The sequence below is a fragment of the Agrobacterium sp. LAD9 genome (assembly GCF_003031125.1).
GTDB classification, from domain to species: domain Bacteria; phylum Pseudomonadota; class Alphaproteobacteria; order Rhizobiales; family Rhizobiaceae; genus Agrobacterium; species Agrobacterium radiobacter.
The window spans coordinates 230686-274555 of sequence record NZ_PHGS01000014.1 but is presented as its reverse complement, the minus strand read 5'-3'; the positions used below and the strand labels follow the sequence as shown (position 1 = coordinate 274555).

44 protein-coding genes and 1 pseudogene (1 of these 45 cut by a window edge) are annotated in these 43870 nt (G+C 59.0%); 18 read left to right on the top strand and 27 right to left on the bottom strand.

Annotated features, from left to right (window positions below; all coding sequences use genetic code 11):
• The 4 genes and pseudogenes from DA915_RS16550 to DA915_RS16535 all read right to left on the bottom strand — a co-directional run.
• A pseudogene (locus DA915_RS16550) lies at positions 1 to 820 on the bottom strand (sensor histidine kinase); the annotation flags it as partial.
• Positions 817 to 1491, bottom strand: a complete 675-nt coding sequence (locus tag DA915_RS16545; RefSeq protein WP_003506112.1) for a response regulator transcription factor — start codon at positions 1489 to 1491, stop codon at positions 817 to 819. The pseudogene DA915_RS16550 and the gene DA915_RS16545, both read right to left, overlap by 4 nt.
• Before the next feature lie 253 nt (positions 1492 to 1744).
• On the bottom strand, positions 1745 to 2980 hold the full coding sequence (locus DA915_RS16540) for an SGNH family hydrolase (protein WP_107676639.1): 1236 nt from the start codon (positions 2978 to 2980) through the stop codon (positions 1745 to 1747).
• A gap of 63 nt (positions 2981 to 3043) precedes the next feature.
• Complete coding sequence (locus tag DA915_RS16535) at positions 3044 to 4267, bottom strand: lytic murein transglycosylase (RefSeq protein WP_080864733.1); 1224 nt, start codon at positions 4265 to 4267, stop codon at positions 3044 to 3046.
• Positions 4268 to 4462: 195 nt separating this feature from the next.
• On the opposite strand from DA915_RS16535, the gene galU reads away from it, so the two are divergent.
• Positions 4463 to 5350, top strand: coding sequence for a UTP--glucose-1-phosphate uridylyltransferase GalU (gene galU, locus DA915_RS16530; protein WP_003506117.1), 888 nt, complete (start codon positions 4463 to 4465; stop codon positions 5348 to 5350).
• 57 nt (positions 5351 to 5407) lie between these two features.
• On the opposite strand, the gene uppP is transcribed toward galU, so the two are convergent.
• Both uppP and DA915_RS16520 read right to left on the bottom strand, forming a co-directional pair.
• A complete protein-coding gene (gene uppP, locus DA915_RS16525) occupies positions 5408 to 6901 on the bottom strand; it encodes a polysaccharide biosynthesis protein UppP (RefSeq protein WP_107676617.1) in 1494 nt (497 codons plus the stop codon).
• Between the two features lie 6 nt (positions 6902 to 6907).
• Positions 6908 to 7228 (bottom strand): hypothetical protein, encoded by a 321-nt coding sequence (locus DA915_RS16520; RefSeq protein ID WP_192886580.1) that lies wholly within the window; start codon positions 7226 to 7228, stop codon positions 6908 to 6910.
• Between the two features lie 92 nt (positions 7229 to 7320).
• Here DA915_RS16520 and DA915_RS16515 point away from each other — a divergent pair, with 92 nt between their 5' ends.
• A complete protein-coding gene (locus tag DA915_RS16515; protein WP_020809342.1) occupies positions 7321 to 7686 on the top strand; it encodes a PAS domain-containing protein in 366 nt (121 codons plus the stop codon).
• Between the two features lie 112 nt (positions 7687 to 7798).
• Complete coding sequence (locus DA915_RS16510; RefSeq protein ID WP_003506123.1) at positions 7799 to 8794, top strand: SIS domain-containing protein; 996 nt, start codon at positions 7799 to 7801, stop codon at positions 8792 to 8794.
• A 22-nt stretch (positions 8795 to 8816) separates the two neighbouring features.
• Here DA915_RS16510 and DA915_RS16505 read toward each other — a convergent pair whose 3' ends face one another.
• The 6 genes from DA915_RS16505 to DA915_RS16480 form a co-directional block, all read right to left on the bottom strand.
• On the bottom strand, positions 8817 to 9281 hold the full coding sequence (locus tag DA915_RS16505; protein ID WP_003506125.1) for an NfeD family protein: 465 nt from the start codon (positions 9279 to 9281) through the stop codon (positions 8817 to 8819).
• A 2-nt stretch (positions 9282 to 9283) separates the two neighbouring features.
• The gene (locus DA915_RS16500; RefSeq protein ID WP_107676615.1) at positions 9284 to 10333 is read right to left on the bottom strand and encodes an SPFH domain-containing protein; all 1050 of its coding nucleotides are present in this window, start codon (positions 10331 to 10333) and stop codon (positions 9284 to 9286) included.
• A gap of 57 nt (positions 10334 to 10390) precedes the next feature.
• Positions 10391 to 11425 carry a ferrochelatase gene (gene hemH / locus DA915_RS16495; RefSeq protein ID WP_107676614.1) on the bottom strand — a complete coding sequence of 345 codons (1035 nt, stop codon included), beginning with the start codon at positions 11423 to 11425 and terminating at the stop codon, positions 10391 to 10393.
• A gap of 351 nt (positions 11426 to 11776) precedes the next feature.
• Positions 11777 to 13702, bottom strand: coding sequence for a 5'-nucleotidase C-terminal domain-containing protein (locus tag DA915_RS16490; protein ID WP_107676613.1), 1926 nt, complete (start codon positions 13700 to 13702; stop codon positions 11777 to 11779).
• A gap of 217 nt (positions 13703 to 13919) precedes the next feature.
• Positions 13920 to 14294, bottom strand: a complete 375-nt coding sequence (omp10, locus tag DA915_RS16485; protein ID WP_003506132.1) for an outer membrane lipoprotein Omp10 — start codon at positions 14292 to 14294, stop codon at positions 13920 to 13922.
• Between the two features lie 149 nt (positions 14295 to 14443).
• Complete coding sequence (locus tag DA915_RS16480) at positions 14444 to 15889, bottom strand: homospermidine synthase (RefSeq protein WP_020809346.1); 1446 nt, start codon at positions 15887 to 15889, stop codon at positions 14444 to 14446.
• A 259-nt stretch (positions 15890 to 16148) separates the two neighbouring features.
• On the opposite strand from DA915_RS16480, the gene DA915_RS16475 reads away from it, so the two are divergent.
• The gene (locus tag DA915_RS16475; RefSeq protein ID WP_107676612.1) at positions 16149 to 17057 is read left to right on the top strand and encodes a GGDEF domain-containing protein; all 909 of its coding nucleotides are present in this window, start codon (positions 16149 to 16151) and stop codon (positions 17055 to 17057) included.
• On the opposite strand, the gene DA915_RS16470 is transcribed toward DA915_RS16475, so the two are convergent.
• Positions 17054 to 17689, bottom strand: coding sequence for an aminotransferase class IV family protein (locus DA915_RS16470; protein ID WP_020809348.1), 636 nt, complete (start codon positions 17687 to 17689; stop codon positions 17054 to 17056). The genes DA915_RS16475 and DA915_RS16470 overlap by 4 nt on opposite strands.
• 100 nt (positions 17690 to 17789) lie before the next feature.
• A complete protein-coding gene (locus tag DA915_RS16465; protein ID WP_107676611.1) occupies positions 17790 to 19640 on the bottom strand; it encodes a M3 family oligoendopeptidase in 1851 nt (616 codons plus the stop codon).
• A 169-nt stretch (positions 19641 to 19809) separates the two neighbouring features.
• Here DA915_RS16465 and DA915_RS16460 point away from each other — a divergent pair, with 169 nt between their 5' ends.
• The gene (locus tag DA915_RS16460; protein WP_099087334.1) at positions 19810 to 21357 is read left to right on the top strand and encodes a sigma-54 dependent transcriptional regulator; all 1548 of its coding nucleotides are present in this window, start codon (positions 19810 to 19812) and stop codon (positions 21355 to 21357) included.
• A 175-nt stretch (positions 21358 to 21532) separates the two neighbouring features.
• Positions 21533 to 23437, top strand: coding sequence for a DUF882 domain-containing protein (locus DA915_RS16455; RefSeq protein WP_192886578.1), 1905 nt, complete (start codon positions 21533 to 21535; stop codon positions 23435 to 23437).
• A gap of 82 nt (positions 23438 to 23519) precedes the next feature.
• On the opposite strand, the gene pyk is transcribed toward DA915_RS16455, so the two are convergent.
• Positions 23520 to 24959: a pyruvate kinase gene (gene pyk / locus DA915_RS16450; RefSeq protein WP_003506145.1), complete on the bottom strand. Its 1440-nt coding sequence runs from the start codon at positions 24957 to 24959 to the stop codon at positions 23520 to 23522.
• A complete protein-coding gene (locus DA915_RS16445; protein ID WP_020012242.1) occupies positions 24959 to 25345 on the bottom strand; it encodes a DUF1036 domain-containing protein in 387 nt (128 codons plus the stop codon). Before DA915_RS16445 ends, pyk begins: the two co-directional genes overlap by 1 nt.
• 291 nt (positions 25346 to 25636) lie before the next feature.
• Between DA915_RS16445 and DA915_RS16440 the strand changes: the two genes are divergently transcribed.
• The 3 genes from DA915_RS16440 (at position 25637) to DA915_RS16430 (ending at position 27151) form a co-directional block, all read left to right on the top strand.
• Entirely contained in the window at positions 25637 to 26425 is a 789-nt protein-coding gene (locus tag DA915_RS16440) for an N-formylglutamate amidohydrolase (RefSeq protein WP_107676610.1), read from the top strand.
• A gap of 15 nt (positions 26426 to 26440) precedes the next feature.
• Complete coding sequence (locus tag DA915_RS16435; RefSeq protein WP_107676609.1) at positions 26441 to 26746, top strand: DUF1244 domain-containing protein; 306 nt, start codon at positions 26441 to 26443, stop codon at positions 26744 to 26746.
• Positions 26747 to 26893: 147 nt separating this feature from the next.
• Positions 26894 to 27151 carry a DUF2312 domain-containing protein gene (locus DA915_RS16430; RefSeq protein WP_020812069.1) on the top strand — a complete coding sequence of 86 codons (258 nt, stop codon included), beginning with the start codon at positions 26894 to 26896 and terminating at the stop codon, positions 27149 to 27151.
• A gap of 68 nt (positions 27152 to 27219) precedes the next feature.
• On the opposite strand, the gene DA915_RS16425 is transcribed toward DA915_RS16430, so the two are convergent.
• The 5 genes from DA915_RS16425 to DA915_RS16405 all read right to left on the bottom strand — a co-directional run bounded on the left by DA915_RS16425 (position 27220) and on the right by DA915_RS16405 (position 30013).
• The gene (locus DA915_RS16425; RefSeq protein WP_107676608.1) at positions 27220 to 27840 is read right to left on the bottom strand and encodes a tetratricopeptide repeat protein; all 621 of its coding nucleotides are present in this window, start codon (positions 27838 to 27840) and stop codon (positions 27220 to 27222) included.
• Positions 27841 to 27934: 94 nt separating this feature from the next.
• Positions 27935 to 28060, bottom strand: a complete 126-nt coding sequence (gene ykgO, locus DA915_RS16420) for a type B 50S ribosomal protein L36 (protein WP_003497670.1) — start codon at positions 28058 to 28060, stop codon at positions 27935 to 27937.
• A 146-nt stretch (positions 28061 to 28206) separates the two neighbouring features.
• Positions 28207 to 29283: a 5-(carboxyamino)imidazole ribonucleotide synthase gene (locus DA915_RS16415; protein ID WP_107676637.1), complete on the bottom strand. Its 1077-nt coding sequence runs from the start codon at positions 29281 to 29283 to the stop codon at positions 28207 to 28209.
• Between the two features lie 11 nt (positions 29284 to 29294).
• The gene (gene purE / locus DA915_RS16410) at positions 29295 to 29762 is read right to left on the bottom strand and encodes a 5-(carboxyamino)imidazole ribonucleotide mutase (RefSeq protein ID WP_035212960.1); all 468 of its coding nucleotides are present in this window, start codon (positions 29760 to 29762) and stop codon (positions 29295 to 29297) included.
• Between the two features lie 47 nt (positions 29763 to 29809).
• Entirely contained in the window at positions 29810 to 30013 is a 204-nt protein-coding gene (locus tag DA915_RS16405; RefSeq protein ID WP_107676607.1) for a YdcH family protein, read from the bottom strand.
• Positions 30014 to 30248: 235 nt separating this feature from the next.
• Here DA915_RS16405 and DA915_RS16400 point away from each other — a divergent pair, with 235 nt between their 5' ends.
• Positions 30249 to 30425, top strand: coding sequence for a YdcH family protein (locus DA915_RS16400; protein WP_003506164.1), 177 nt, complete (start codon positions 30249 to 30251; stop codon positions 30423 to 30425).
• 99 nt (positions 30426 to 30524) lie between these two features.
• Here the strand turns inward: DA915_RS16400 and DA915_RS16395 are convergent, their stop codons facing one another.
• Positions 30525 to 31289 carry a sulfite exporter TauE/SafE family protein gene (locus tag DA915_RS16395; RefSeq protein WP_003506166.1) on the bottom strand — a complete coding sequence of 255 codons (765 nt, stop codon included), beginning with the start codon at positions 31287 to 31289 and terminating at the stop codon, positions 30525 to 30527.
• A gap of 104 nt (positions 31290 to 31393) precedes the next feature.
• Between DA915_RS16395 and DA915_RS16390 the strand changes: the two genes are divergently transcribed.
• The 6 genes from DA915_RS16390 to DA915_RS16365 all read left to right on the top strand — a co-directional run bounded on the left by DA915_RS16390 (position 31394) and on the right by DA915_RS16365 (position 38115).
• A complete protein-coding gene (locus DA915_RS16390) occupies positions 31394 to 32047 on the top strand; it encodes a thiamine phosphate synthase (RefSeq protein WP_003506168.1) in 654 nt (217 codons plus the stop codon).
• 8 nt (positions 32048 to 32055) lie between these two features.
• Entirely contained in the window at positions 32056 to 33156 is a 1101-nt protein-coding gene (locus tag DA915_RS16385) for a tetratricopeptide repeat protein (protein ID WP_003506169.1), read from the top strand.
• Between the two features lie 164 nt (positions 33157 to 33320).
• The gene (locus DA915_RS16380; protein ID WP_003506172.1) at positions 33321 to 34121 is read left to right on the top strand and encodes an inositol monophosphatase family protein; all 801 of its coding nucleotides are present in this window, start codon (positions 33321 to 33323) and stop codon (positions 34119 to 34121) included.
• Positions 34122 to 34322: 201 nt separating this feature from the next.
• Positions 34323 to 35345 (top strand): hypothetical protein, encoded by a 1023-nt coding sequence (locus tag DA915_RS16375; protein ID WP_003506173.1) that lies wholly within the window; start codon positions 34323 to 34325, stop codon positions 35343 to 35345.
• A gap of 2 nt (positions 35346 to 35347) precedes the next feature.
• Positions 35348 to 36379 carry a peptidoglycan -binding protein gene (locus DA915_RS16370; protein ID WP_003506175.1) on the top strand — a complete coding sequence of 344 codons (1032 nt, stop codon included), beginning with the start codon at positions 35348 to 35350 and terminating at the stop codon, positions 36377 to 36379.
• An 89-nt stretch (positions 36380 to 36468) separates the two neighbouring features.
• Positions 36469 to 38115, top strand: coding sequence for an FAD-binding dehydrogenase (locus DA915_RS16365; protein ID WP_107676606.1), 1647 nt, complete (start codon positions 36469 to 36471; stop codon positions 38113 to 38115).
• A gap of 65 nt (positions 38116 to 38180) precedes the next feature.
• Here DA915_RS16365 and DA915_RS16360 read toward each other — a convergent pair whose 3' ends face one another.
• Entirely contained in the window at positions 38181 to 39980 is a 1800-nt protein-coding gene (locus tag DA915_RS16360; RefSeq protein WP_107676605.1) for an ABC transporter transmembrane domain-containing protein, read from the bottom strand.
• Between the two features lie 261 nt (positions 39981 to 40241).
• Here DA915_RS16360 and rpmE point away from each other — a divergent pair, with 261 nt between their 5' ends.
• Complete coding sequence (gene rpmE / locus DA915_RS16355; protein ID WP_003506183.1) at positions 40242 to 40463, top strand: 50S ribosomal protein L31; 222 nt, start codon at positions 40242 to 40244, stop codon at positions 40461 to 40463.
• A 154-nt stretch (positions 40464 to 40617) separates the two neighbouring features.
• Here the strand turns inward: rpmE and DA915_RS16350 are convergent, their stop codons facing one another.
• The 3 genes from DA915_RS16350 to DA915_RS16340 all read right to left on the bottom strand — a co-directional run bounded on the left by DA915_RS16350 (position 40618) and on the right by DA915_RS16340 (position 43015).
• Positions 40618 to 41133 (bottom strand): DUF1465 family protein, encoded by a 516-nt coding sequence (locus DA915_RS16350; protein WP_003506184.1) that lies wholly within the window; start codon positions 41131 to 41133, stop codon positions 40618 to 40620.
• 404 nt (positions 41134 to 41537) lie between these two features.
• Positions 41538 to 41729: a DUF1192 domain-containing protein gene (locus tag DA915_RS16345; RefSeq protein ID WP_003506186.1), complete on the bottom strand. Its 192-nt coding sequence runs from the start codon at positions 41727 to 41729 to the stop codon at positions 41538 to 41540.
• A complete protein-coding gene (locus tag DA915_RS16340; RefSeq protein ID WP_107676604.1) occupies positions 41726 to 43015 on the bottom strand; it encodes an MFS transporter in 1290 nt (429 codons plus the stop codon). The genes DA915_RS16345 and DA915_RS16340 overlap by 4 nt, the downstream gene beginning before the upstream one ends.
• Positions 43016 to 43151: 136 nt before the next feature.
• Here DA915_RS16340 and DA915_RS28950 point away from each other — a divergent pair, with 136 nt between their 5' ends.
• Entirely contained in the window at positions 43152 to 43307 is a 156-nt protein-coding gene (locus DA915_RS28950; RefSeq protein ID WP_003506189.1) for a hypothetical protein, read from the top strand.
• A gap of 58 nt (positions 43308 to 43365) precedes the next feature.
• Here the strand turns inward: DA915_RS28950 and DA915_RS16335 are convergent, their stop codons facing one another.
• Positions 43366 to 43870, bottom strand: the 3' portion of a protein-coding gene (locus DA915_RS16335) for a class I fructose-bisphosphate aldolase (protein WP_003506191.1). 521 nt of this gene lie beyond the right edge of the window; the window shows 505 of its 1026 coding nt (coding positions 522–1026); its start codon lies beyond the right edge, outside the window; the stop codon is at positions 43366 to 43368.

Below are 43870 nucleotides of genomic sequence, written 5' to 3'. Positions count from 1 at the left end.
CGTCCAGCAGCGTTTCAACGCGGGTCTGGAGAATGGCGACGGGGGTCCGCAATTCATGGGCGGCATCGAGAATGAAGCGCTTGTGCCGTTCGTAGCCGTCATCCAGCCGTTTCAGCGCGCCGTTGACGGCATGCACGAGCGGTTGCACCTCTCGTGGAATATCGCCATCCGGCAATCGATATCCACGTCTGTCGATATCTATGGTTTCCGCTGTCCGGGCAATGGCGGAAAGGGCGCGAAATTCCCTGCGGATGAGCCAGGGAATGGCGACGATCGTCACAATGGACATGAGAATGAGGACCGGCATGATCAGTATGTTTGAGAACAGCAGGACGGGGAAAGTCATGCTGAACGGGCCGCCCTTGCCGATCATGACGAATTCTCCCGCTGGGCCGGAGGCGCGACGAACGACGGCGATGCGCACCACGGCAAGATAGGAATAGGAAAGCGCTGCGTCGCGTACGTCCGAGATCCTGACGTCGCTAAGCTGTTGATCCATGTTGCTGAAGGCCTCAGGCACCTGCCCGCCCTGAACGATCTCGCCTTTTTCGCTGACGGCGACAAACCAGAAATCAGAGGTGCCGTTGCGCAGGTCGATGAACTCAGGTGTTTCCCTGAGAACCAGCCGATTATCCTTATCCCGCACGATCGCATTGGCGGTTATCTGGGCTGCCTCAGGGCTGAGCAGTGCGCTGCCCGCACCGCCACTCGACATATAGGTGATGATGGCCGCGGTAACGATGAAAAGGCTGCCGATCTGGAACAGCAGCAATTGAATGGTGAGGCGACGTTTGAGGGATTTTCTTTTGGCCGGCTTCATGCGGTCGCCCTCAGCAGATAACCGACGCCACGAATGCCGTGGACTTCGAGACCCGCATTTGCGGCTGCCAGTTTGCGGCGCAAGCGGGAAATATGGGAATCGAGCGCATTGGACTGGATCTCATCATCGAAATTATAGACAGCGTCCTCGAGCAATGAGCGCAACACCGTTCTGCCCTGCCGCCGCAACAGGGCTTCGAGGATTAGCAGTTCCCGTCTTGTCAGTGGGAGAAATTCACCCATGATACGGACTTCACGGGTTTCGAAGCAGAATTCCAGCCTGCCGAGTTTTGCTGTCATCGTGACCGCACCCGCCGGCCGGCGCATCAGAGCGCGGATGCGGGCAAGCAATTCCTCGACGGCGAATGGCTTGGCCAGATAATCGTCCGCGCCGAGATTGAGGCCATTGACCCGATCCGCAAGTGAACCCTGCGCCGTCAGCACGATGACGGGCGGGGTGACGGGCAGGAGGCGCAAATCTTCTATCAGCTGGATGCCATCGCCATCAGGCAATTGCCGATCAAGCACAACGAGGTCGTGAACACCATCCATGATGGCGTGACGGGCAAGATCGAGCGTGCCGACGGTATCCACGATAATATCGAACCGGTGGAGCGCGGCGGACAGGGCTGCTGCCATTTCGCGTTCATCTTCAACAAGCAGCAGGCGCATGAATTCATCTCGGCATTGTCCGGCGTACCTTCCGGCAGGAAGGGGGGGCGGGCGAAAGGCAAAAAAAAGACGGCGCCGCTGACGCTGCGGACAAGCGAGGCGTCGCCGTCAAATAAATATCGCCATGCAAAAGGGGGACCGGGGGTGGTGGATGGCCAACCCCGCATTCCTGCAAAGCTGTACCTATCCTGTCATGCGCGGATTGCCTAAACATTACGCCCGCTGCGGGGCGGTCAGGCCGCTGCGAAAGTGCTTATTGTTTGGCCTGTGTGGTATCCGGCGCCACACGATAATCATCGATGCGGCCTGCCGGTGCATCGGCCATCTCGCCGCGCTTGGTCAGCCTTTCGCGCGGCGATTCCACAACGGATACGCGTGTCGGTCCGGCGGTCAAAGGGGCGTCGCCCAGCAGCTTGTCGCCGCCATCGAGATTGGGATCGGTCAGGCTGATCGGCTGGGTGCGTACCTGCCCCGCATCGATGCCAAGTGCGGGCAGGGAGGTGAGCGCCGGCAGATTGCTGCCGTCCAGTTTCACGAGGTCCGGTCCGGCGCTATCAAGGTGCCGGCGCACGAATTTTTCGACGTAAAATGCAAGCTTGCGCTTGCCGGCCTGTGTCATGCCGATGCCATCTGCCTCACGCAGACGGGCCTGCTGGCCGTTCATGTCGTAGCCGGTGATGACAAATTTTCCCGCCTCATCGACGAAACCGTCCCAGACATCCACGAATTCACCGCCATATTTTTCGACATGGCTGCGATAAAGCCGGTTGAAGCCAACGAGATCGGCCGAAAGCGATGGCGACTGGAAGGCGGGAACGCCAACCCAGAGCAGCGGCACCTTCTGGCGCCCGGCAAGGGTCAGAAGTTCGTCGATCCGCCGTTCATATTCCTTGAACCAGGCCTCCGTGCCGAATTTTTCCCTGATATCGCCGATCTGCATCTGCTGGCGATCATTCGATCCCATCATGATGACGATGGTGGCCGGATTGGTCTCGCTGATGAATTGCGGCAGGTTTTTGAACCAGTCATAATAATCGGTGCGGACGAGGCCGGAAGAGCCGTTGGCACGCACATCGACGGTGATTGCCGGCGAGCTGGCAAAGGCATTGACCAACTCTTCCCCCATGCCGCCGGCGAGAAAATCGCCGATGACCAGAACGCGCCTTGCATTTTCAAGCTTGGCTGCCGGTTCCGGTTTTGCGGTCCGCATCTGCACCACCGAGGGCGCTTTTCTGGCGGGTTGCGGGCGGTTGACCGATCTTTCACGCGGAGCAGAGGGAAAATCCCGGCGGTTGCGGGGCTGGTATTCACGACCGGATCCGCCATCGCGGCCCACCGGTTTGCCAAAGAGCATTTCAAACAGGGTGCGCCGTTGCTCCTGTGCGAAGCTTTCGGAAGGAACGAGCGGCAGTGTAAGCACAGCGGAAAGAAGGACGGCGCAGAAACGCCAGCCGGTTCTTCCGTTTTTCGCCGCAGGTTTCCTACTCATGACATCAACCTTTCCGGATGCATCGACGGCGCCCATGACGCCGCCGAATTCGCCGGCACATTATCAATTGCGCAGGGCTCTCAGCAACCGCTGCGACGGCTGACCGTCGGTTTCCATACCCATGCGCGACTGGATGGCGCTGATGGCGGCTTTCGAACCGGAGCCGAAGTTCCCGTCAACCTCGCCATCATAATAGCCGAGTTCCTTCATGCGGGTCTGGAGTTCGAATTTTTCACGAATATCCAGCGTTCCGTCGGGACGCGGCCATTTCTGTTGCATGCCGCCATAACCGGCAATCTCATCCGCAAGCAGGCCGACAGCCAGCGCATAGCTGTCGGAAGCGTTGTATTTCTTGATGGTGAAGAAGTTCTTCATCACCAGGAAACCGGGGCCGTTTGCGCCACCCTGCAATTTCAGCATGGCGCGATCGGAACCGCGGGTAAAGTTCTTGCCGTTCGGACGGGTGAAGCCAAGCTTTGCCCATTCCGCAATGGTCTTCGTCTGCCCTTCATAACGGGCGCCGCCACGCGGAACGGCGGTTTCGTAACCCCAGGTGCGGCCGGGCTCCCAGCCGTTCTTGGAAAGAAGATTGGCAGCGGTTGCCAGCGCGTCCGGAACGGAATGCCAGATGTCGCGCTTGCCGTTGCCATCCGCATCGACGGCATAAAGCAGGTAGCTGGTGGGGATGAACTGGGTGTGACCCATCGCGCCCGCCCAGGAGCCCGTCAGCTGTTTCGGCGTCACGTCGCCCGCCTGAAGAATCTTCAGAGCGGCGATCAGTTGCGTGCGCGCGAATTTGGCGCGCTTGGGATCGGAGTAGGCGAGCGTTGCCAGCGCCTGCGGAATATTGTGCAGCCGCTCCGGCTTTTCGAGAACCGCGCCGTAATTCGATTCCATCGACCAGATGGCGAGAATGATGTGCTTGTCGACATTGAAGTTACGCTCGATCCAGTTGAGGGTCGTCGCGTGCTTCATCTTCATTTCGCGGCCGATCCGCACCGTGTACGGATTGACGCGGGAATCGAGATAATCCCAGATCTGCGTGGTGAATTCCGGCTGGAAGGTGGCCTTGCGCAGCGCATCCGGATCCGGCTCGCTGACACCGGCAAAGGCCTTCTGATAGGTCGCCTTGCTAATGCCTTCTTTCGCGGCTGTTGCATAGAACTGGTTGATCCACTGACGGAATCCCTGATCGGCGCGGGCTGAAACGGGCGCCAGCGAGATTGCCAGGCCTGCAACCACCATGCAGCCGAATTTGCGGACATCTGAAAGGATCATCTTTGTCATCGTCTGTCTTTCGTTCTCTCGAATGTCATTTCGATTGCGAAAACGCATCGGGCGTCATCATGGATAACAAAAGAACGTCAACAAATTCTTTACCATTAATAGATGGTAGCGTCACCCTTTACAAAACGTTGTTATTTTTGAAATAACAACAGCGTGCGGGGATTGTGATCAAGTTTTATCTCTCAGGAGGGATATGTGGTAGAACAGAAGAAAATTCGGAAGGCTGTATTTCCAGTCGCAGGTCTCGGTACGCGTTTCCTGCCCGCCACCAAGGCGGTTCCGAAAGAAATGCTCACCGTCGTCGACAAGCCGGTCATTCAATACGTCGTTGATGAGGCGGCGGAAGCGGGCATCGAGCATTTTGTATTTGTCACCGGCCGCGGCAAGGCTGTGATTGAAGATTATTTTGATATTCAATTTGAACTCGAACAGATGCTGCGCGAGCGCAACAAGAATGCCGAGCTGACATTGCTGGCCGGCCTTCTGCCCAAGGCGGGCACGGCAAGCTTCACGCGCCAGCAGGTGCCGCTTGGTCTTGGCCATGCGGTCTGGTGCGCACGTGATATCGTCGGCGACGAGCCTTTCGCCGTGCTCTTGCCCGACATGATCATGCATTCGCAGAAAAGCTGCCTTAAGGGCATGGTCGAACTTTACGACCAGACCCAGGGCAATGTCATCGCGGTGCAGGAATGCGCCCCTGATCAGACGCATAAATATGGCATCGTCGGTGTGGGCGACGCCGTCGGCGAAGGTTTCAAGATCACTGAAATGGTCGAAAAGCCTGCCAAGGGTACGGCGCCGTCGAATTTCTACATCAACGGCCGTTATATTCTTCAGCCCGAGATTTTCGACATTCTCGAAAATCAGGAGCGGGGCGCCGGCAATGAAATCCAGCTGACGGACGGCATGCTGTCGCTTGCCAAGTCGCAGCAGTTCGCCGGCTATCATTTCCGTGGCCAGACCTTCGATTGCGGCGCCAAGGATGGTTTCATTCTTGCCAATGTCGCATTCGCGCTCGAGCGTGGCGATATTCGCCCTGCGATCGAAGAGCCGATCAAGGCTCTGATCGACGGTCTGAAATAATCGACCGAGCACATAAGGAAATCCCGGCCTTCGCGCCGGGATTTTCGTTTGTGGCCATTATCGCTTCAGGACAAGTCCTGCGCCGACCCGCAGCTCGCTGCTGTCATAAACCGGCGTCCACTGGTAGCTGACGTCCGCGGTCAGGTCGAGATAGCGGTTGAGACCCCAGGTCAGGCCGGCACCCGCGGTATATTCCACGGCATTTTCTGTGTCGGAAGAGGGGAAGGTGCGGTGCACGATCTGTCCCGTCAGGCGGGCGACAAGGTTGTTGCGCAATTCGTGGGTCAGGCCGGCATCCAGCCGGTAGGAAATCCAGCCACCCTGTGGTCCGCCGGCAAAGTCCTCTATCGTCGTGCGCAGGCCGAGATTGACATTCGTGCCGCGCTGGGGTGACCAGTTGAGTTCGCCATCCAGTGTCAATGCGCCGATCGAGGCGAGGCGATCGTCATCATATTGCTTGCGCAGATAACCGATGGCGGCCTCGCCGCGTGTCTTCTCGCCAAGATCGACTTCCGCGCCGATCTTTGCCCCATAGGCATTGGAGGAACGGGCATAGCCCGAATTGTCGAGGCGTCTGTCATATTTGGTCTTCCCGACGTTCAGCTCGAGGAAGGGGATGAGCGCCGGTGACAATTCATAGCCGATGCGTCCGCGCAGGTTGGCGCCGTTCTGGTCGCGGTCGCTGAGGCTAATCGGCCGTCCGTCTATGCCTTTTGCATCCGTATAGACCGTGCGCGAGAGATCGAGCGCCGCCAGGCCGCGCAGCTTGCCGAAATCCCGCTCTATCGACGCGCTCGTGGTGAAGCGGTGTTCGCCGCCCTGTACGGCAGCGCCAGTCAGAGCGTTGGGGTCCGTCGTGTCCTCACGGCTGAATTCGTAACCGGCCTTGAGATTGGCTGTCGTTTCTTCGCCGAGATCAAGGCGCAGATCGGCCTCTATTCTTGCCCGGGGCTCTTCGCCATCCTTGTCGCTGCCGAAGTTTCTCTCCCAGGCACCGTCGCCTGTCACCGTCAAAGCGTGGCGGGACCAGTCGCTGGTGAGCGTGCCGCGTATGCCCGTCGTCAGATAGTTGCGTCTGGAAGGGCCGCCGGTATTCGTTTGTTTTTCCGTATTGATCGTCTGGCTGATCGAAGGCCGCAGCAGGAATGTACCGAGCCGGATGCCGGGCGTCTGTCCGGGCTGGGTCGCTATCCGTGGATTTTCGCCGCCGTCCATCGTCGGCTCATAGGGGTTTTCGGCGTCGGCATAGGGTTGGCCCGCGTCGTCCTGCTGTTCGTAAATCGGGTCACCGGGATTGTTGGACGGACGCCAGAGTTGTGGTGCGGGCGTAGCCGTGGCCTGAACCGTGCCTGTGCTCACCCCACCTTCCGTAGCCGGTGTGGGTAAGGCCGTTCCGTCTCCGGCAGAAGCGGCGCCCGGCAATACGGGCGTGGCCGTCGTTGCAGTCTGCGCGAAAGCACTTCCCTGCGGGCAAAAAATCGTACAGGCGAGCAGCAGGGTTGCTGCTTTCCGCGACGTCGGCAGACGTGTGGCGGTGCCCTTCACATTCATTCCTTTTCACCCGGCGAGTTTGGCCGATGCCGGATCGAAGGCCCGCCAGGGCATCTCCTCGGACCCGATGAGTGACAGGCCGATGAAATGACATGAAGAAACCAGGGACCAGACAGGCGACGCAAGTTTTAACATCGCTTTAACAATAGGTTTTTTATGGTTAACAGTTGATAAAGATCGCCGGTATTTCAGCGTTATGGCGGGCGGCGGAAAAGCAGCGGCATCCATCACCGAAGCCGGCGGCTCGATTTCTTCCGCTCCGATGACTGGAGAAAAATAGTCATAAATGCAAAAAAATTCTAATATGAGAAGATTAAAACGTTTCAATTTGGCACGGAATCGCCATATGGTCTAACAGGGCTGATCTTCTATTGCTCAGCAAGTCGTATTGAATTTATTTTTTGTGACAGCGTCGTTTCATGAATCCCGTTTTGAACATCAAGCAGGTTGGCTTTTATTGTTGGGATATTACCAATGACCGTTTCTATTTAGATGAAGTATGTGCTGATCTCTTCGGGATTCCACTAAGACAGGCGATGCAGGGCATCAGCATTTTTCAGATGCTCGAAAAAGTGGACCTGGATCATCGAAACCGTGTGATCGAAACGGCGTTGATCACCCTGAAGGCCGCGAGTTTCTATAATCAGGAATATGCCGTGCGCCGTAGCGACGGCTCGGTCTCATGGGTAAGGACGCTCGGGCGATATCTGGTCGATGAGGAAAACATCCCTTTCAAGCGGCTGGGAACGATCGAGGAGATTTCTCCACCGGACCGGCGTCATTAACGACATGCCGTCGTACCGAAACCGCCGAACATTTTCGGGTGGCATCTACTAAAACTCGGTGCTTGCCGGCTGAAGAGTGGACTTATTCCGGCTGAAAGAGTAACAGTCGGCCATGATTACGCGCGCCGTCAAACTGGTCGAAGACAATGCCATCGAATCCGCCGTGCGGACGATTTCGATGGAACGGGCTGGCCTTGCCGCCCTTGAGGACGCTCTCCAGAACGGTCTTTCCGAGCCCTTCTGCAAGGCGATCGAGACCATCGGCCAGTCGAACGGCCGCCTCATCATCACCGGGGTCGGCAAAAGCGGCCACATAGGCGCGAAGCTTGCGGCCACCTTCGCCTCCACCGGCACGCCTGCCTTTTTTGTGCATGCGGCGGAAGCCAACCATGGCGATCTCGGCATGATCGGCGGCGATGACGTGGTGCTGGCGATCTCCAAAGGCGGCGAAAGCGCGGAATTGCGCAGCATCATCAATTATTCGCGCCGTTTTTCCATTCCGCTGATCGCGCTCACCTGCTCGGAAAATTCATCGCTGGCCCAGGCTTCAGATATTGTGCTGCTGGTTCCCAATGAGCAGGAAGCCTGCCCGCTCGGACTTGCACCGACGACCTCCACATTGATGCAGCTGGCGCTGGGCGATGCCCTTGCCGTTGCGCTTCTCGAGGCGCGCAATTTCACAGCGGGCGATTTCAAGGTGTTTCATCCCGGCGGCAAGCTGGGGGCTAGCCTGACACTGGTCAGCGATATCATGCATACCGGTGATCGCGTGCCGCTGGTCAATAAGGGAACGGCCATGCCGGAAGCGGTTGGTGTTCTCTCGCGCAAGCATTTCGGCTGTGTTGGCATTCTGGATGAGGATGGCCGTCTGTGCGGCATCGTCACCGAGGGTGACATGGCGCGCAACCTGTCGCGCAACCTCGCCGAAATGACGGTCGACGACATCATGACCCGCTCGCCGAAGACCGTCAAAAAATCGGTGCTGGCAACCAGCGCACTGGCGACGCTGGAAAAATTCCACATCGGCGCGCTGATTGTCATTGATGACGACAATCGACCGATCGGGTTGGTGCATTTCCACGATCTCTTGAGGATCGGCGTGGCTTGACGCTACCGCCGATCCTGAAAACCTATCGGTCAATCGGCTCGACTGTCAGCGTGCGTCCGCGCGCAGAAGCGATCCTCACGCGGGTTCCGGCCGGCATGTCTTCGCCGTTTACCGGCCACCATGTATCGTCCAGCCTGATCCGGCCACGCCCTTCGACAATCGGTTCCTGAAGGGTCGCGGTGCGGCCGACAAGGCTTGCCTCCCGCTGATTAAGGAATGGCTCGTCGCTTGCGCCGCGGTTTCGGCCGAAATATTTACGGCCGAGCAGGGCGAAGACGACGGAGAGCGCGGCAAACAGCACCAGCTGCAATTGCCAGGCCCAGATTGCGGCATCCCATAAGAACAGCGAAAAGACGCCGATGACCAGCGCAGCAATGCCGATCCAGATCAGGAAGACGCCGGGCGCGATGAGTTCTGCGGCGAGCAGCACGAAGCCGACGATCCACCAGCTCCAGGGTCCCAGCTCAGTGGCAAGCCGTTGCAACATCGTCACTTCTCCGATGAAGAACCGAAGGGATTACCCGGGATGGTAACATTGATGCTTTGGCCGGAGGGCCGGGTCGGCGGCACGGAGCGGGATGACGTGGGGACGGCGGGCGCGCTCGGTGCATCGCCCTTGTCGCCGAATACCTCCCGCGCAATCGTGCCGATGCCACCGAGGGAGCCGATCAGTGCCGAGGCTTCCATCGGCATCAGCACGATCTTGGAATTCTTGGCCGTGCCGATTTCGGCAAGCGCTTCGGTGTATTTCTGGGCGACGAAATAGTTGATGGCGTGGACGTTGCCGGAGGCAATGGCTTCCGACACCATGCGGGTGGCGTTGGCTTCGGCCTCGGCCAGACGTTCGCGTGCTTCGGCATCGCGGAACGCCGCTTCGCGCTGGCCTTCCGCTTCCAGAATGGCGGATTGCTTGGCGCCTTCCGCGCGAAGGATCTGGGCGTTGCGGGCGCCTTCTGCTTCCAGCACCTGCGCGCGCTTTTCGCGCTCCGCCTTCATCTGCCGCGCCATGGAATCGACGAGGTCCTTCGGCGGCGCAATATCCTTGATTTCGATACGGGTGACCTTGATGCCCCAGGGGCCTACTGCCTCATCGACCACGCGCAGCAGGCGGTCATTGATGGCGTCGCGGTTCGACAGCAGCTCGTCGAGGTCCATCGAGCCCATCACTGAGCGGATATTGGTCATGGTGAGGTTTTCGATCGCCATTTCCAGATTGGCGATCTGGTAAGCCGCCTGTGCGGCGTTCAGCACCTGATAGAAGGTGACGGCATCGGCAGAAACACTTGCATTGTCGCGGGTAATGACTTCCTGCGTCGGTATGTGGAGCACCTGCTCCATCACATTCATTTTCGAGCCGATTTTCTCGAAGAACGGCACGATGAGGTTCAGGCCCGGTTCGAGCGTGCGGGTATAACGCCCGAACCGTTCAACCGTGTAACGATGCCCCTGCGGCACGGTCTTGATGCCGGCAAACAGCACCAGAATAACCAGAACAACCGCCGCTATGACGACGATGTCGAAACCGCCCAATGCAATCATCACTTTCCCTCCAAATCAGAACTATCGGGGATTTATCCCAACAACCTTATGGCAAGATTACACCCAGCCTTGCAACTCCCGTCTTACAACCGTTTCGAGAACATTCATGCCCTCGACGCTGTCGTTGAGACACGGAATATGGGTGAATTTCTCACCGCCATTATGCAGGAATATCTCCCCGGCTTCACCGGCAATTTCTTCCAGTGTTTCAAGACAATCCGAAACGAAGCCGGGATTCATGACGGCGATGCGCTTCACGCCCTCGGAAGCCAGCTTTTCCACGGTCTTGTCGGTATAAGGCTGCAACCATTCTTCCGGCCCGAAACGCGACTGGAAGGTGATCATGAAGTTCTTTTCGGTTCGCCCCAGCGCTTGCCGCAGCAGGCGGGCGGTTTTCTGGCAATGACAATAATAGGGGTCGCCCTTTTTGAAATAGGATTGCGGAATGCCGTGGAAGGAGGTGATCAGCATCTCCGGCTCCCAGTCCAGTGTCGCCAGATGATTTTTGACGGAGGCCGCGAGCGCCTCGATATAGGCGGGATCGTCATGATAGGGCGGCACGGTGCGGATGGCGGGCTGCCAGCGCAGCTTCATCAGATGCTCGAAAGCCTTGTCGTTCACGGTCGCAGTGGTCGATGCGGCATATTGCGGATAAAGCGGGAAAAGCAGGATTTTTTCGCAGCCCTGTTCCTTCAGGGCGTCGATCTTCGAGGCGATTGAGGGCTGGCCGTAGCGCATGCCCCAGTCGACCACGACGTTGGACAGGTCCTTCAACGCTGCCGCCATCAACTCGCCCTGGCTGCGTGTATAGGTGCGCAGGTAACTTTCATTGCGCTCGTGGTTCCAGATTTCCTCATAGGCCTTGCCGACCTTCTGCGGGCGCTTGTTGAGGACGATGCCATAAAGGATCGGATACCAGTAGAGGCGCGACCACTCGATCACGCGCTTGTCGCTCAGAAACTCCGCCAGATAACGGCGCATCGGCCAATAGTCCGTGCCGTCAGGCGTGCCGAGATTGACGAGCAGGACGCCCACCTTGCCAAAAGTTACGCGGGGATGGTTTGTGGGGAGTGGGGATAGTTCTGTCGCCATGAATGATACCCTGAAACTCGGACTGGTTGTATAAGGAGCGGCCCGCCGCGGACAAAGGCCGGAAACGCTCCATCTTCTGTTTATCTGCCCGAACGCAAACCGATGAGGTTTGGCCGGAATGCCCGAGCTATACGCTCTGGCCGTCATTTTGTTCATCGTGTTCTAGACGAAATTCTTCAGGATTGAACCATCGGCGGCGGCTATTTCCGGGGCGAGGAGAGGTGTAGGCTGTCCCTCGGCAAAATTTTATCCGTAGCGCTTTGTTTTTAAATAGAAAATAAGAAGCCGGCCCCGATGTGCCGGGGCCGGCGTTGTGTCTGCGGCAAATTGCCCTGTTCGTTCCCGCCCGGCTTATTGGGCCGGCAGTTCCAGCTCCTCGCCGATTTCAATATGGTTCGGCTGCTTCAGCGTGTTTGCCTTGGCAATTCTGTGCCAGAGAGCGCCGTCGCCATATTTCTCCGCTGCGATCTTCCAGAGCGAATCGCCCTTTTCGACGACGTATTTGCTGACGGCGGCAGCGGCCGCAGCAGGTGCCGGGGATGCCGGCGCAGTTGTAGCGGGTGCAGCGGGTGCGGTGGCCGCGGGTGCTGGAGCAGCAGCCGGGGCAGGCGCGGTTGCGGCTGGTGTCGGTGCCGCAGGCTTTGCCGGAGCGACATAACCGGCAGGCGTCACTTCGCTGATGCGGCCGTCGGTATAGGGCTTATAGGGGCTGTTGGCGGTGATATAAGCCGCAACTGCCTCTTCAAGGTTAGGGCCGAAGTCATAGGCATTGATCGCCTTGGTCGCGAAGACCTTGAAGCCATCACCGCCGGTGCGCACGTAATTATTGGCCGCGACGATATAGGTCTTGGCGGGGTCGAGAGGCACGAAAGCATCGCCTTCCTTGACGTCGACCGAAACGATGCGGCTACCGGCCGGCTTGGAACGGTCGAAGGAATATTTCATGCCGGAAACCTGCATGAAGCGGCCCGCGACGTCATCGATCTGGCTGACGCCGTTTTCGAGCGCAGCGCGAATATCCTCGCCCTTGAGCTGGAAGGTTGCAACGGTGTTCTGGAACGGCAGAACCGTCAGCACTTCACCCATCGAGACATCGCCGCCATCGATGGAGGAACGCAGGCCGCCGCTGTTTGCAAAAGCGATGGTGACACCCTGATCCTTGACGCGGGCCAGCGTCGCATCGGCCACCAGATTGCCCATGGAGCATTCCTTCACGCGGCAAACCTTGCGGTCGCCTTCGATCGGGCCTTCCGAAGTGCCGACGACCTTGGATTTCAGCGCTTCGATCGGCGCCTTCAGCTCATCAATGCGCTTCAGCGTGGCTTCATCGGGCTTGAAGGAGGAATCGATAAGGATCGGGTCGCCCTTGCTTTCCTTCACGACGCCGCCGTCGTCGAAGACCACTTTGAGGTCGCCGAGATATTTGCTGTACTGGCCGGCCTGCACCACCGGAACCTTGTAGCCGCCGGGATTGTCGACGAGGGTCGGATAAGGGCCTTCGGCCTTCTGGTCGGTGTTGGACAGCAACGTATGGGTATGGCCGCCAACCACGACGTCGACATCAGGAATTTTGGCGATGAATTCGAGATCGCGCGGATATCCGACATGCGTCAGCGCGATGATCTTGTTGACGCCGTCCTGCTTCAGCTTCTGCACCTGTTCGCTGATTTTTGCGACATCTTCCGCGATGGTGATATTGGGACCGGGCGTTGCCAGTTCCGCCGTATCGTTGGCAACGGCGCCGACGATGCCGATTTTCTGTCCGCCGACTTCGAGCACGATGGACGGCTTGACGCGGTCGCCGATTTTCGAGGCGGCAGTGGCCACCACATTGGCGGTTACGACCGGGAACTGCACCTTGTCGAGGAAGCCGGCAAGGCCGTCTTCGCTATCGTCGAATTCATGATTGCCGACGGTCATGGCGTCGAACTTCATGGCGTTCAGCACTTCCGCTTCCACCGTGCCTTTATAGGTGGTGTAGAACAGCGATCCCTGGAAATTGTCGCCGGCATTCAGCAGCAGGACATTTTTCCCTTCCGCCTTCAGCGCGTCACGGGTCTGGTTGATTGCGGTCAGCAGGCGCGCGGCGCCGCCGAAGCATTCGTTCTTGCCTTCTTCTTCCGCCGAGCAGGTCGAGTCGAATTTGTTGATCGATTCGATACGGGAGTGAAAATCGTTGATGTGAAGAATGTTGAGCTCGTAATCGGCCAGAGCCGCTCCAGCTGAAAGCGTTATTACCGAAACGCTCAGCATGCCCAGTCCCAAAATTTTCTTCATGGTCCCTCTCTCCTGTTCAAAGCGGAAGTCCAGGCCGGCTGATCATTCTCCGACCGCGCTCATTCTTTAATCCGAAAACATCTCAGTCTTTCGAAAACCGGATGTTTCCATTTAGCGGCAGCCGCCGCAAGCGAAATTATGACAGGTGCTCAATAAAGAAAAACGCACGCCGAAGGCGTGCGTTTCAGAAGGTCATCCTATTGAAAAGGCGATATTATCAGCCCTGGCGCGTCAGCGAGAACTGGCTGTTCGTGTCGGTCGTGCAGTTCAATTGTGACGGGGAGACCAGGGCGCAGTTGACGCGTGACTGCGTGTTGCGCACCAACGACGTCATGTTGATTTCATAAAGCGTCGGCGAAATCGTCACGTAGGTGCCGGAGGCCAGAAGCGTGTTGGTGTCTGTCGAACGCGTGGAGAAAGCGCCGTTCTGGAACGTGGATACGATGCCGTTGCGGTCGATCCAGCGGCCGTCGACTGCCGGGCCGCGGGAAAGCGAAGGCGCCATCGAGGTCTGCTGGGAGGGGCCCGGCGCGACGCATGAAGACACCGCGATGGCGGCTGAAAGCAAAGCAGCGCTTGTCTTGAAGTTCATGAGCCTGTTCTCCTGCGATTCGATGAAACCTTCTGTGCTTCGACCATGCCGTGAAGCGTTCTTTATTTCAAGGCAACGTTGTTCGCTCTCCCCGGTTCCTGACGTCGTTCAGGAAAGCCCCGGCGTGGCAAATATGAGACTCTGCCGCGTCAGCGCACAAGGATGTTGCGGAACTGCCAGGGATCGGACGTGTCGATATTGTCGGGGAACAGTCCCGGGCGACCGTCGAGCGGCGTCCAGTCGGTATAATGTCCCTCGACGGGTCCGAGATAGGGGCGTTGCACCTCGAGGCAGCGGCGGTAATCTACCTCGTCCGCCTCGACGATGCCGGCCTGCGGATTTTCAATCGCCCAGACCATGCCGGCCAATACCGCGGAACTGACCTGCAATCCGGTGGCATTCTGGCTGGGGGCAAGCGAACGCGCCTCCTGCAGGGTGAGACGCGAACCATACCAATAAGCGTTCTTGTCATGACCATAAAGCAGGACACCAAGCTCGTCGGCGCCGTCGACAAGCTCGTCTTCACCGAGCACATGCTGGATCGGCTGAGGGTTGCCGCCATTGCCGAACAGCTCATGCAGGGACAAAATGGCGTCGTTGCAGGGGTGGTAGGCGTAATGGCAGGTGGGCCGGTAGGTCACATCGCCATCATCGTTGCGGACGGTGAAATAGTCCGAAATCGAAATCGCTTCATTATGGGTGACGAGAAATCCATATTGCGGTCCGAGCCCCGGGCACCAGGTGCGCACCCGCGTATTGGCACCGGGCTGATCGAGATAGATCGCCGACTTGCTTCCCTTTTTCTGCTTTTTCGCGTTTTTCGGCATCCAGTTTTCATGCGTTCCCCAGCCGAGTTCGGCGGGCTGGAAACCTTCGGCGATAAAACCTTCCACGGACCATGTGTTCCAGAAAGCCCCGAAGGGCTTCGGCTCTTTCGCCCGCTGGGTATCGCGCTCGGCCACATGCACGCCCTTGACGCCAAGCTGCTTCATCAGCTTTGCCCAGCCTTCCCGGTCATGTGATTGCGGCTCCTCGATGTCGAGACCGGTATCCTTGGCGAGATTGACGAGTGCCTGCTTCACGAACCAGGACACCATGCCGGGATTGGCGCCGCAGGTGGAAACCGCGGTCGTGCCGCCGGGCCTGCGCGCTCTTTCCTTCAGCATGGTTTCGCGCAGCGAATAATTGGTTCTGGCGGCATTGTCGGCATCGGCATCGAAATAAAAACCGGGCCACGGTTCCACCACGGTGTCGATGTAAAGCATGCCGTGCTTGCGACAGATCCGCATCAGGTCGACGGAGGCGGCATCAACCGAAAGATTGACGCAGAAGCCCTGGCCCTGCACGCCTTTGAGAAGCGGCTTGAGAACTTCCTTATAGTTCTCCTTGGTCAGATGTTTCTGGACGTGGCGGATGTTTCTCTCGGCCAGAAAGGCGGCGATATCCTCGCGCGGGTCGATGACGACGAGCCGGGTCCTGTCGAAATTGAAATGACGTTCGATCAACGGAAGAGTGCCGCGCCCGATGGAGCCGAAGCCGATCATGATGATGGGGCCGTCAATATCGCCGTAAATCGGGTGGTTTGCGTCCGTCATTCGTCAATTTTCCTTTTTCAGCCAATAAGTAAGCTAGATCATAAAAGCGTGCCACAATAAAGGGCAGGTGGATGACGGACATATGACGATAATGACGGCGAGACGGGCGAACGCATTGTTTCCACCATTTCTGCCTCTTCGCATTTTAGAGAGTGCGTTTATAATTAAATTCTTCTTTTCGTTTTGTGCGTCCAGAGGCGTGGGGGCTTTGGCCGGATGACGACAGGGGAGTTTTTCGCCATCGCAGGGGAGTTGCCTGTTGAATGATCTTTTAGAGCGTGTCGCAGCTCTTCAGAGTGCCACCCCCGTCCTTATTGCCCTTTACGATTCCGAGGACCGGTTGCGCCATGCCAATCCGTCGTTTCGGGAAAGCTTTCAGCTTGCCGCCGGTGATTTGCCAACCTGGGCGGATATCATGCGGCTGAACCATCGGCTGCGCACCGGTGTCGTCATCCGCAACAATGATTTCGAGGGATGGCTGCTCTCGGCGCAGTCCCGGCGCGGCAAGCTGCCCTATCGCGCCTTTGAGATGGACCTGTATGACGGCCGCTGGTTCTGGATGACCGAGACGGTGCAGCAGGATGGCTGGATGCTGTGCGTCGCAAGCGACGTCACTGAACTGCGCCAGGGTTATAGAACCCTGCGGCAGGACAGGGATCTGGCGGTACGCGCCTCGCAGACGGATGAATTGACGGGAACAGCAAACCGCCGTTTCGTCTTCGCCAAGCTCGCTCTGCAGGTGGAGCAGGTCACCAAGGGGCTTGAGGCGTCCTTTTGCCTTTGCACGCTCGACATCGATTTTTTCAAGCAGATCAACGATCGTTTCGGTCACAAATGTGGTGATGCGGTATTGCGCGATTTTGTCGCCATAGCCCACTCCGTCATCCGGCGGGTGGATTGTTTCGGCAGGATCGGCGGTGAGGAATTCATGCTGATTTTGCCGCGCAGTTCGGTTGCCGAAGGCCAGGAGATTGTTGAGCGGCTGCTGCAGAAAGTACGCCTTTCCAGACCTCTTTCCGAATTCCCGGATTTTTCCTATAGCTGCTCGGCGGGCATGACCGCCTATCAGGTGGCGGAAAGCGCTGACGATGTTTTCCTGCGTGCCGATCAGGCCCTTTATGCGGCCAAGGAGAGAGGACGGGACCGGCTTCTGGCGGTGACGGTTTAAACAAGCTCTGCCGCAATCAGCCCATGCAGCGAATTACCGACGAACAGCTTCCGGCCGGCGATGTCTTCCGGTTTCAGCGCCTGTCCGCGCGCCCTGCGTTCGCGGATCAGATCGGCGCGCAGCACACCCGGCAGGATGCCGCTGTCGAGCGGCGGCGTCAGCAATTGCCCATCCGGCATTTCGACGAAAATGCTGGTCGATGAGCCTTCGCACAATTCGCCACGCTCGTTGAGCAGCAGCACCTCGTCTGCCTCCCCGGCTGAAAATTCGGCTCGGGCGGCATCATAGGGCTCCCGGCGGGAGGACTTGTGGCGATAGAAGGTGTCGGAGGAATCGAGCTTGGTCTGCCGGGCGATGCGAACCCGCCAGACCGCATCCTGCTGCAAGGGCTGGAAATCGGCCGTTTCGATATCGAGTTCGCCCTTGTAGTTCATCACCAGCCTGACGCAGAGCGGATTTTCGCCGCCCACCTTCTTTTCCAGCACCTGCACTGCGTTGACCGGCGCGCGAAAACCGAGCGCGTCGGCGGAGCGCAACAATCGGCGCATATGCTGGTCGATGCGCTGAAAGCCGGTCTGCGGCTCCCAGCGCAGGGTTTCCCTCAAGGTCAGATCGGCGGGTTTGCGTTTCATTGCCTTTGCTCGTCGCCTGAATTGTCAACCGGTGTCTTCTGCCGGCAATATCAACCGGCAAAGCTTGTCCGAAATAGGATAGCCCTGCCGGCGGAAGAGATTAAGCCTGTTTGTTATCCAGCGCTTCCAACTCGTCGATCAGTCCTTCGATCATCGAAAGTCCCTTGTCCCAGAATGAGGGATCGGTCGCATCGAGGCCGAAGGGTTTGAGAAGCTCCGAATGGTGCTTGGTGCCGCCCGCCTTCAGAAGCTCGAAATATTTCTCCTGAAAGCCGGTCTCGGCCTTCTGGTAGACCGCATAAAGCGAGTTCACCAGGCAATCGCCGAAGGCATAGGCATATACGTAGAAGGGCGAATGGATGAAATGGGGGATATAGGTCCACCAGGTCTCATAGCCCTCGGAAATCCGGATCGCCGGACCGAGGCTCTCGGCCTGAACGGAAAGCCACAATTCGCCGATCTGTTCGGAGGTCAGCTCTCCCTGTTTGCGGGCGGTGTGCAGCTTTCGCTCGAATTCGTAGAAAGCGATCTGGCGCACGACCGTATTGATCATATCCTCGACCTTGCGGGCGAGCATGGCCTTGCGTTCCCTGATATCCTTGGTGTCATCAAGCAGCTTGCGGAAGGTCAACATTTCCCCGAAAACGGAGGCTGTCTCGGCCAGCGTCAGCGGCGTGGCGCACATCAGGGCGCCCTGTTCGCCAGCCAGAACCTGATGAACGCCATGACCAAGCTCATGAGCAAGTGTCATCACGTCGCGCGGTTTGCCGAGATAGTTGACGAGCACATAAGGATGAGCCGAGGGTACGGTTGGATGCGCGAATGCGCCCGGCGCCTTGCCGGGACGGGCCGGCGCGTCGATCCACTCTTCATCGAAGAAACGGCGGGCAATATCGGCCATCTCGGGGGCAAAATTGCCATAGGCGGAAAGCACGGTATCCTTGGCCTCATCCCAGGGGATGATCGTGTTCGACGTATCGGGAAGCGGCGCATTGCGGTCCCAATAATTCATCTGCTCCATGCCGAGCCATTTTGCCTTCATGGCGTAATATCGGTGCGAAAGGCGCGGATAGGCCTTTTTGACCGCTGCCGCCAAGGCATCGACCACTTCCCGCTCGACGCGGTTCGCCAGATGGCGGCTATCGGCAATATCCTCGAACTTGCGCCAGCGGTCGGAAATATCCTTGTCCTTGGCAAGCGTGTTGGTGATGAGGGTGAAGACCCGCAGATTGTCCTTGAAAGTGGTGCTCAGCGCTTCCGCCGCCTTCTTTCGGGTTTCCGGCTCCGGCTCCTGCAGCATGTTTAGCGTCACTTCCAGCGGAAGGCTCGCACCGTCTATATCGAAACGCAGATCGGCCATCGTCTCATCGAACAGGCGGTTGAAGGCCGCCGCGCTGGTCATCGATTTTTCGAGGAACAGCTGCTCCAGCTGGTCGTCGAGCTGGTGCGGCTTGTCCTTGCGCAAATCCACCAGCCAGGGACGGTAATGGCCTGCCGCGGCATCATTGACCATGCAGGCGTCCATCGTGGCGTCGTCGATGCGATTGAGTTCAAGCGTGAAAAACAGGAGATGCGCCGAAATATCCGTCAGCTTTGCCTGGGCGTCGCCGTAAAGCTTGCCGTTTGCCGGGTTCGACGTATCGGAAAAATAAGTGAGCCCGGCAAAGGAGCCGATGCGGCCGATGAGATCGTCGAGCGCTTCATATTCCTTCAGCGCGGCCCCGATGCCCTTTTCGCCCGTGGCCTTCGCGGCGGCTTCGAGCTTTCCCTTCCACTTCTCCTCGAAAGCCGCCGCCATCGATGCTGCCTTCTCGAGATCACCCTTATATTCCGGCGAATCCCCCGACGGATAGAGATCCGAGAGCTTCCAGCCGGGCAGATCGCCAAGCGCCGGGCCGGAGGTTTCGGCAAGGGAGAATACGGGTTGCGGGGTAGCGCGGTTGAGGGTCATCCAACGTGTCCTTCTGATTATGCGTGCGAAGCATATGGGGACCTTGTTTCCCGCGGCAATGGATAAAATGCAAGCAATTCTCAAAACTGGATGTTCAAGTCTCCCATGCCAGAGTGCGGAATAAGGGACCGCATGAAGCAGGTCCATAAACCGGAAACCGGAGCTAAAAATGACCGCGCATGTTCTCGTGATAGACGATGATCCCGTCCAGCGCCGCCTGCTCAAAAATGCGGTGGAACGTTATGGGCATCTCGCCTTGCTTGCCGAAAACGGCAAGGCGGGGCTGGAACTGCTCAAGCAATATAGTGGCGAGATCAATGTCGTCGTCCTTGATCTGATGATGCCGGAAATGGACGGGCTTACCTTTCTCAAAGCCGTCGGCGAACTCGGCACAGACGTTCCCGTCATTGTCCAGACGGGGCAGGGCGGCATCGATACCGTCGTGCAGGCCATGCGCGCCGGTGCCTTCGATTTCGTTGTGAAGCCGGTCTCGCCGGAAAGGATCGGCGCCGCCATCTCCAATGCGCTCAAGCTCGACAGGAGAGAGGCAAAAGCCCGCACGGGAAGGCGCGGACGGAGCAATGCAGTGAATTTTACCGATATCGTTTCCGCAAGCCCCGCAATGCTGAGGGTCATAGAGCTCGCGCAGCGTGCCGCCCAGTCCAGCATCCCCGTGGTGCTGGAAGGTGAATCCGGCGTGGGCAAGGAAATGGTCGCCCGGGCCATCCAGTCGGCCGGCGACAGAGCGAACAAGCCTTTCATAACAGTCAATTGCGGCGCCATTCCCCATAATCTGGTGGAAAGCATTCTCTTCGGCCATGAGAAGGGAGCCTTCACGGGTGCTACGGAAAAACATGTAGGCAAGTTCATGGAGGCGGATGGCGGCACGCTGTTCCTCGATGAAATCGGCGATCTGCCGCTCGACGTGCAGGTAAAGCTGCTCCGCGCGGTCCAGCAGGGCGAAATCGAAACCGTCGGCTCCGCACGGGTGCAGAAGGTGAATGTCCGGCTGATCTCCGCCACCAACAAGAACCTCATCGAGGAGGTGAAGGAAGGCCGCTTCCGCGAAGACCTTTATTATCGCCTCAACGTCTTTCCGATCACCATTCCGGCGCTGCGCCGCCGCAAGGAAGACATTCCCCATCTGGCACGGGTTTTCGCCGAGCGCTTTTCGGCGGAGCAGAAATTGCCCAATCCCGTCGGCCTCAATGCCAGCGCGCTGGCACTGCTGACGGCCTATGACTGGCCGGGCAATATCCGTCAGCTTGAAAACGCCGTTTTCCGCGCCGTGGTGCTGTCGCAGGGTGAGGAACTGTCAGATTCCGATTTTCCGCAGATCGCGCTGCAGCTGCCGGAATTTTCGACCGGCGACGATGCGGATGATCTCATCCGTGCGCCTTCAGGGGCGTCGCTGAAGCTAGCGGCCTATTCACCGCCCCCGCCGGCGGCTGCCGAAAGCCATGCCGTCATCGAGGAGCCGTCGGATATTTCCACCACCATCTATCGGGGCGGAAACCTGATCTCCAGCATGGATGAGTCGGGCAATATCCGCAAACTGGCAGAAATCGAGGAAGAACTCATCCGTTTCGCTTTGCGCTTCTATCGCGGGCAGATGAGCCAGGTCGCCAGAAAGCTCGGCATCGGCCGCTCGACGCTTTATCGCAAGCTGAAGGATTATGGCATTGATCCCGACGATCCCCTTCGAGATGCAGCCTGAAGGCAGAGACCGCGTATTCGAAGGCAGATCGCAAATTCGTTAACTTCTGAGCAAGGATATCCGCTTACCGTCTATAAACCTCTTGTTAGTGGCTGATTCACTATGTAGAGGAAGGTTGTATGTGTGTGGCAATTTTGCCATCGTGTCACCGTATTTGACGTTCATTTGAGGCAATGTGACAGAAATTGTCTTCCAGGCGGGGATCGAATTGCCATATCTGCATCGGAATAACGCGCTTTCGACTAGGATCGCGCGCGGCTTGATCAAGGATATATGCACGAAGCTGTCGGCGCGCGCTGTCACCTTTGCCTGCCTGATGCTCGCCGCAATGCCCTTCGTAGGTGTTTCGGCGACGGAAGCCGCCGCCGAGACGCGCAGCCTCAAACTGTATTATATCCATACACGCGAGAAGGCGGTCATCACCTTCAAGCGCAATGGAAAATATGACCAGAAGGGCCTGCAGGAGCTGAACCGATTCCTGCGCGACTGGCGTCGCAACCAGCCGACACGCATGGATCCGCGCCTTTTCGATCTCGTCTGGGAAGTTTATCGCCGCAGTGGCGCGACCGATTACATCAACGTCGTTTCGGCCTTCCGCTCGCCGGAGACCAACGGTCTCTTGCGGACGCGCACCAAGGGCGTCGCCGAAAAAAGCCAGCATATGCTCGGCAAGGCCATGGACTTTTATATCCCCGGTGTGAAGCTTTCCCGCCTTCGTGAAATCGGCATGCAGATGCAGATCGGCGGCGTCGGTTTCTATCCGACCTCGGGATCTCCCTTCGTGCACATGGATGTCGGTGGCGTCCGCGCCTGGCCGCGCATGAGCCGCCAGGAACTCGTCCGCATCTTCCCGAACGGCAATACGCTGCACCTTCCGTCCGACGGCAAGCCGCTTCCCGGTTATGAGCAGGCGCTCGCCGATTACAAGAAGCGTGTCAACTCGTCCTCCGTTCAGGTTGCTTCCAGCGCCGGTGCCGGCCCTGCCTCTTCCGGTGGCGGCAAGCGCAAGACCCTGTTGCAGGCCCTCTTTGGCGGTGGCGACGAGGATGAAGATCCCGATAGCATCGCAGCGCCGGAGCCCGCAGAACGCCCGGCTGTCGCTCGCCCGGCGGCTCCGCAGCAGGCAGCTCCCGAGCCTGAACCCACCATTGCAGTTGCTTCGGCACAGGCACTTCCCGGCGTGAATGATGCGCCGCTGCCGACGGCTCGTCCCGCATTCGGCAACCAGCCGCCTGCCAATACCGGCCTTGCGACGGCCCTTTATTCTCCGGCCCGCAATGCTGCGCAGGATGCTCTGCAGGCAGCGACCACGCCGACGCCGACGTCAGCTCCGGCCGAGCGCCAGCAATTTGCCGATCTCGCTGAGGTTTCCGTGCCCGTGCCCACACTTCTCGGCCCGCGTGGCATGAAGGGTGATGCGGAAGGGTCTATCCTGACGGCTTCCGCCGACGGTGCGACACCGGCTGCGACCGGCGAGCTTGCTTCCGTTCCGGTTCCCGCCAACCGTCCGGCCGTGGCAGAAGCCCTGCTTGCGGCTGCAAATGCCGATCCGGAAGGTGAAGACGATCTCGCCGAGGCGCAGCAGGATACGCTTTCGCCGACGGTGGTTGCCGCTCTTGAACAGAGCGGTCAGGCTGCCCGGTCGCAGGTCCAGTCGGCTGCCATGCCAACAGCTGCCCCATTCCCGGCTGCCGTCAACCACAAGGTTACCGTCGCACCCGCCGAAACGGCCAAGGCCGAACCGCAGGCTGGCTTCGGTGATGCTTTTGACCTGAAGCCCGCCATCAATGGCGGCCTCAGCGCCGGCATGCCGACCAAGGGTTCGCGTCCAAGCAGGCAGGATGCCGTCGTTTCCCAACAGGCCATGGTGGGTGGTGGACGCCTGACGCAGGACCTTATTTCGGACTGGGCGCTCAACCAGAACAAGGGCACGACCGGACGCTCCGTAAAAGCGCCGCGTGTTGTCGCCAACCGCATGCTCAGCAACGACATGTCGGCTTCCGCCACTTCGGCGAGCTTCAAGCCGGGTGCCGTGGCCATCGAATCCAGCCGCTTCAGCACGCCGGTGAAGATGCACTGAGCCAGTTCTATCAGATGGCCGAAAGGCCAATAAAAAACCCGCCGGCGACGGCGGGTTTTTTCATGCTGTATATTGCGCGGCGTCAGACGCCGCTCTGGCCGTCCGAGCCGATATAGGCAATGCGCACCATATTGGTCGCGCCGGGGGTGCCGAGCGGCACACCTGCGGAGATGATGATGCGATCGCCCGGCTTGCCGAAGCCTTCGGAAACCACGATGCGACAAGCGCGGTTCACCATGTCGTCCAGATCGCTGGCATCACCGGTGACGACGCAGTGCAGGCCCCAGACGACCGACAGGCGGCGTGCAGTCTGGATGATCGGCGACAGCGCAATGATCGGAACCTGCGGCCGTTCGCGCGCGGCGCGCAGGCCGGTCGTGCCCGAGGACGTATAGGTGACTATTGCCGCAAGCTTCAGCGTTTCGGCGATCTGGCGGGCGGCAAGCGAAATGGCGTCGGCACCTGTCGGTTCCGGCTGGGCGCGCTGCGCATAGATGATATTGGAATAATAGGGGTCCTGTTCCACCGTGCTGGCGATGGAGGCCATGGTGGAAACCGCTTCGACCGGGTAGTCGCCGGAGGCGGATTCAGCCGAAAGCATGATGGCATCTGCGCCTTCGAAGACGGCGGTGGCGACGTCGGACACTTCGGCGCGGGTCGGTACAGGTGCAGTGATCATCGATTCCAGCATCTGCGTGGCGACCACGACCGGCTTGCCCGCACGGCGGCAGGCGCGGGTCAGCTGCTTCTGGATGCCGGGAACGGCTTCCAGCGGCATTTCCACACCCAGGTCGCCGCGGGCAACCATCAGCGCGTCGGAAAGCTCGATGATTTCCTCGATACGCTCGACAGCCTGAGGCTTTTCGATCTTGGACATCAGGCCGACGCGGCCACGTGCGATCTTGCGCACTTCGGCCAGGTCTTCCGGACGCTGGACGAAGGAAAGCGCCACCCAGTCGACTTCACCGGTTTCGAGGACTGCATCAAGGTCGACGCGGTCCTTGTCGGTCAGAACGCCGACGCCGAGCAGCGTATCCGGCAGGCTGATGCCCTTGCGGTCGGAAATGCGGGTGCCGGAAATGACTGTCGTGACGATGCTCTTGCCGTCGCTCTTTTCAGCGCGCAGATGCAGCTTGCCGTCATCGATCAGCAGGCGGTGGCCGGGCTTGACCGCTTCAAGAATTTCAGGGTGCGGCAGGAAAACACGGGTGTTGTCGCCGGGGGTGTCGTTGTTATCAAGCGTGAAGGTCTGGCCCGGAACCAGATCGACCTTCGTCTCGGCGAATTTTCCGACGCGCAGCTTGGGACCCTGCAGGTCGGCCAGAATGCCGATGGGACGACCGGTACGGCTCTCGACGGAGCGGATGCGCTGAATGAGCGTCCGCATCACGTCGTGGCTCGCATGGCTCATGTTGATCCGGAAAAGATCAGCGCCAGCAAGATGCAGCTTCTCGATCATGGCCTCTTCGGAAGAGGCCGGGCCGAGAGTTGCAAGAATTTTGACTTTGCGGTTACGCTTCATCAGTTTTGATTTCCCTGTGTGCCTGGCGTATCGGAAAGCTGGACCATCCAGCTGCCCTGTCTGCCCGTGTCATATTCCTTGAAACCCATTCTCTGGAAGCTGCGGGCAAAACAATCGTCCACGCCGTTGATCTTGAACTCGTTCTCCGCCACGCACATGTTGACGTCACCGGTCCAGCGGCCGCCATGAGCGGCATCTTCGGCATAGAGATAATAATAACGTGACTGCAGCTCGCCCTCGATCAGCGTCGCGCAGGTCGAAGAGGGGACCTGCCACCAGCCTTCGCTGACCCAGCCCTCCTGTGCCCGGTAGCCGATTGCGACCCCCACGAGGTTCTGCGTGCTGTTGCACACGCGAAAATCCGCATGCGCGGGTGCCGCGATCATGAACGGGGTCAAAAACAATGCCGCTGCGGAAAAAAGACGGGCGATATGCCTGAAGTGGCGAGGAAGAGCGAGAGATGACTGAGTCACGGCTTCCATCCGGATTCCATGGTTATAATGAACACACTTCTTGGCGTGGCCGCCCAAGAAAGTCAACGCGAGTTTAATCGATTATATTGTTCGTGGGATCATGAGTGCGATAAGGTAGATGGCTGTTCTTTCGCCGTAACTTGCGCCCGGCCTCAAGCCATGCCATCAAGCTTCTCTCCTCAATCCTGCCCCAGAAAATCATCGATGAACGACTTCATACCCTATGAAATCATAGAAGGCGAATATGACAAAGGCATGGTTCTTCTGGCGGACCATGCCATGAACCTCCTGCCGGCACACTACGGCAAACTTGGCCTTCCGCAAACCGCTTTTCATCGCCATATCGCATTTGATATCGGTATAGAGGGGCTGACGCGCTCGCTCGCCGCGCGCCTGGGCGTACCGGCGGTGCTCGGGCGGTTTTCGCGGCTCCTGATCGATCCGAATCGCGGCGAGGATGATCCCACTCTCATCATGAAGATCTCGGACGGGGCGATCATCCCCGGTAACCATCCGATTTCGGACGAGGAATGGCAAAGGCGAATCGAGATTTTTCACCGGCCCTATCACAATGCCGTGGACCGTGTGCTGACCGGCGTGGCCGAGGCCTCGGAAGAAGCGCCGCTCGTCCTGTCGCTGCATTCCTACACGCCGTTCTGGAAGGAAACGCCGCGGCCATGGCATGCGGCGGTTCTGTGGGATACCGATCATCGTGCGGTCGATCCGCTTCTGGCGCATCTGCGTGCCACCGGCGATATCCTTGTGGGTGACAACGAACCCTATGACGGGGCGCTGAAGGGCGACACCATGTATCGTCATTGCATGATGAAGGGCCTGCCGCATGCGCTTCTCGAGGTTCGGCAGGACCTGATCGCGGATGAGAAGGGGATCGCCGAATGGTCGGATCGGCTCGCTCCCATTTTCGCCGCAATGAATGACGATCCCGTTTTGCATGAATATCAGATGTTCGCCTCCCGCACCGGTCCCTATTGAGCCTGGAGTTTTGCCATGACGAAAGAGAACGACAACAGGCAGATCGAGTTTGAAGCGGCCGCCTTCCGCCGCCTCGTCGGGCACCTTCGTGAACGTCACGATGTGCAGAATATCGACCTGATGAATCTCGCGGGCTTTTGCCGCAACTGCCTTTCCAACTGGTATCGGGAAGCGGCCGAAGAGGCTGGCGTTCCACTCAGCAAGGATGAATCCCGCGAAATCGTCTACGGCATGCCATATGAGGATTGGAAAGAGAAATATCAGGCGGAGGCGAGTGATACCCAGAAAGCCGCCTTTGAACAGAACCGGCCGAGGGAATAACCTCTGATCGACGGAAACGACTTGACGGGACGCCTTTCAGTGGGCAGTTCACAGGCCTGAATTTTGCTGCCTGCTGGCAGCGGCCGGCGAAGGCTTCGCCCGGAATGATGAACAAGGCTCGCATGCGGGCCGCCAATAAAGGATGATATGATGGACGATACCAGCACCACCGAAACCGTCGCCGCCGCAGAACTGCGTCAGTTCATCGAGCGCGTTGAGCGCCTCGAAGAGGAAAAGGCCGCCATTCAGGGCGATATCAAGGATGTCATGGGCGAGGCCAAGGGTCGTGGTTACGACACCAAGGCGATCCGCACCATCATCCGTCTGCGCAAGAAGGATGCCAATGAGCGCATCGAAGAAGAAACGATTCTCCAGACCTATATGGCCGCGCTCGGTATGGAATGATCGGTTGAGAACGTCTCAATGAAAAATCGCCGCTTCTGCGGCGATTTTTGTTTGGGCCTCTGCCCAATTCAGCCGCGCGTGCCGGCGAGCTTTTCCGAAAGGTCGGCAGCTTCCTTGCGGGCGTCCTTGTCCGCAGGATAAAGCGCCAGATAACGCTCCCAGGCCTTCAGCGCCAACTCGTCGCGGCCTGAGGCTTCGAGGATGTTGGCAAGGCTTGCGAGTGCCGGGAAATAGCGCGGCTCCCTTTCCAGCGTCAGATTGATATCCGCCATCGCCTTGCGGGTATTACCATCGGCGAAATGGACCATGGCGCGGCGATACGGCGCCTGCACATAGTCAGGATCGAGCAAAACAATCTGGTCGAGAAAATCGTAAGCGGCGGCGTTGCGCTTTTCGTCGGCGGCTTCGCCCGCCCATTGCATCAGGAGATTGATTGTCGCGCTGCCGGAATCATTCCATTCGGAGGCGATCTGGTTGGCAATGCTACGTGCCTTGACCGCATTCCGTTCTTTTTTCAGCGATGCAAAAAGAGTGTCGATGGTTTTGGCGGGTGAAGGCGCGGATTCCGCAACAGCAGGTGCCAGCCCGTCCGCCGCATGGGCAATCGCAGCCATTCCCGGAAACGGGAGGCTTGAAAACAGGAAGCCCTGAGCGAGAATGATAGCCGTGCAAAAACGATTTGGGCGCATGGGTTAAAGCTTAACCCGGCTGCGCCCAATATCAAATGCAAACTTCTGCACTGTCAACAAAGTGATCCGCGAAACCATCGCGAACCGCAGTCAATCAGCCCTGACGAGCCTTGAAGCGCGGGTTCTGCTTGTTGATGATGTAGACGCGGCCCTTGCGGCGAACCAGGCGGTTATCGCGATGACGGGCCTTAAGCGCTTTAAGCGAATTCTTGATCTTCATTTTACTGGTCCGCAGTTTTGCACGGATTTTGCCGTGCTATTCAAACAATCAAAAGCGCGCAACGGGGCGCGCTCTTTTCGGTTGGCAGGCAGATACCCGTTTGAGCCCTGCCTGTCAACACTTGGCCGTGCCTTTGCCTTAAAAGACTAGGCTTTTCCTGTGTGCAGAAGCTCGGTCACATGGCCCATCTTGCGGCCCGGCCGTGCTTCCGTCTTGCCGTAGAGATGCACGAGACAGTCTTTTTTCGACAGCCATGCCGGCACATCGTCGATGTCGTCGCCGATCAGGTTGGTCATGACGCAATCGGAGTGGCGCTCCGTGCTGCCGGGGGCGAGGCCCGACACGGCCCGGATATGCTGTTCAAACTGCGAGATTACGCAGGCCGCTTCCGTCCAGTGGCCGGTATTGTGAACGCGTGGCGCCATTTCATTGGCAACCAGCGAACCATCCGGCAGGACGAAGAATTCGATGCCGATGACGCCGACATATTCGAGCGCGGCCAGAAGCTTCTCTGCTGACTCCACGGCAACCGCCTTCGCGGCACCGGAGAGCGCTGCCGGAACAGTGGACGTGTGCAGAATGCCGTTCAGATGGACATTCTCGGCGGGATCATAACAGGTGACAGTACCGTCCTGGAAACGGGCGGCGATGATCGAAATCTCCCGCTCGAAGGCGACAAAGCTCTCGAGAATGAGCGGCACGCCGCCGAGCGCTGCAAAGGCACCCGCGAGGTCTTCGCCGCCCCGGAAGAGACGCTGGCCCTTGCCGTCATAACCCATGCGACGGGTCTTCAGTACGCCCTTGCCGCCGAAAGCGGCCAGAGCAGTTTCCAGCTCTTCCTGACTGTCCACGGCACGAAAATCGGCGGTCGGGATGCCGCAACCATTGAGGAAGCGTTTTTCCGTCAACCGGTCCTGCGAGGCGCTGAGCGCCTGCGCCGGCGGATAGACGGGAACGGAGAGGCTGAGCTTTTCGGCGGCCGCGACAGGCACGTTTTCAAATTCGTAGGTCACGACATCGCAGCGGTTTGCGAGTTCCGCAAGCGCTTTTTCGTCATCATATTCCGCGACGATCTGGTCGTTGCAGACCTGCGCAGCCGGGCAATCGGCCTGCGGTTCCAGCACGATGGTTCGGTGGTTGAGACGGGCAGCGGCCATCGCCAGCATGCGCCCGAGCTGCCCGCCGCCGATGATGCCGATGGTCAGGTTGGTCGTCTTTGCCATCACTTCGGTCGTCACTGGGCGCTGTCCATGGGATATTCGGCGACGGCTGCCGACTGGCGCGCACGCCAGGCATCAAGCCGGTCAGCGAGGTCCTCGTCGCTCAGCGCCAGAACCGCAGCGGCGAGAAGGGCCGCATTGATCGCGCCGGCCTTGCCGATGGCGAGCGTGCCGACGGGAATGCCGGCGGGCATCTGAACGATGGAATAGAGGCTGTCCTGACCGGACATGGTCTTTGACTGAACCGGAACGCCGAACACCGGAAGCGGCGTCATTGAGGCCGTCATGCCGGGCAGATGGGCAGCGCCGCCGGCGCCCGCGATAATGACCTTGAAGCCTTCGTCCTTCGCGCCATTGGCAAAGTCATAAAGCCGGTCCGGGGTGCGGTGGGCGGAAATGATGCGGGCTTCGTATTCGATGTCGAGCGCATCCAGCGTATCGGCGGCGTTCTTCATGGTCTCCCAGTCGGACTGGCTGCCCATGATGATGGCGACGGGGGGCGTTTCTGCTGTCACGTAATCTCTCCGGCTCAGGCGATGATATCGGGAATGACCTGGTCTTCGAGCTGGGTCATCTTGTCCTTGACGGCCAGCTTCTTCTTTTTCATGCGCTGTATTCTCAGCGCATCGCAGCTGGTCTGGATCATCGCGTTGATCGCCGCGTCATAATCCTCATGCTCCTGGCGCAGCCGCGCCAGCATGAGCCTGATGTCCGCCTGGTCCTGATCGGGCATCTCGTCATCCCCATTTTATGCAAGCCGGATCGGCTCCGGCGCGTCTGTGATCGTTCACGAGCCTCTATCATCAAATCGCGGTAACGGGAAGTTATCCCTTGCGACCAAATTGCCCACTTATTGCCTTCATTTCGCCTTCGACAAGACCAACGATCCGTGTCACATTGTCGTCGCAAACCTGAAACTCCAGCGATGGAGAGCTGGAGGTAGGCTTAAAAATGGAAGGACGTGCCGCATGACCATTCAGGCTCATATTGCATCGCTCGAAAAGAAACACGGTGCTCTGGAGGAGGAGCTCGAAAGTATTCTTGCTTCCCCGTCCTCTGACGATAGAGAGATCGCCGACCTCAAACGCCGTAAACTGCGCCTGAAGGATGAACTGCAGAGGCTTAAAGCCTCCACAAGGCACTAATTGATGCCAAACCGCAGCCTTCAATGAAGGACTGACGGATTCCTTTTCGGCCCTGGCGGCACCTGCGTGCTGCCAGGGCCTTTTAGTGGCTGCCTGAGCCTAGAAAGGCAACCCGTCCCAAAGCAGTTTCAGCGCGGCAATCAGCGCCATGGAATACATCAGCGGGTAAAACACTGATGGTTTCAGATATTTCACCACCCTTGCACCGGCAAGCGTCGCCAGCATCGCCACCGGCAGCAGGCTGGCCGAGGTCTTGAGGTTGGTGGCATCAAGCGCGCCGAGCGCGAAATAGGGAATGAGCTTGATCGCATTCATGATGGCGAAGAAGCGTACGCTCATGCCGGTATAGGTCTTCGGATCGAGCTTCAGCGGCAGAACATAGATCTGAAAGGGCGGTCCACCCGCATGGGCCACGAAGCTCGCATAACCGGAAAGGCTGGACCAGAGCGTCGCGGCTGCCGGTCTTTGCGGTTTGGCCGGAATTTCCTGTCCCTTACGGCTTTTGAAACTCTCCTGAAAATAACGCAGCACGAACAGGATCGTCACCGAGGCGACGACGAGACGCATGGCATCCGCGGAGATGAGGCTTGAGGTCGCCCAGCCGAGCGTGATGCCGGCGATTGCGCCGGGCAGCATGATGAGGAGCGTTTCCCGGTGGTTGTGGTGCCGCCAGGCCCAAAGCGCCACGAGATCCATCACGATCAGGATCGGCAGAAAGATCGCGGCGGCCTGCACAGGCGATACGGCAAGCGCCATCAGCGGCACGCCCATTAGGGCCAGTGCGCCGCCCAGCCCGCCCTTGGAAAGGCCGACGAGCACGACTGCGGGGATGGCGACGAGATAAAAATGAAAATCGGTCAGCATGGATGGACAGTTGATCCTTTCGCCGGTCCGGTTTATCGGATTTGTCATATGAAAACGAGTGCAGATTGCGCGGCAAGCGTCTTCTGTCTGAAATGGACGAACCGATGACCCTAGTTGAAGATCGTTGCCGCCTTGTCCTGATCGTTCCGGAATCGGACGACGCGCAAAAGCAGGCGACAGAAGTGGAAGAAGCATTGCGGGGCGGCGATGTCGCTTCCGTCATCATTCCGCAATATGGTCTGGATGACGCCGCTTTCCAGAAACGCGCCGAATTGATCGTGCCTGTCGTGCAAAAGGCCGGTGCGGCGGCGCTCATTGCCGGTGACAGCCGCGTTGCCGGTCGCGTGAAGGCGGATGGCCTTCATGTAGCTGGTAATGCCGAGGCGCTTGCCGAGGCCGTGGAAAAGTTCACGCCGAAGCTGATCGTCGGCGGCGGTAATGCGGATGACCGTCACAAGGCCCTGGAGCAGGGCGAGTCCAATCCGGATTATGTGTTTTTCGGAAAGCTGGAAGGCGACATCAAGCCTGAGGCGCACCCCAAAAACCTGGCTCTCGGTGAGTGGTGGGCGTCGATGATCGAAATTCCGGCCATCGTCATGGGTGGCACGGATGTGTCTTCGGTTGTTGCCGTAGCTGAAACCGGCGTGGAGTTCGTGGCGATGCGCAGCGGCGTCTTTGACAATGCCGGTGGTGCTGCCCAGGCGGTTTCTGAAATCAACGCCCTGCTTGACGAAAAAGCGCCACGGTTTGGCGGTTGATACAGGCGATGATCATGCGCTCGGTTCACCTCTGCTTTTCCGTTTCGCTGCTGACGCTTGCTTTCGGCGCGCCGGCGGGTGTCGCTTTTGCTCAATCCGGGCCGCAGAGCGAAAGCAATGCGCTTTCCCGTCAGCTGGAAAATGAGGCTCAGCCGACCCGTCAGGGCAGGGTGCAATCCGAAGAGCAGAAGGACTTGCAGCCGTCCGCAGGCGTCAATGTCTATCAGCGCATGGGTGCGGAGCTGCCCGCCCTGCCGCCTGAAAAGGAATTCAAGGGCCGGGTGGACGAAGCCTATGGGCATTTCCAGCGCGGTGAATATGTGCAGGCGCTCGACAAGGCGCTGAACCGTGCGCAGAACGGTGACGCATCCGCCCAGACGCTGGTGGCGGAAATGATGTCGCGTGGTCTGGGCATTGCCCGTGACGAGAAAACCGCGGCTTTCTGGTATCAGCAGGCTGCACAGGGTGGCGATCCCGTCGCCATGTTCAAATTCGCCCTGATCCTGATGGAAGGCAAATTCGTCACCCGCGATAAGGCGAAAGCTGACGATTTCATGCGCCGCGCCGCGGAAGCCGGTAATGCCTCTGCCCAGTTCAACTGGGGCCAGATATTGGTTTCGGAAAATCCCGGCGCCAAGGGCCTGCTGATGGCATTGCCTTTCTACGAAAAATCCGCTGACCAGGGCATTGCAGATGCTCAATATGCGGTGTCGCAGATTTACTGGTCGGTGAAGGACGTGCCGGCCGAAAAGAAGGCCAAGGCGCGGGACTGGCTGATGCGGGCCGCAAAGGCGGGTTACGACACCGCGCAGGTCGATCTGGGCATCTGGCTGGTGAATGGTTTCGGCGGCGAGCGCAATCTGGATGAGGGCTTCCGCTGGCTATACGGTGCGGCACAGCGTGGTAATGTCGTGGCGCAGAACAAGGTGGCGCATCTTTATATTCAGGCGCTTGGCACCCGGCCGGATGCGGTCGAAGCGGCCAAATGGTATGTGCTTTCCCGTCGCGCCGGGCTGAAGGATCCCTCCCTCGAGGACTTTTATCTCGGGATCACCGACGAGCAGCAGAAGAAGGCGATTGAGGCCGCAAATCGTTTCCGCCCGACGTGATGGCAGACGGGCCTAACCACGCCGGCGCAGCCCCATGGGCTTTTTGCCTTGAATTTCCGCGCGTTTTGTGGTCTTGAACCGCAAACTTTCAATTCAAGAAAATAATGACGTGCCTGCCCGGTGAACTTCCGGGCGGTTCGCAAGCTTTCCAGGAAACAAATTCGATGGCCCGTTCAGCCCTTCTCAATGTCATGGTTCAGGCCGCCATCAAGGCGGGTAAGTCTTTGTCGCGTGACTTCGGTGAAGTGCAGAACCTCCAGGTCTCGGTCAAGGGGCCGAGCGATTTCGTCTCGCAGGCGGATCTGAAAGCCGAAAAGATCGTGCGCGATGAATTGATGAAAGCCCGCCCGACCTATGACTTCCTGGGTGAAGAAGGCGGCGAGGAAAAGGGTAGCGATGGCGCGCATCGCTGGATTGTGGATCCGCTTGATGGCACCACCAACTTCCTGCACGGCATTCCGCATTTTGCGGTTTCCATTGCACTGGAGCGTAACGGTGAAGTCGTTGCCGGCGTGATCTTCAATCCGGCCACCGACGAACTCTACACCGCCGAGCGTGGCGGCGGCGCGTTCCTCAACGATCGCCGCATCCGTGTTGCCGCGCGCAAGGCGCTGACCGATTGCGTCATCGGCTGCGGCGTGCCGCATCTCGGTCGCGGCAATCACGGCAAGTTCCTGGTCGAGCTTCGCCATGTCATGGGTGAGGCTGCCGGCATCCGTCGCATGGGCGCGGCTTCGCTCGATCTGGCTTATGTCGCCGCGGGCCGTCTCGACGGTTACTGGGAAGCCGATCTTTCGCCATGGGATATGGCGGCCGGTCTGGTGCTGATTCGTGAAGCCGGCGGCTTCGCATCCGACATCAAGGGCGGCACGGATATCTTCGGCAGCGGCACCGTTGCTGCCGGAAATGAATATATCCACAAGGCGCTCGTTGAGGTCGCCAACCGCCCCATCCCGGGCCGCTGATCGGTTTTCGGCGGAAAACCTGTCGTTTTCTACAAGTTTTAGACGCCCGGCGAATGTTCGCCGGGTGTTTTTGTTTTCCATTGCCGGGTGCTCACACATTTTCCTAAAACGCCTGTGACGAAAGACCGGCTTTTCGCTTCAAATCGTCGCAATTTTCAAATAGCTTCCGCTGGATACCTGACCAGAGGGAATGCGAACGTTATGGCGGATTCGGAGCTGCTCGATCTTGGCGTCGAGAAACCGGTGACCACACGGCAATACAGCCACAAGCTGTCCAGCCCTACACCGTTTCTCTGGACGATGGTTCTGTTTCTGATCCTCGTCGGCTTTCTGGCGGCCATTCTCTATCGGCAGGCGCACACCGCCTTCATGACCAATCCGGGGCTCAACGGCTTCATTCTCGGCGTGTTGGCCATCGGCATCATTCTGGTGTTTACGCAGACGATGAGCCTGCGCTCGGAAGTCCGCTGGTTCAATGCCTTTCGTGCTGCCGGCAGCGTCGAAAAGGTCGGCCGTGCGCCAAAACTGCTTGCGCCGATGAGCACGCTGATCGGCAAGCGCGGCGAAGTCCGGCTTTCCACGGTCACGCAGCGGACCATCCTCGATTCCATCGCAACACGACTCGACGAATCGCGTGATACCTCGCGTTATCTCGTCGGCCTGTTGGTGTTTCTCGGTCTGCTCGGCACCTTCTGGGGCCTGATCGGCACCATCGGCGCCATCAGCAATGTCATCCAGTCGCTCGATCCGAGCGCCGGTGACAGCAACGATATTCTGAGCTCGCTCAAGGCCGGTCTCACCGCGCCGCTGGCCGGCATGGGAACGGCCTTCTCCTCGTCGCTGCTAGGTCTTTCAGGTTCGCTGATCCTCGGTTTTCTCGATCTTCAGGCCGGTCGCGCGCAGAACCGTTTTTACACCCAACTCGAAAACTGGCTGTCATCGGTAACTGACACCTCGGCGGAAGGGCCGAGGGAGTTCAAGGCCGTTGAGCCGGGCGCCATGGTCAGCACCGAGCGTTCGCTTGCGGCCATGACCAGCCTTGCCGAGGGCATTCAGGGTCTGGTCAAGAACATGCGCAGCGAACAGCAAATGCTGCGTGACTGGATCGAGGCGCAGCAGGAGGAATCGAAATCACTCCGCCGCACGCTCGACCGGCTGTCGGCGCGGATCGATAGCGACACGAAATCATCCGGACGCACCCGGCACGATAACGGGAGCGAGTAGCCATGGCGCTTGCGCGCAACCGCCGCCGCGACAGGGGTGTGGATTATTGGCCGGGTTTCGTCGATGCGCTTTCGACGCTGCTGATGGCCATCATGTTTTTGCTGACGGTCTTCGTGCTGGCGCAATTCGTACTGTCGCGCGAAATTACCGGCAAGGACGAAGTGCTGACGCGCCTCAACAGCCAGATTGCCGAACTGACCGAACTTCTGGCCATGGAAAAAGGCAACAAGCAGGATATTGAGGACGCGCTCGCAAGCCTGCAATCGACGCTCGCAGCTTCAGAAAACGAGCGTTCCCGACTGCAGGCGCTTCTCGATGCGGGATCGGGCAACAATGCGAACGCCAATGCCCGGATTGGCAGCCTGACCGGCGAGCTGGACGACCAGAGACAGGCCAATTCCCGCGCTTCCGCGCAGATCGAATTGCTGAACCAGCAGATTGCGGCGTTGAGGGCGCAGATCGCTTCGGTGGAAGCCGCCCTGCAGGCGTCGGAAGCCAAGGATACCTCGTCTCAGGTCAAGATCGCCGATCTCGGCCGTCGCCTCAATGTCGCGCTGGCGCAGCGGGTGCAGGAACTGAACCGCTATCGGTCTGATTTCTTCGGGCGGCTGCGCGAAATCCTGTCGGACCGCGAAAATATCCGCATCGTCGGTGACCGGTTCGTCTTCCAGTCCGAAGTGCTCTTCCCTTCCGGCGGCAATGAACTCAATCCGGAAGGACAGACGGAGATGGAGAAGCTGGCGGTCGCGCTGCTCGATCTCGCCAAGGAAATTCCGGCGGAAATCAACTGGGTCCTGCGCGTGGATGGCCACACGGATAACGTCCAGCTTTCCGGTTCCGGACGTTACCGGGACAATTGGGAACTATCCTCGGCCCGTGCCACCTCTGTGGTGAAATTCCTGATTTCCAAGGGCGTCCCGGCAAACCGGCTGGTCGCCGCTGGTTTCGGTGAGTATCAGCCGATTGCCGAAGGCGATACGCCGGAAGCACGGCAGCAGAACCGCCGTATCGAACTCAAGCTCACCGAGCGCTAAAATTGCGGACCGCATCAGCGCGGTTGCCTTCCGGCGAAAGTAAATTTACGTTCGCGTAAAAGTAATTCCGTCATATCTGGGAGGGGCTGATGGAACGCTATGATGTGATCGTTGTCGGCGCTGGGCTTGCCGGGCTGGTGGCGGCAACCGAGGCTGCTGAGCGAGGTTTCAGCGTCTGTGTCGTGGATCAGGAGGGCGAGCAGAACCTTGGCGGCCAGGCCTTCTGGTCGCTGGGCGGTCTGTTTTTCGTCGATAGCCCCGAACAGCGCCGGATGCGGGTGCGAGACAGTATCGATCTTGCAAGGCAAGACTGGTTCGGCTCAGCCGGTTTCGACCGTCCGGAGGATTATTGGCCGCGCCGTTGGGCGGAGGCCTATCTCGATTTCGCTGCCGGTGAAAAACGCGAATGGCTGCACCGTATGGGCATGCGCTGGTTTCCTGTGGTCGGCTGGGCCGAGCGCGGCGGCAGCCTCGCCCATGGTCATGGCAATTCCGTTCCGCGTTTCCATGTCACATGGGGCACGGGTCCGGGCGTACTCGCACCCTTCGTTAAAAAGGCGAAGGCCATGGCGGCAACCGGCCGGCTGACCTTCCGTTTTCGCCACCGGGTTGATCGTCTGGAGGTCGTCGACGGCCGGGTGACCGGCATTTCAGGCGCTGTTCTTGCAGCCGACCCCGTGCAACGCGGGCAGGAGAGCAGCCGGGAAGAGCAGGGCGATTTTACCTTCTCCGCTGCGACGGTCATCGTCAGTTCCGGCGGCATCGGCGGCAATCAGGAACTGGTGCGGCGCAACTGGCCGGTGGAACGGTTGGGCGCGCCTCCCGCAAGCATGGTCTGCGGTGTTCCCGCGCATGTGGATGGCCGCATGATCGCCATTACGGAAACGGCTGGCGGAGCCGTCATCAATCGTGACCGCATGTGGCATTATACCGAGGGCGTGAAAAACCATGATCCGATCTGGCCGGGTCACGGTATCCGCATCCTGCCCGGTCCCTCGTCCTTCTGGTGCGATGCGGATGGAAACCGCCTCGCCGCCCCCGCCATGCCAGGTTTCGATACGCTCGGCACGCTTAAAATGCTGGGCGAACGCGGCAGCGGCCATAGCTGGTTCATTCTGACCAAGGCGATCATCAAGAAGGAATTTGCGCTTTCAGGCTCGGAGCAGAATCCTGATCTGACCGGCAAGGATATACCGCTGCTGCTCAAAAGGTTGGGCAAGGAGCCGCCGGGACCAGTGCGTGCTTTCATGGAGCGCGGCGAAGATTTCGCGGTTCGAGATACGCTGGAAGAACTCGTGGCGGCGATGAATGCCATCAGTGGCGATAACCGGCTGCATATAGACCATATCCGCCGGCAGATCGAAGCGCGCGACCGCGAAATCGAAAATGGTTTCAGTAAGGATGCCCAGGTAACGGCCATCCATGGCGCACGTCGTTATCTTGGCGACCGGCTGATGCGGACGGCAAAACCGCACCGGCTGCTCGACCCGGCGATGGGGCCGCTGATTGCCGTGCGGCTGCACGTGCTGACGCGCAAGACGCTTGGCGGCCTTCATACCGATCTTGAAGCGCGGGTGCTGGATGCTGCCGGTGAGCCGGTGCCGGGGCTTTATGCCGCCGGCGAAGTGGCGGGTTTCGGTGGCGGTGGCATGCATGGCTACAACGCGCTGGAGGGCACATTCCTTGGCGGCTGCCTGTTTTCGGGCCGCATTGCCGGACGCAGCGTGCTGGCGTGAGCCGTTGAGAGCGGAATGGTGAAACACCAGCGGTTTTGCCTGAAATTCCGCTCCGATCGCGTGAACTAAGCCTGGACGCGCAATTCGTCCGGTCCGGTCTGGAATTGCAGCCGGGCAAGCCGCGCATAAAGGCCGTTCTGGCGAATGAGGCTCTGATGCGTGCCTTCCTCGATGATGCGGCCTTCATCCATCACCAGAATACGGTCGGCCTTCAGCACGGTGGCAAGACGGTGAGCGATGACGATGGTGGTGCGGGTTTTCATCAGCTCATCAAGCGCCTTTTGAACCAGCGTTTCGCTTTCCGCATCGAGTGCCGAAGTCGCTTCGTCGAGCAGCAGGATCGGCGCATTGCGCAGGATGGCGCGGGCAATGGCGATGCGCTGGCGCTGGCCGCCGGAAAGCGTCACGCCGCGTTCACCCACCTGGGTATCATATCCATCGGTGAGACGTTCGATGAAGCTGTCAGCCTGTGCGGCGATGGCGGCGGCGCGCACCTCCTCGCGTGTCGCGTCAGGTCGGCCAAAGGCGATATTGTCGTGGATGGAGGAGGCGAATATCGCCACATCCTGCGGAACGATGGACAGGCGCGCGCGCAGATCGGCGAGGGTGACGTCGCGGATATCCGTGCCATCGACGGTGATGCGGCCCTGCTGCGGATCGTAAAAGCGCATCAGCAGCGAAAAGACCGTGCTCTTGCCCGCACCTGAAGGCCCGACGATTGCGACGGTTTCGCCGGCGCTGACCTTGAAGGAGAGGCCGGAGACGATCGGCCGCCCTGTCGCGAGCGGGTAGACAAAATCGACATTTTCGAATTCGGCTTCGCCGCGCGGCGGCTGCGGCATGACGACAGGGGTTGCGGGTTCTGCGACGGGCGAGCACTCGTTCAGCAGTTCGGAAAGCCGTTCGGCCGCACCACCCGCCTGCGCCAGTTCACCCCAGACTTCCGAGAGCTGGCCGAGACCGCTTGCCGCGATGACCGAATAAAGCACGAACTGACCGAGCGTGCCTGCCGTCATGCCACCAGACAGGACGCTTTGCGCGCCATACCAGAGAATGCCGACGACGCTGCCGAAGACCAGCGTGATGGCGACGGCGGTGAGAATGGAGCGTGCGCCGATCGCTGCCCGAGCGCCCTGATAGGCGGCTTCCACGGAAGCGCCATAACGGGCATTTGCCAGCACCTCGGCGTTAAAGGACTGCACGGTGCGGCTCGCAGCAATCGTCTCGGAAGCATAGGCGGCGGAATTGGCCAATGTATCCTGCGTGGTGCGGGAGCGGGCGCGAACCGAGCGCCCGAAGGCGATCAACGGAAAAACGATGAAGGGAATGGCAAGCAGCGCAAGGCCGGAAAGACCGGGGCTGGTATAGATCATCATCGCCACGGCACCACAGCACATGATGATGTTGCGCAAAGCCACGGAGGCGGACGACCCGAATGCCGAGCGGATCTGCACCGTATCGGCGGTCAGTCGCGAGGTCAGTTCGCCGGATCGATTGCTATCGAAAAACTGCTGCGAGAGCGTGGTGAGATGGGCAAAGACATCGCGGCGCAGATCGGCAACGACCCTTTCACCAATGGTCATGACGTAATAATAACGCATGGCGCTGGCGAGGGCGAGGACAACGGCAATCGCCAGAAGCATGGCGAAATAGCTGTTGATCATGCCGCCATCCGGCGTCTGGAAACCGTGGTCGATGATGCGGCGAACGGCAAGCGGCAGGGCCAATGTCGTGGCAGAGGAAAGCACAAGCGCGAAAAGGGCTGCCGCCATCAGGCCGCGATAACGGCTCAGATAGGGGAAGAGGCCAAGAAGCGGCTTCAGGCTTCTCTGTTTCGCAGCTTTCTGCTCGTCAATATCTGCCACGTCCTCTATGCTCCTCGTTCAATGCCGTTTTTGGGCCTTTTGCGGATGAATTTCCGGCGTGCGGTAAAATTCCAGCCCCTGCGGCCATCTCCTTTCACAAGGGGATAGCAGGCTCTTGTTATCTGGGCGACCTTCATGTATAGGCTCCGCATCGAATTGGGAAGCCATAGCCCATCTGGTCTATGGCTTCATTTATTGAAATGGCTCAGTTGACGCAATTGCGGCAAATGGACCGCACGTCACTTAACCAGGAAGATTGTCATGAAGGCTGATATCCATCCCGCTTATCACACGATCAAGGTCGTCATGACCGATGGCACCGAATACGAAACCCGCTCTACCTGGGGTTCGGAAGGCGCAGTCATGAACCTTGAAATCGACCCCAAGTCCCATCCGGCATGGACGGGCGGCAACCAGCAGCTTATGGACCGCGGTGGTCGCGTTTCCAAGTTCAACAAGCGTTTCGGCGGCCTCGGCCTCTGATCCACTTGCGGACGGATTGTTTAAAAAAAGCCCGGTTTTTCCGGGCTTTTTTGTTGTCTGCTTTTCGCGGCCGTACATATGGGTGTAACGACCAAAACAAAAAAGCAGGCTTTTCAGCCTGCTTTTCAAATTGTCCGGATAAGGTCGTCTTTTCTCAGTTGATCGAGAAAGCTGTGCGCAGAAGGTTGAGCTGCGCCTGCACGCTGTTTTCATTGTCCGGCACCTTGGCGGCTTCGGACGGGCGATAGATTTCGCGGTCGAGCAGGGCGATGCGGTTCTGGAGACGCAGCGAGCGCTCGATGAGGTCGCGGAAGGATTCGGGCAGGTCGTTCCAGCCGGGCGCGTTGCGGTCGACGTTAAAGCTGTCGAGTCGCACCTTGTTCTTTTCGCTCAGAACCTGATCGCGCGTCATTTCGCCATTGTTGACGGCGCGCTGCAGAAGCAGCCAGGAGGCCATCTGCATCAGGCGGGTGGTGAGGCGCATCGATTCCGCCGCATAAAGTACCGAGGCCATACGCGGCAGCACCTTGGAGGCGGCGCGGCCGGCGCCATCGAGATAACTTGCCGTTTCCTCAACCAAGGTCATGCCTTCGGTATAGAGGGTCTTGAACTGGTTGGAAGCAGCCGCGCGACCCGCAAAGCTTATGGTATTTAAAACCTGTTCCGACATTTTCTTTAAATCCCTGCTCACGCACCACACTGTCAGGCAACGACGACCCGGATATTTTGTTCCGGCCTTTAGTGTTTTCAGGATGGTATCTTTACCTGAAATGCGCAAGGCAATTATTAAAGAAGGGTTAATACCCACAGTTTTACGGAATCCGGCAAGCGGCAAAAAAAGAGCCGCGAAAGCGGCTCTCAAGGTAAAACAGGGAGAAAAATCAGACCAATTCGCCGTATGGAGAAGATGCCTGAGGTCCAGAAGAACTGGACATGTATAGTAATCTCTCAGAAAGCTTAATTTTTGGTTAATGGTAAACGAAAGACTGCCCCGGAATATTCATTTCCAGATACCGCCTGAGCCGCAGCTCTAGGCATTGGAAGTGCAGTCCCATGTCTATTCTCAACTGCGCGTCAGGACCGGAAGAGATTCTCCGCCGCCTGCCTGCCGGCGGATTTCCGTGTCCTCTCCTCTTCCAGCCGGGTGATTTCGGCTTGCAGAAGATCGATACGGCTGCTCAGTTCGTCCACCGAAAGAAGGCTGAGATCGCCGCCGATCTCGTGCGCTGCCGGTTTTTGCGGACGGTCATCGTCAAAGAGGCTCATATGCCTGCTCCTTTTTCCACATAGTCGCCATCGTCCCCGGGATATTGCTGCGCGCGCGGGTCAAGCGCAATACTTTCCGGCGTGACGAGCGTTGAGGGCGTCGTCGGCATCATGGTCGAGAAATTGTCTTTTTCCTCGGTCGAAAGTGCTGCGCGCTGGCGGCTTCTGATGATGGCATAGGCGGTGATGAGCAGATGCGCCACAGCCGTCACCAGAAACAGCGCGTAGGGGCCGAAATGGGTCATGATCGCGCCGCCGAGCGTCGGGCCGATGATGGTGCCGATGCCGTAAAGCAAAAGCAGGCCACCCGAGACCTTGACGAAGTCTTCCGAGGCGGCGAAGTCGTTGGCATGCGCCACGGCGATGGGATAAAGCGCGTTGGCGGCGGCGCCGTAAATGGCGATCATGAAAATCAGCACATAGACGTCATGCGGTTGTACCACCGCGACAGCGAGACCCGCGACCGCGCCAAGCCCGGCAAGTCCCGCCAGCACGTATCGGCGGTCTATCCGGTCTGAAAGCCTTCCCGCCGGAAATTGCGCCAGCGCACCGACGAAAATCGTGACCGAAACCATGATGGCGATCATGGTCGGGTCCAGACCTGCGCGCGCACCGAAGACGGCGCCGAGCGTGCCGTAAGCACCGTTGGCAATGCCGATCATCAGGATGCCGACGAAGGAGACCGGCGAGTTGCGGTAAAGGGCCGGCAGATCCAGCTTCACCTTCTGTAACGGCTGCGGACTGGCCGCTTTCGAAAGCGTGGCCGGCAGAATGGCGATGCAATAGATGATGCCGCAGATCATGAACAGCGACGTATTGCTGATATCGCCCATCGGCACGATCATCTGCCCTGCCACGACCCCGAGCAGCGTGATGGCGATATAGAGCGAGAAGATCATGCCACGGCTTTCATTGGTGGCGCGCTCGTTCAGCCAGCTCTCAATGATCATCGAGGTGCCGGCCGTGCAGAAGCCGGTAAGCGCGCGCAGCGCGATCCACGATGTGTCATCGATGATAAGGCCGGTCATCAGCACCGTCAGGCACACCAGCGCCACGAAGGAGCCGAATGCCCGCACATGCCCCGCACGGCGCACGATGGCAGGCGCGACAAAGCAACCGATGACGAAGCCGGCCGCCCAGGAGGTGCCCAGAAAGCCCAGAATTTCATTGGAGTAACCTTCCGCCGAACCACGGACGGGCAGGATGAGACCCTGAAGGCCGTTGCCGAGAAAAAGAAACAGAGTGCTGGATAAAAGAGCGAATACGGGTAGAAGGTTTCTGCTCATGAAAACACTCTCATGCGTTCGGACGGACGGTCGGACAGGCCATAGACGGGCGTTACCCGAATGAGTTGCACTCTTCTGGTGAACGGTAAAAATGTCCAGCCTGTGACGATGCAGAAATAAAGAAAAGGCTCAATAAATGACGAAGGCGATCGGCCTTTTTTTACTGCTGGCCATGGCGATCCAGATCATCCGGCCGCTAGGTCTGCCGGGCCTGAAGAAAAGAGGTGATTGCTGGAAGATCGCGGTTGCCGCCTTTGTCATCTGGTCGGCGACGCTGCTTCTGCGTCCGTAACGAAAAAGCCGCCCCAGAGGGCGGCTTTTGTTTGACTAAACGCCTGCCGATGAGGGCCTCAGGCTGCCTTTTCGAGTTCCTGCTTCCAGTTGCCCTTGGCGGCGAGGCTGTTCATCGCGGCGCGGTGCGTGAAGGCGCGCTGGCCGGCGGCGACATTTTCCTGCTTGCCGCCCCAGGTCTTGAGGGCCGTATCCTGAAGCGCGCGGCCGTAGGAATAGGTCAGTGACCAGGGCAGGTCGTAGCCGGCATTCATGGCGGAGAGATGCGCGGTTGCCTCTTCGGAGGACTGGCCGCCGGAAAGGAAGGCAATGCCCGGAACGGCTGACGGCACGGTCGCCTTCAGAACCTTCACGGTCTTTTCCGCCACTTCCTCGACCGAAGCCTTGCGGGCATTCTTGCCGTCGATGATCATGTTCGGTTTGAGGATCATGCCTTCGAGGTTCACGCGGGCGTCGAACAGATCCGCGAAAACGGTCTGGAGAACCCATTGCGTGACTTCCGCACAGCGGTCGATGTCATGCGTGCCCGGTTCGCCGTCCATCAGCACTTCGGGTTCCACGATC

Excerpts from the sequence above, each read along its gene's own strand:
- DA915_RS16545 (WP_003506112.1), bottom strand. The coding sequence starts at position 1,491 with ATGCGCCTGCTGCTTGTTGAAGATGAACGCGAAATGGCAGCAGCCCTG.
- DA915_RS16540 (WP_107676639.1), bottom strand. The coding sequence starts at position 2,980 with ATGAGTAGGAAACCTGCGGCGAAAAACGGAAGAACCGGCTGGCGTTTC.
- DA915_RS16535 (WP_080864733.1), bottom strand. The coding sequence starts at position 4,267 with ATGACAAAGATGATCCTTTCAGATGTCCGCAAATTCGGCTGCATGGTG.
- uppP (WP_107676617.1), bottom strand. The coding sequence starts at position 6,901 with ATGAATGTGAAGGGCACCGCCACACGTCTGCCGACGTCGCGGAAAGCA.
- DA915_RS16515 (WP_020809342.1), top strand. The coding sequence starts at position 7,321 with ATGAATCCCGTTTTGAACATCAAGCAGGTTGGCTTTTATTGTTGGGAT.
- DA915_RS16510 (WP_003506123.1), top strand. The coding sequence starts at position 7,799 with ATGATTACGCGCGCCGTCAAACTGGTCGAAGACAATGCCATCGAATCC.
- DA915_RS16505 (WP_003506125.1), bottom strand. The coding sequence starts at position 9,281 with ATGTTGCAACGGCTTGCCACTGAGCTGGGACCCTGGAGCTGGTGGATC.
- DA915_RS16500 (WP_107676615.1), bottom strand. The coding sequence starts at position 10,333 with ATGATTGCATTGGGCGGTTTCGACATCGTCGTCATAGCGGCGGTTGTT.
- hemH (WP_107676614.1), bottom strand. The coding sequence starts at position 11,425 with ATGGCGACAGAACTATCCCCACTCCCCACAAACCATCCCCGCGTAACT.
- DA915_RS16490 (WP_107676613.1), bottom strand. The coding sequence starts at position 13,702 with ATGAAGAAAATTTTGGGACTGGGCATGCTGAGCGTTTCGGTAATAACG.
- omp10 (WP_003506132.1), bottom strand. The coding sequence starts at position 14,294 with ATGAACTTCAAGACAAGCGCTGCTTTGCTTTCAGCCGCCATCGCGGTG.
- DA915_RS16480 (WP_020809346.1), bottom strand. The coding sequence starts at position 15,889 with ATGACGGACGCAAACCACCCGATTTACGGCGATATTGACGGCCCCATC.
- DA915_RS16470 (WP_020809348.1), bottom strand. The coding sequence starts at position 17,689 with ATGAAACGCAAACCCGCCGATCTGACCTTGAGGGAAACCCTGCGCTGG.
- DA915_RS16465 (WP_107676611.1), bottom strand. The coding sequence starts at position 19,640 with ATGACCCTCAACCGCGCTACCCCGCAACCCGTATTCTCCCTTGCCGAA.
- DA915_RS16460 (WP_099087334.1), top strand. The coding sequence starts at position 19,810 with ATGACCGCGCATGTTCTCGTGATAGACGATGATCCCGTCCAGCGCCGC.
- pyk (WP_003506145.1), bottom strand. The coding sequence starts at position 24,959 with ATGAAGCGTAACCGCAAAGTCAAAATTCTTGCAACTCTCGGCCCGGCC.
- DA915_RS16445 (WP_020012242.1), bottom strand. The coding sequence starts at position 25,345 with ATGATCGCGGCACCCGCGCATGCGGATTTTCGCGTGTGCAACAGCACG.
- DA915_RS16440 (WP_107676610.1), top strand. The coding sequence starts at position 25,637 with ATGAACGACTTCATACCCTATGAAATCATAGAAGGCGAATATGACAAA.
- DA915_RS16435 (WP_107676609.1), top strand. The coding sequence starts at position 26,441 with ATGACGAAAGAGAACGACAACAGGCAGATCGAGTTTGAAGCGGCCGCC.
- DA915_RS16430 (WP_020812069.1), top strand. The coding sequence starts at position 26,894 with ATGATGGACGATACCAGCACCACCGAAACCGTCGCCGCCGCAGAACTG.
- DA915_RS16425 (WP_107676608.1), bottom strand. The coding sequence starts at position 27,840 with ATGCGCCCAAATCGTTTTTGCACGGCTATCATTCTCGCTCAGGGCTTC.
- ykgO (WP_003497670.1), bottom strand. The coding sequence starts at position 28,060 with ATGAAGATCAAGAATTCGCTTAAAGCGCTTAAGGCCCGTCATCGCGAT.
- DA915_RS16415 (WP_107676637.1), bottom strand. The coding sequence starts at position 29,283 with ATGGCAAAGACGACCAACCTGACCATCGGCATCATCGGCGGCGGGCAG.
- purE (WP_035212960.1), bottom strand. The coding sequence starts at position 29,762 with ATGGGCAGCCAGTCCGACTGGGAGACCATGAAGAACGCCGCCGATACG.
- DA915_RS16405 (WP_107676607.1), bottom strand. The coding sequence starts at position 30,013 with ATGCCCGATCAGGACCAGGCGGACATCAGGCTCATGCTGGCGCGGCTG.
- DA915_RS16400 (WP_003506164.1), top strand. The coding sequence starts at position 30,249 with ATGACCATTCAGGCTCATATTGCATCGCTCGAAAAGAAACACGGTGCT.
- DA915_RS16395 (WP_003506166.1), bottom strand. The coding sequence starts at position 31,289 with ATGCTGACCGATTTTCATTTTTATCTCGTCGCCATCCCCGCAGTCGTG.
- DA915_RS16390 (WP_003506168.1), top strand. The coding sequence starts at position 31,394 with ATGACCCTAGTTGAAGATCGTTGCCGCCTTGTCCTGATCGTTCCGGAA.
- DA915_RS16385 (WP_003506169.1), top strand. The coding sequence starts at position 32,056 with ATGATCATGCGCTCGGTTCACCTCTGCTTTTCCGTTTCGCTGCTGACG.
- DA915_RS16380 (WP_003506172.1), top strand. The coding sequence starts at position 33,321 with ATGGCCCGTTCAGCCCTTCTCAATGTCATGGTTCAGGCCGCCATCAAG.
- DA915_RS16375 (WP_003506173.1), top strand. The coding sequence starts at position 34,323 with ATGGCGGATTCGGAGCTGCTCGATCTTGGCGTCGAGAAACCGGTGACC.
- DA915_RS16370 (WP_003506175.1), top strand. The coding sequence starts at position 35,348 with ATGGCGCTTGCGCGCAACCGCCGCCGCGACAGGGGTGTGGATTATTGG.
- DA915_RS16365 (WP_107676606.1), top strand. The coding sequence starts at position 36,469 with ATGGAACGCTATGATGTGATCGTTGTCGGCGCTGGGCTTGCCGGGCTG.
- rpmE (WP_003506183.1), top strand. The coding sequence starts at position 40,242 with ATGAAGGCTGATATCCATCCCGCTTATCACACGATCAAGGTCGTCATG.
- DA915_RS16350 (WP_003506184.1), bottom strand. The coding sequence starts at position 41,133 with ATGTCGGAACAGGTTTTAAATACCATAAGCTTTGCGGGTCGCGCGGCT.
- DA915_RS16345 (WP_003506186.1), bottom strand. The coding sequence starts at position 41,729 with ATGAGCCTCTTTGACGATGACCGTCCGCAAAAACCGGCAGCGCACGAG.
- DA915_RS16340 (WP_107676604.1), bottom strand. The coding sequence starts at position 43,015 with ATGAGCAGAAACCTTCTACCCGTATTCGCTCTTTTATCCAGCACTCTG.
- DA915_RS28950 (WP_003506189.1), top strand. The coding sequence starts at position 43,152 with ATGACGAAGGCGATCGGCCTTTTTTTACTGCTGGCCATGGCGATCCAG.